This is a genomic window from Pseudomonas entomophila L48, from assembly GCF_000026105.1.
In the GTDB taxonomy this organism is placed as follows: Bacteria; Pseudomonadota; Gammaproteobacteria; order Pseudomonadales; family Pseudomonadaceae; genus Aquipseudomonas; species Aquipseudomonas entomophila.
In genome coordinates, this window is record NC_008027.1 from 2,913,428 (window position 1) to 2,971,098 (window position 57,671).

At 63.8% G+C, this 57,671-nt stretch carries 45 protein-coding genes and 5 pseudogenes (1 of these 50 cut by a window edge); 31 read left to right on the forward strand and 19 right to left on the reverse strand.

The genetic code is table 11. The annotated features are described in order from the left end of the window. Window positions 1–71 precede the first annotated feature (71 nt). Window positions 72–785, reverse strand: a pseudogene (locus PSEEN_RS12860) (HlyD family efflux transporter periplasmic adaptor subunit); the annotation flags it as partial. A 390-nt stretch (window positions 786–1,175) separates the two neighbouring features. Between PSEEN_RS12860 and PSEEN_RS12865 the strand changes: the two are divergent. Together PSEEN_RS12865 and PSEEN_RS12870 are read left to right on the forward strand one after the other, a co-directional pair. Continuing rightward, window positions 1,176–5,123: a YobI family P-loop NTPase gene (locus tag PSEEN_RS12865; RefSeq protein WP_011533953.1), complete on the forward strand. Its 3,948-nt coding sequence runs from the start codon at window positions 1,176–1,178 to the stop codon at window positions 5,121–5,123. Between the two features lie 863 nt (window positions 5,124–5,986). Further along, entirely contained in the window at window positions 5,987–6,490 is a 504-nt protein-coding gene (locus tag PSEEN_RS12870) for a DUF4019 domain-containing protein (RefSeq protein WP_044488089.1), read from the forward strand. Window positions 6,491–6,626: 136 nt separating this feature from the next. Here the strand turns inward: PSEEN_RS12870 and PSEEN_RS12875 are convergent, their stop codons facing one another. Further along, window positions 6,627–6,809: a hypothetical protein gene (locus tag PSEEN_RS12875; protein WP_044488091.1), complete on the reverse strand. Its 183-nt coding sequence runs from the start codon at window positions 6,807–6,809 to the stop codon at window positions 6,627–6,629. A gap of 946 nt (window positions 6,810–7,755) precedes the next feature. Here PSEEN_RS12875 and PSEEN_RS27305 point away from each other — a divergent pair. The 6 genes and pseudogenes from PSEEN_RS27305 to PSEEN_RS12900 form a co-directional block, all read left to right on the forward strand. Further along, window positions 7,756–7,899: pseudogene (locus tag PSEEN_RS27305) on the forward strand (HAMP domain-containing protein); the annotation flags it as partial. Window positions 7,900–7,947: 48 nt separating this feature from the next. Further along, window positions 7,948–8,757, forward strand: a pseudogene (locus PSEEN_RS27310) (methyl-accepting chemotaxis protein); the annotation flags it as partial. Between the two features lie 410 nt (window positions 8,758–9,167). Then, complete coding sequence (locus PSEEN_RS12885; RefSeq protein WP_011533957.1) at window positions 9,168–10,226, forward strand: GNAT family N-acetyltransferase; 1,059 nt, start codon at window positions 9,168–9,170, stop codon at window positions 10,224–10,226. A 63-nt stretch (window positions 10,227–10,289) separates the two neighbouring features. Beyond that, window positions 10,290–11,273 (forward strand): fatty acid desaturase family protein, encoded by a 984-nt coding sequence (locus PSEEN_RS12890; RefSeq protein ID WP_011533958.1) that lies wholly within the window; start codon window positions 10,290–10,292, stop codon window positions 11,271–11,273. A gap of 110 nt (window positions 11,274–11,383) precedes the next feature. After that, a pseudogene (locus PSEEN_RS12895) lies at window positions 11,384–11,614 on the forward strand (rhodanese-like domain-containing protein); the annotation flags it as partial. A gap of 136 nt (window positions 11,615–11,750) precedes the next feature. After that, window positions 11,751–14,726, forward strand: a complete 2,976-nt coding sequence (locus PSEEN_RS12900; protein ID WP_052299096.1) for an RHS repeat domain-containing protein — start codon at window positions 11,751–11,753, stop codon at window positions 14,724–14,726. Window positions 14,727–14,870: 144 nt separating this feature from the next. On the opposite strand, the gene paaX is transcribed toward PSEEN_RS12900, so the two are convergent. Both paaX and paaY read right to left on the reverse strand, forming a co-directional pair. After that, a complete protein-coding gene (gene paaX / locus PSEEN_RS12905; protein WP_011533960.1) occupies window positions 14,871–15,794 on the reverse strand; it encodes a phenylacetic acid degradation operon negative regulatory protein PaaX in 924 nt (307 codons plus the stop codon). A gap of 59 nt (window positions 15,795–15,853) precedes the next feature. After that, window positions 15,854–16,453, reverse strand: a complete 600-nt coding sequence (gene paaY, locus PSEEN_RS12910) for a phenylacetic acid degradation protein PaaY (protein ID WP_011533961.1) — start codon at window positions 16,451–16,453, stop codon at window positions 15,854–15,856. Window positions 16,454–16,789: 336 nt separating this feature from the next. Here paaY and paaF point away from each other — a divergent pair, with 336 nt between their 5' ends. From paaF to paaZ, 15 genes and pseudogenes are all read left to right on the forward strand, one after another. Continuing rightward, on the forward strand, window positions 16,790–17,563 hold the full coding sequence (gene paaF, locus PSEEN_RS12915) for a 2,3-dehydroadipyl-CoA hydratase PaaF (RefSeq protein WP_011533962.1): 774 nt from the start codon (window positions 16,790–16,792) through the stop codon (window positions 17,561–17,563). Between the two features lie 19 nt (window positions 17,564–17,582). Beyond that, complete coding sequence (gene paaG / locus PSEEN_RS12920) at window positions 17,583–18,377, forward strand: 2-(1,2-epoxy-1,2-dihydrophenyl)acetyl-CoA isomerase PaaG (protein WP_011533963.1); 795 nt, start codon at window positions 17,583–17,585, stop codon at window positions 18,375–18,377. Window positions 18,378–18,379: 2 nt separating this feature from the next. Beyond that, a complete protein-coding gene (paaH, locus tag PSEEN_RS12925) occupies window positions 18,380–19,897 on the forward strand; it encodes a 3-hydroxyacyl-CoA dehydrogenase PaaH (RefSeq protein WP_011533964.1) in 1,518 nt (505 codons plus the stop codon). Further along, entirely contained in the window at window positions 19,890–20,339 is a 450-nt protein-coding gene (gene paaI / locus PSEEN_RS12930) for a hydroxyphenylacetyl-CoA thioesterase PaaI (RefSeq protein ID WP_011533965.1), read from the forward strand. Before paaH ends, paaI begins: the two co-directional genes overlap by 8 nt. Next, window positions 20,332–21,552 (forward strand): 3-oxoadipyl-CoA thiolase, encoded by a 1,221-nt coding sequence (gene pcaF, locus PSEEN_RS12935; RefSeq protein WP_011533966.1) that lies wholly within the window; start codon window positions 20,332–20,334, stop codon window positions 21,550–21,552. Before paaI ends, pcaF begins: the two co-directional genes overlap by 8 nt. A gap of 94 nt (window positions 21,553–21,646) precedes the next feature. After that, window positions 21,647–22,966, forward strand: a complete 1,320-nt coding sequence (gene paaK, locus PSEEN_RS12940) for a phenylacetate--CoA ligase PaaK (RefSeq protein ID WP_011533967.1) — start codon at window positions 21,647–21,649, stop codon at window positions 22,964–22,966. 284 nt (window positions 22,967–23,250) lie between these two features. Continuing rightward, entirely contained in the window at window positions 23,251–24,240 is a 990-nt protein-coding gene (gene paaA / locus PSEEN_RS12945) for a 1,2-phenylacetyl-CoA epoxidase subunit PaaA (protein ID WP_011533968.1), read from the forward strand. A 26-nt stretch (window positions 24,241–24,266) separates the two neighbouring features. Continuing rightward, window positions 24,267–24,548: a 1,2-phenylacetyl-CoA epoxidase subunit PaaB gene (paaB, locus tag PSEEN_RS12950; RefSeq protein ID WP_011533969.1), complete on the forward strand. Its 282-nt coding sequence runs from the start codon at window positions 24,267–24,269 to the stop codon at window positions 24,546–24,548. A gap of 8 nt (window positions 24,549–24,556) precedes the next feature. After that, on the forward strand, window positions 24,557–25,315 hold the full coding sequence (paaC, locus tag PSEEN_RS12955) for a 1,2-phenylacetyl-CoA epoxidase subunit PaaC (RefSeq protein ID WP_011533970.1): 759 nt from the start codon (window positions 24,557–24,559) through the stop codon (window positions 25,313–25,315). Then, the gene (gene paaD / locus PSEEN_RS12960) at window positions 25,302–25,826 is read left to right on the forward strand and encodes a 1,2-phenylacetyl-CoA epoxidase subunit PaaD (RefSeq protein ID WP_011533971.1); all 525 of its coding nucleotides are present in this window, start codon (window positions 25,302–25,304) and stop codon (window positions 25,824–25,826) included. The genes paaC and paaD overlap by 14 nt, the downstream gene beginning before the upstream one ends. 15 nt (window positions 25,827–25,841) lie before the next feature. Next, window positions 25,842–26,918: a 1,2-phenylacetyl-CoA epoxidase subunit PaaE gene (paaE, locus tag PSEEN_RS12965; protein WP_011533972.1), complete on the forward strand. Its 1,077-nt coding sequence runs from the start codon at window positions 25,842–25,844 to the stop codon at window positions 26,916–26,918. A gap of 196 nt (window positions 26,919–27,114) precedes the next feature. Beyond that, complete coding sequence (locus PSEEN_RS12970) at window positions 27,115–27,423, forward strand: DUF485 domain-containing protein (protein WP_011533973.1); 309 nt, start codon at window positions 27,115–27,117, stop codon at window positions 27,421–27,423. Next, a pseudogene (locus PSEEN_RS12975) lies at window positions 27,414–28,982 on the forward strand (cation acetate symporter); the annotation flags it as partial. The gene PSEEN_RS12970 and the pseudogene PSEEN_RS12975, both read left to right, overlap by 10 nt. Before the next feature lie 35 nt (window positions 28,983–29,017). Beyond that, window positions 29,018–30,250, forward strand: coding sequence for an OprD family porin (locus PSEEN_RS12980; protein WP_044488098.1), 1,233 nt, complete (start codon window positions 29,018–29,020; stop codon window positions 30,248–30,250). 25 nt (window positions 30,251–30,275) lie between these two features. Continuing rightward, the gene (gene paaZ, locus PSEEN_RS12985) at window positions 30,276–32,330 is read left to right on the forward strand and encodes a phenylacetic acid degradation bifunctional protein PaaZ (protein WP_011533976.1); all 2,055 of its coding nucleotides are present in this window, start codon (window positions 30,276–30,278) and stop codon (window positions 32,328–32,330) included. A gap of 55 nt (window positions 32,331–32,385) precedes the next feature. Here the strand turns inward: paaZ and PSEEN_RS12990 are convergent, their stop codons facing one another. The 5 genes from PSEEN_RS12990 to PSEEN_RS13010 all read right to left on the reverse strand — a co-directional run bounded on the left by PSEEN_RS12990 (window position 32,386) and on the right by PSEEN_RS13010 (window position 37,619). Next, complete coding sequence (locus tag PSEEN_RS12990; protein WP_011533977.1) at window positions 32,386–33,390, reverse strand: Tle-like phospholipase domain-containing protein; 1,005 nt, start codon at window positions 33,388–33,390, stop codon at window positions 32,386–32,388. 140 nt (window positions 33,391–33,530) lie between these two features. Further along, window positions 33,531–34,337 carry a DNA-binding protein gene (locus tag PSEEN_RS12995; RefSeq protein ID WP_011533978.1) on the reverse strand — a complete coding sequence of 269 codons (807 nt, stop codon included), beginning with the start codon at window positions 34,335–34,337 and terminating at the stop codon, window positions 33,531–33,533. A gap of 73 nt (window positions 34,338–34,410) precedes the next feature. Next, entirely contained in the window at window positions 34,411–34,953 is a 543-nt protein-coding gene (locus PSEEN_RS13000) for an ankyrin repeat domain-containing protein (protein ID WP_011533979.1), read from the reverse strand. 184 nt (window positions 34,954–35,137) lie between these two features. After that, window positions 35,138–36,679 carry a catalase KatB gene (katB, locus tag PSEEN_RS13005; RefSeq protein ID WP_011533980.1) on the reverse strand — a complete coding sequence of 514 codons (1,542 nt, stop codon included), beginning with the start codon at window positions 36,677–36,679 and terminating at the stop codon, window positions 35,138–35,140. A 250-nt stretch (window positions 36,680–36,929) separates the two neighbouring features. Beyond that, window positions 36,930–37,619 carry a type 1 glutamine amidotransferase domain-containing protein gene (locus PSEEN_RS13010; RefSeq protein ID WP_011533981.1) on the reverse strand — a complete coding sequence of 230 codons (690 nt, stop codon included), beginning with the start codon at window positions 37,617–37,619 and terminating at the stop codon, window positions 36,930–36,932. A 178-nt stretch (window positions 37,620–37,797) separates the two neighbouring features. Here PSEEN_RS13010 and PSEEN_RS13015 point away from each other — a divergent pair, with 178 nt between their 5' ends. Next, a complete protein-coding gene (locus PSEEN_RS13015) occupies window positions 37,798–38,754 on the forward strand; it encodes a hypothetical protein (protein ID WP_011533982.1) in 957 nt (318 codons plus the stop codon). A gap of 9 nt (window positions 38,755–38,763) precedes the next feature. On the opposite strand, the gene PSEEN_RS13020 is transcribed toward PSEEN_RS13015, so the two are convergent. Continuing rightward, complete coding sequence (locus PSEEN_RS13020) at window positions 38,764–39,192, reverse strand: MerR family transcriptional regulator (RefSeq protein WP_011533983.1); 429 nt, start codon at window positions 39,190–39,192, stop codon at window positions 38,764–38,766. A gap of 115 nt (window positions 39,193–39,307) precedes the next feature. Between PSEEN_RS13020 and PSEEN_RS13025 the strand changes: the two genes are divergently transcribed. Next, window positions 39,308–40,138 carry an alpha/beta fold hydrolase gene (locus PSEEN_RS13025; RefSeq protein ID WP_011533984.1) on the forward strand — a complete coding sequence of 277 codons (831 nt, stop codon included), beginning with the start codon at window positions 39,308–39,310 and terminating at the stop codon, window positions 40,136–40,138. A 27-nt stretch (window positions 40,139–40,165) separates the two neighbouring features. Here the strand turns inward: PSEEN_RS13025 and PSEEN_RS13030 are convergent, their stop codons facing one another. Further along, entirely contained in the window at window positions 40,166–41,104 is a 939-nt protein-coding gene (locus PSEEN_RS13030; RefSeq protein ID WP_011533985.1) for a Dyp-type peroxidase, read from the reverse strand. A 309-nt stretch (window positions 41,105–41,413) separates the two neighbouring features. On the opposite strand from PSEEN_RS13030, the gene PSEEN_RS13035 reads away from it, so the two are divergent. Beyond that, entirely contained in the window at window positions 41,414–42,202 is a 789-nt protein-coding gene (locus tag PSEEN_RS13035; RefSeq protein WP_011533986.1) for a formate/nitrite transporter family protein, read from the forward strand. Between the two features lie 85 nt (window positions 42,203–42,287). On the opposite strand, the gene qhpG is transcribed toward PSEEN_RS13035, so the two are convergent. The 4 genes from qhpG to PSEEN_RS13055 are packed head-to-tail and all read right to left on the reverse strand — an operon-like array spanning window position 42,288 to window position 47,905. Continuing rightward, entirely contained in the window at window positions 42,288–43,607 is a 1,320-nt protein-coding gene (qhpG, locus tag PSEEN_RS13040) for a flavin-dependent monooxygenase QhpG (protein WP_044488103.1), read from the reverse strand. Then, window positions 43,600–44,271, reverse strand: a complete 672-nt coding sequence (gene qhpE / locus PSEEN_RS13045; protein WP_011533988.1) for a subtilisin-like serine protease QhpE — start codon at window positions 44,269–44,271, stop codon at window positions 43,600–43,602. Before qhpE ends, qhpG begins: the two co-directional genes overlap by 8 nt. Beyond that, on the reverse strand, window positions 44,261–45,988 hold the full coding sequence (locus PSEEN_RS13050) for an ABC transporter ATP-binding protein (RefSeq protein ID WP_011533989.1): 1,728 nt from the start codon (window positions 45,986–45,988) through the stop codon (window positions 44,261–44,263). Before PSEEN_RS13050 ends, qhpE begins: the two co-directional genes overlap by 11 nt. 3 nt (window positions 45,989–45,991) lie before the next feature. Next, complete coding sequence (locus PSEEN_RS13055; RefSeq protein ID WP_011533990.1) at window positions 45,992–47,905, reverse strand: sigma-54-dependent Fis family transcriptional regulator; 1,914 nt, start codon at window positions 47,903–47,905, stop codon at window positions 45,992–45,994. Between the two features lie 458 nt (window positions 47,906–48,363). On the opposite strand from PSEEN_RS13055, the gene PSEEN_RS13060 reads away from it, so the two are divergent. The 5 genes from PSEEN_RS13060 (at window position 48,364) to alkB (ending at window position 54,745) form a co-directional block, all read left to right on the forward strand. Beyond that, a complete protein-coding gene (locus tag PSEEN_RS13060) occupies window positions 48,364–49,710 on the forward strand; it encodes a hypothetical protein (protein ID WP_011533991.1) in 1,347 nt (448 codons plus the stop codon). Between the two features lie 20 nt (window positions 49,711–49,730). Further along, window positions 49,731–51,971, forward strand: a complete 2,241-nt coding sequence (locus PSEEN_RS13065) for an Ig-like domain-containing protein (protein WP_011533992.1) — start codon at window positions 49,731–49,733, stop codon at window positions 51,969–51,971. Between the two features lie 15 nt (window positions 51,972–51,986). Beyond that, window positions 51,987–52,457, forward strand: a complete 471-nt coding sequence (locus PSEEN_RS13070) for a curlin (protein WP_011533993.1) — start codon at window positions 51,987–51,989, stop codon at window positions 52,455–52,457. 19 nt (window positions 52,458–52,476) lie between these two features. Beyond that, window positions 52,477–53,922 (forward strand): curlin, encoded by a 1,446-nt coding sequence (locus PSEEN_RS13075; RefSeq protein WP_011533994.1) that lies wholly within the window; start codon window positions 52,477–52,479, stop codon window positions 53,920–53,922. Window positions 53,923–54,100: 178 nt separating this feature from the next. Further along, window positions 54,101–54,745: a DNA oxidative demethylase AlkB gene (gene alkB, locus PSEEN_RS13080; protein WP_011533995.1), complete on the forward strand. Its 645-nt coding sequence runs from the start codon at window positions 54,101–54,103 to the stop codon at window positions 54,743–54,745. Window positions 54,746–54,830: 85 nt separating this feature from the next. Here alkB and PSEEN_RS13085 read toward each other — a convergent pair whose 3' ends face one another. From PSEEN_RS13085 to PSEEN_RS13100, 4 genes are all read right to left on the reverse strand, one after another. Beyond that, window positions 54,831–55,754 (reverse strand): LysR family transcriptional regulator, encoded by a 924-nt coding sequence (locus tag PSEEN_RS13085; RefSeq protein WP_162042921.1) that lies wholly within the window; start codon window positions 55,752–55,754, stop codon window positions 54,831–54,833. Between the two features lie 93 nt (window positions 55,755–55,847). Further along, a complete protein-coding gene (locus PSEEN_RS13090) occupies window positions 55,848–56,804 on the reverse strand; it encodes a peptidylprolyl isomerase (protein ID WP_011533997.1) in 957 nt (318 codons plus the stop codon). Further along, the gene (locus PSEEN_RS13095; protein ID WP_011533998.1) at window positions 56,801–57,265 is read right to left on the reverse strand and encodes a YbjN domain-containing protein; all 465 of its coding nucleotides are present in this window, start codon (window positions 57,263–57,265) and stop codon (window positions 56,801–56,803) included. Before PSEEN_RS13095 ends, PSEEN_RS13090 begins: the two co-directional genes overlap by 4 nt. A gap of 29 nt (window positions 57,266–57,294) precedes the next feature. Further along, on the reverse strand, window positions 57,295–57,671 hold the 3' portion of the coding sequence (locus PSEEN_RS13100) for a hypothetical protein (protein WP_011533999.1). It continues 271 nt past the right edge of the window; the window shows 377 of its 648 coding nt (coding positions 272–648); its start codon lies beyond the right edge, outside the window — the gene reads right to left on this strand; it ends in the stop codon at window positions 57,295–57,297.

Below are 57,671 nucleotides of genomic sequence, written 5' to 3' on the forward strand. Positions count from 1 at the left end.
TCGAACTACCCCGAACTGGCCTTGGCCGACTGAGCGACGCGGTGTGCCTCGCAAGGTGCTGCGTGTCGGCGTCAGCCGCCTTTGCGGTCCTCTTCCGTGACGACCCGAGTATCGATGCTCACCACCACCGACATCCCCGGGCGCAGGCGCTGGGCCTGGGGTTGGTCGGGGTCGACGCTGACGCGCACGGGGATGCGCTGGGCAATCTTGACGAAGTTGCCGGTGGCGTTGTCGGCCTGCAACAGCGCGAATTCGGAGCCGGTGGCGGGTGAAATGCGCTGCACGTGCCCGTGCAGCTTCAGGTGGTCGAGCGCATCGACGGTGAAGGTCACCGGTTGGCCGATACGCACCTTGTCCATCTGGGTTTCCTTCATGTTGGCGATCACCCACACGGTATCGGGCACCAGTGCCATCAGCTGCGCGCCGGAATTGACGTAAGCCCCCAGGCGCACGCCGATCTGCCCCAGCTGGCCATCACGCGGGGCGGTGACCCGGGTGTTGTCCAGGTCGATGCGGGCCAGCTCCAGTGTCGCCTTGGCGTTCTCCACCGAGGCCTCTAGCGAGTCGCGGTTGACGATCACCGTCTGCAGGTCCTGGCGGGCGATTTCCAGGGCGGCCTTGGCCTGGGCGAGGGCAGCCGTGGCACGGCTGTTGGCGGCGCGGGTGATGTCCAGGTCGCTGCGCGACACCGAGCCATCGCGAATCAAGGCTTCGTTGCGCTGTAAGTCGGCGCGGCTTTTTTGTGCCTGGGATTCGTTGTCGGCGATCGCCGCCCGTTGCTGGCTGTGGTGGTCGGACGACAGAATCTTCATGTTGAGTCGATGCATGCAGACGGCATGCGTCAGGAGTTTATACCAGCACCATATCCGTTTGGATAAATCGGTTTGGGACTGGATTAACGCTCATCTCTGATGAACATCAGACGTTAAAGGGGCGCTCAGTAAAGAACGCCCCTGATTTGGGCCTCATTATGAGGCTTTGAGGTGTCTACGAAACCAGGGGCTATTCACTTGCCAGGTGAACAAAGGGTTCGCAGGCGAAGATGGCCGTGAGCTATCATCCCAACCCTCGTATCAGGCTCACCGGAAGTTCGCCTTCCCGCTCAGACCCAAGATCGATCATTCAATCTTCGGCAGATGAACGCCTGGTAGCCGCCAGCCTGCTTGGAGACACGGATGTTCATTCGCTTGCGCGCCTTCTATAACCGGGCATTAGATGCCTCTAACGCCTGGACTAATAAGAACCGCAGCAAGCTAGCTGCTTTGAAGCGGTACCCACGTGCGGCCGTCAGCGCCTATCAGGCCGCACGTGCGTTCTTGGCCGCGCCCTCTCATGAGAATCTGTTCCAGCCGCTAACCCCAGTGCTCATCGAGCCTGGGAAGATCCAGCGGTATGAGCGTGAGTTATTGAATGGGCTGAGGAACGATCAAGTCAGGAACATCGCGATCACGGGGGAATACGGGGCAGGGAAGAGCAGCGTGCTTCGAACCTTCGTCCATCGCCACCCCGAGTTCGTCTACGCGTTTGTTTCGCTAGCCACATTCGGCAAAGACACCGAGATCTCTGGGGCCTATGAGCTTGTTACCGATACCGACGTGGCCTCGGAATCTCCGCGCTCATCCGAGCCTTCTGCAAAGACAGGGCAGGAATCCAAAGCCGAGGAAAATAAGGCTGAATCCGATCTCGTTGCCAGGATCGAGGAGACGATCGTCCAGCAGCTCCTGTACGCCGTCCCTGCAAAGACACTTCCCAAGACCCGCCTTAAGAGAATCGACCAAGCCTCGGGCCTGAATATATGGTGGAAAACGCTCTGCTATGGCCTCCTCATTTTGGCGGCGCTGAGACTGTACGTTCCTGTGGCAGATAAGCTGCCCAAGATTGAACCGGCCTGGCTCCTGGAATGGCTGCTGTGGATCCCGAGCCCGCTCGCCGTCGGAATCGCCGCGTTAGGGTGCATACACCTGCTACACACGTGCCTGCGTCTGAGTTCGCTGTTCAGTATTGATGGTTTGACCCTCAAAGGAGGCAAGCTGGAGACCACCCACCATGGCTCCGTCCTGCACAAAAATATCGATGAGATCATTTACTGCTTTGAGCGAAGCAGCATTGACGTGGTGATCATTGAGGATCTCGACCGATTCGGCATTCATGACGTGTTCACCCGATTGCGGGAAATCAATTTCATCATCAAGCAATCACCTCAGGTGAAACGACCTGTCTATTTCGTCTACGCGCTGCGCGATGAAATGTTCGTCGTCGGCGAGAAAACCAAATTTTTTGACCTCATCGTCCCTGTGATCCCCGTCATCAACTCGGAAAACTCCCAGGAAAAGATGATGGAGCTTCTGAACCTTCGAACCTTCAAATCGAAACCCTTGGGCGAACACCTCGACCGTCGACTGGTGGAGACGGTCTGCTACTACATCGATGACCTCCGGCTGGTGAAAAATATCGTCAATGAATTCGATATGTTTTCAAATATCCTTGCCAGCGGCCTACGCCTGGAGCCAGATAAGCTGTTTGCGATTGTCGCCATCCGAAATCTCCATCCCGGCGCGTATGCCGACCTGGTCAAACGGAGGGGGGCGATCTATGGGGTCATCAAAGGCCTCGATATCTGGAAAATCCAGCAGAACAGCGCCAATGCCAAGCGACTTGATGACTTGCGGCTTGAGCGGGATGAGCGAGTCGCCGAGCTGGCCAACAATGTCACTGAGCTGAGGGCCTACGTTTGGTTCACGCTTCTTAGATTGACCGAATCCAGCATCGCGACTCATGTCCGAGGTGGTGGTAACCGGTACACGCCACAACAGTTCGTAACCGACGAGGTATTCGACTTCCTGAAGAGTAATGCCACGATCCTCACAACGGATGCCGTGCAGCAATATGGGCAGGCGACTAGTTACGCCTCTCGGAACGTCTCAATGACTGAGCTACTCACCGCTACATCCTATGAGCGGCGCCATGCTTTGCTTGGGCGGCGACTTAGCGCAATCGCAGATGAAATCGCTTCGGTGCAGAGGCAATCGGATCAGGTCATCAGGATGTCGTTCACGACCGCCGTCAAGAAAGGGTATGGAGAGGTAGTAAGGAGCAATCTTCCAGGCTTGGATGTCGTGAGCTATCTGATGCAGCATGGCTTTCTCGATGCCGACTACACCGACTACCTAGGTTATTTCTATCAGGGTTCTCTGACGCCTGGTGACAAAGATCTGATCCTTTCGTTGAGACGTGGCGTGCTGCCTGAAGTCTCCGCGCCTGTCGACAACCCGAGTACCGTGCTGGAGAAGCTTAAGAGCGACGAGCTCGACGAGGGTAGGGGGATCATCGTCGATTTGATCGCCTGTCTCAGCGCCCGACCAAGCTCGCTCTCGGCTGGCTCAGCAGACACACAGCTAAGCAATATACTGAGGAGCGGCCTGGACGAGCACACCGAACGAATGGCCATCGCAGTGCGCGAGCTTTTGAGTCGAACTGACGCGGCTGGATTTATTCGCGCCGTGTACCGCCTCGAACCCAAACTGTTTAATAGCCTTTTCAACGCTAGGGACAAGGGTGACGCTGGTGGCGTTTTTGAAGGAAGCGAGGCCCGTCAGTCCCTCGTCAAAGCAATCGTCGACAACCTGCCGGAATCCGACTTCAAGACCCTGGCCGGTGATTCCTCGACGGATCTGGTGCCTACAATCGATGGGCTGGAAGATGCTTCACGGCTGATGCCAGGACTAGAGAGCAATCTGGGAGCATGGGCGTGGCTCAGGGCGTACCCAGTCCAGTTTGCCTCACTGGGCCATACGATGAGTCTCGCAGACCTCGAAAGGCTGATTGACTGGGGCTGCATCAAGATCAACCTGCCTATGCTATCGCTGATATGCGCGAAGTCAGAAGCTGGACAGGATTCTAAAGACGCCAAATCCGAACCTGCAGATGTGGGCATCGTGTCCTTGCGTAGGCTACAGGCTTTGGGCATCAATGGGCTCGGTAATTATCTGCTCTCTCACGCCGATGAGCTCGGTAGCGCATTGTTAGATCAGTCTGCTGTCCTGGATGAATCAAGCGACTCCTTGACCAGCTTACTAGCAGAAGTGGACGCAGATCACGATCTGACAAATAGACTCTTCGATCACACGACCTGTGACCTACACACACTCACTGACGCCCCGAGATATCTTTGGGCAAAGGCACTTGAGAGTGATCGCTTGGTGGCCAAAGCTGACGCAGTGTGGATTTTTTTTGAGAAAGTCGTTGGGCTAGACGGCAACGTCTCGGACGAAGAAATCGGATCGGAACCCACAGCGGTATTCACCGGTTTCATCGCTCGGAATGCTTCGTCTCTCAAGGGCACGCTGTGGCAGTCAACGAGCGCAGACTGGTCGCTGCAACAGTATCTTCTGAGCTCCACCGGTATCAGTAATGACGTGCTTCAGGTATTGCTCGATGGCGTCGTGCTTCAAGACTTAGCAATGATAAAAACAGCGCTACCTGAGGGTCGCTGGGGCATGCTGGTAGCCTCATCATTTTTGCCATACAGCTCGGAAGTCAGGGAGATCGTACTGAATACTTGCCCACACCTCGAAGGCAAGTACCTGGTTGAACGCTGGGATCTAGCAAAAGCAGAGATCGATATCAGCTCGCTCCAGCTCGACACGATGCTCACGCTGAGCAAAAGCAAAGCGCTGTCACTCACACAGAAAATTCAGATGTGGTCAGGGCTTAGCCTGGAGACGATTGAAAGCAAACCGGAAGCGGTTCCAGAGCTCGGCCGTGTATCTATGCTGGCCAATCAAGCCGGCGTAAGGTTTGCTGATTCGCTGATGCCTGTGCTGAGACATCTGGTTCGCAACGCGAGCCTCACCCCAGAGCAGCGCTCTGAAATGCTGACACAATGTCTTCCCGGGATGAAGTGGCCGGACATTGCTGCAGCTCTAGGGTTGCTCGACGATGAGGACTTCAAAACCGTGAGCGCGAAGGTCAAGAAGATCAAGGTGAGAAACACCGAGTCAAACCGGAGGTTGGTCAACGCGATGAAATCTGAAGGGTACTTGGCAACGGTGACCATTGAGGACGACGTCATCATCGCAACCACCAGGCCCTCGTCAATGATATCGGAGAACGGATGGCTCTAGTCTAAGCGCTGAAGGTAGCAGCTTACCGACCACCGTAGAGCGCCAGATAGGGCTTGTCGCTGATCGCATGGGAGTAAACCTGACCCTCGCACATGACTTCTCTAGCTGCTCGTAAGAACAGCATGGGCGAGGGGAGTGCAGACGTGAAACATGGGGCTGTTCTTGTGCCAGCAGGCGGGGCATGCTGGAGCTGTAACGTGGATGCAAACCAACTCGATAGGCCCCTTAGCCCTGACGCCCTAGGACTGTTTCTCCCGGAGTATTCTGAACCCATTTGCGCTCGCTTAACATCCATGGCAGGCCCGAACCACCATCGGCATATGGTTCGGGGTGGCTGAGGCTTCACTAGCTACTTGTCGTACTTGGAAGGCAATGGGCTGTCGTAGTTAACGTCAACCATGTCCAAGTTCTTCAGCTCGAAATTGGCGTAGCTCGTCCCCTGTGACGTCCGTATTGAGCCGGCGAAACTCCAAGGTGTTGTCGGATCGATACCGGATATAACGGCTTACTACAGAGCGCACGGAGTAAATGGGGCCTACAATCCCGGATTCACCCAGCTTGGTCGTGTAAGGCCTTGTGTTTCTAGCGCGTTGTTTCGCCACATGCCAAGCTTTTGATTTTCTGAGAAATGGGGGTTTGTGGGGATTTGACCGGAGGTATGTGGGATTGGACAACTCAGGAGGTCACCTCCCATAATATTCAATTTAACATAATATACATTATGCGCACATTGCTACTGACTGGCCACACCCTGACTAGGCCAGTTCGTGAGCTGCGCACTCTGCTTTTTCGCGCCTGACTGGTCATACCGTCCGCTATTCGATTTAATCGTCTGCAGGAATCCATCAGCCCTCGAGGTTTGCATGAAGCATTGTTTCACCGTAATGATCAGCTTGTTGGTGCTCGCAGGCTGCGACGTCTCCATCAATACCAACGCTCCCATCACCAACGCGGCACCGGCAGTCACGCTCTCCGAACCTGGCTCTGCGCAACAACAGCGGCTGCTGGTCGATACGGCGACAGAGTTCTTGCTGTTGCTTGATGCTGGAAGAATCGATATGACCTGGCCGTCGGTTGGCTCGGTACTCAAGGCGGCATCAACCGAGTCGAACTGGGTAAAAGGCATCAGTGGCTTGCGCACGGGGCTTGGCGAACTGCAGCAACGCGGTCAGTTCCAGATCGCGTTCACCAAACAGTTACCGGATGCGCCACCTGGTCATTATGCTGCCATTCAGACCCAGTCAAGGTTTGCAAACATGACCGTCACTGAAGCCGTGCTGCTCAGTGAAGAAGCTGATCAATGGCGGGTTGTCGGCTACAACATCAGTAAAGCCGTCGAGGTCTCCGCTGGGGTTCGGCTCTTCTAATCGCGGCGCTCAACCACTGCGAAAATGGTGAACGACGCCCCTCGCGGCAGCAAACTTTATTGAATGATTTATATAACTCAACTAAATACTCATTTAGTTGAGTTATCGTTACACGTGCGTGCTTGTTGAAGGCCGTTTAGTTAAGCCAAATCAAGATAAATGCAACCACACTGGAAAGGCTCACCGCTGCACCGATAGCGGACACCCAGTCACTGCCCTTGGGATCCTTGAATCGACCCAGTGTCACGCCCTTCAAGAACCCGTAGCCGATAAAATAAAGCAAGACCTCCCAAAACAGGTGGACCAGGAAATCGAGCATGCCGCCTCTCCTGCTGCGCGCTCCAACGGCAGCCAAGCCGGGTTTCTCAACTAAGGGGCCTTTGCTACAAACCATTTGCCAGCCTGCTCGAATGACTCTGCTAGCCCCACTGACCTGTGCTCGGCACCAAGTAAAGCTTGAAAATAGGTTAACGCCAGCACCGCGAGCTGAAATAAAACTGTAATTTAAATCAAACACCTGCCTTGATCTGCCCGTGCCCTGCCCTCGCCTTGAACGCCCCTCGCCCGTCCACCCACCGCAACACGATACCCGCTTGTCATGCGGCGAATCGCACCCAGCAATCTATGCTCACCAGACCTACCTCATGGAGCCGTTCGATATGGATATTCGGCAGAAAACCATCGGTTTTGGTCTGGTCAGCATTCTCGCCGCCTTGCTGCTCGGCGGCAGCGGCCTGCTCGCCGAGCATGACCAGAACCAGGCGCTGACGCGCAACGAGGACAGCATGTCCGCCCTGCGCAACCACATGGAGGGCGACATGATGCACGATGCCCTGCGTGCCGACGTGCTGGCCGCGTTGCTGGTCAAACCTGGCGACGTCGATACCGCCAACCAGGTGCTGGCCGACCTCGACGAGCATGCTAAATGGTTCCAGAGCGTGATCCAGAGCAATCTCAAGCTGCCGCTGGACGCGGATCTGCACGATGCCATCAGCGAACTTGGCCCACTGCTCGACAACTACATCGCCAGCGCCACATCGATCATCCAGCTGGCACTGAAGTCTCCCGAGCAGGCACAGGCTCAGTTGCCCTCATTCATGGAGGCGTTCAAGGAACTGGAGGAGCGCAACAGTAGGCTGAGCGACCTGATTGCAAGCAACGCCGACAAAAGCCGCGCGCAAAGCAAGGCGACCCTGCATCAGGGCATTGCCGTGCTGATAGGCGGCATGGTCCTGGCGACGCTGGTCCTGGCGCTGTGCACGTTCATGCTGCTGCGATCGGTACTGCGCCCCCTGCGCCAGACCGTGGCCGTGGCCGAACGGATCGCCCAGGGCGACCTCACCACCGAAATACGGGTGCACGAGCGCGACGAAACCGGCCACCTATTGCGCTCACTGGCCGACATGCGCGACAGCCTGAGCGCCATGATCAAGGCGATCAACGAAGAAAACCAGCAACTGCACGACGTCGCCGAGGAGCTGGGCCAGGCTTCGAGCGGCCTGGTCGAACGTACCAGCCAGCAGTCGGAAAGCGCGGTGAGCATGGCTTCGGCCACCGAACAGATGATCGCCAACCTGTCGCAGATCGCCGAGCATGCTCGCGATGCGCAGTCGATCTCCGGGCAGTCGGAGCGCCTGGCCAGTGATGGTGGTGAAGTCATCCTCAATGTCGTGGGCGGCATGCAGGGCATCGATGAAGCGGTGCACCGCTCTTCCGAGACCATCACGGTACTGGGGCAAAGCTCCGAGGAAATCTATTCCATCGTCCAGGTGATCAACACCATTGCCGAGCAGACCAACCTGTTGGCGCTCAACGCGGCCATCGAGGCGGCGCGGGCAGGCGACGCCGGCCGCGGCTTTGCCGTGGTCGCCGACGAAGTGCGGGGCCTGGCCGCGCGCACGGCGCAATCGACACGCGAGATCGCCGACATGATCGAGCGCATTCGCCAGAGCACGGGCAACGCGGTACAAAGCATGCAAACCGGCGTCACCCGGGTACGCGCCGGCGTGGAACTGGCCACCCAGGCCGGCGCCTCGATCCAGCAGATTCGCGAAGGCGCGCGCCAGGCCGCCTCGGTGGTGGAGGAGATCTCCCACACCATTGGCGAACAGACCCTGGCCAGCCAGGAGGTCGCCCACCAGGTCGAACGGATCGCGCGGATGTCCAGGGAGAGCACTGAGACCACACGGCAACTGGCTTCGACCGCGCAGCGCCTGGGTGACATTGCACAGGGCATGCAAGCCAGCGTTTCGCGCTTTCGGGTATGAAGGTTCGGGTGCCTGCGGGCACCCTGCCCTTATAGACAACACATATTGGACATCGCAACAAATAACTCAGTCAGATATCCAGCGCAGGGCATCGACACGTATTCGAGTTATAGCCTGCGAATATATTTGACAGTGTGCCTCAACGCTCTATATTCCCTCCTCGGCAACTGGAAGGAGTCCGGCTTGCCACTTCTATAGTCACACTACTGTCAGGAACGACATGATGTTTTTGCTCATGGATGATGCATATCTGCGACACTCCGCCCACCTCGAACTTATTGACCGGCGCTTGGCTGCAGCCCTCGTTACCTGAGGTAGCTCGCCGCCACAACTGCCCTTGCTCGTGCCTGTGACTTGCCCTGGGTAATCACAGCGCCCGCCTGCCGCCAATAACTATATTCAGGTGTGCCATGACCTCGACCACCGTGCTGCATAAGTCCGTTTCCACGCCCGTGGATATCGAGACGCGTACCGACGCCTTTGATTACCGCCCAGGCCATATCAACGATATTCCTCGACTCGCCCAGTTGTTCCAAAGCGTCTACGGGCAAACCACCCACCCTTGCCAAAGCCCGGGCTATATCCGCAGTTCAATGGACTCCGGGCAACAACAATGGTTTGTCGCCGAACTCGACAGCTTTCTTGTCGGTTGCTGTTGTGTCGCTCGGCGCCCGTGGAACCAGTCCTGGGAAATGTCCCATGGCGTGGTCCACCCGGCCGCACGCAGAACCGGGGCGATTTCCAACCTGGTCAGACTGGGACTGGAGCGCCATCGGCCACACGCCATGGAGTTGGGTTTCTACGTCACGCGCAACATTGCAAGCCATGCCTTGATGAAGAAGATCAGGCCAGGCGTGCTGGTGGGGCACGACGGCGGGCCGGACAAGGTCGACGACATCAGGGAGTACCACCTGACCGCCCTGCTCCCCCCGGCGCAGGAAGGTTTCGTGCATGTCGCGCCGGGGTACGCGCATAACGACGTGGCCGGCCCGATCATCGCCAGGCTGTACGATGCACTGCGGCTCACCCCACAGCCCGGCGCCTACCCGGCCACTTGCCTGAGCGGCCCACCCGGTGCGCAAGTGCACGGCCCGTTGCGCTTCAACCATGAGCCGGGGGCCGACGCACTGATGGTGTCCGGCCAGGTCGGCGACAACCCGACGCAGCAAGCGACGCTGCAGGCACTCACTGCCCTCCTCCAGCGCCATCCCCAGGTGCAGTACTTCAGCGTGCATATCCTCGCCGACAAGCTGGAACTGCTCGCCGGCCTGGTCGGCCTTGGCTTTGCGATCACTGCCTACCTGCCGGCCTGGCACCTGGAGGGCGGTGTTCGCTACGACTGCATCCTGCTGGTCTTCGAAGTATTCGCCGACGCCCCTCGCAGCCATGGCTTCGATGATGAGGTGGCGTTCTTCGACCAGGCCTACGCGAAGTTGGCCGACAGCCTCTGCGCCATCGCCCTGCAATGAAAGCGCCTCTTACCTACCGTGCATTCCCATCCCGCAACGGATGAAGACTGGAGTATTCAGACAATGACAAAAGACCAATGGCTCGTTGTACGCAAACAGATCCCCGATGGCGCGAAAGAGCCCTGGACCGTGATGTTGTGGGTTGCCGACCTGCTGCTGCTGGTGCTGGCGTGGAACTTCTGGCTGAGTGAATCCACCGCATTGCAGGTTCTAGGCCTGCTGGTCGCGGGCCTGGCCACTGTGCAGCTGTACCTGATCCTGCACGAAGCCCTGCATGGCGCGACCTCGGACAATCGCCGGCTCAACGACATCATCGGCCACTTCAACGGCTGGTTGATCGCCCTGCCGTTCCTGGTTCGCCGACGCTTCCACATGGCCCACCACACCTGGACCGCACACCCGCTCAATGACCCGGAAAACCGCGGGATGATCGAGCGCTTCGCGGTCATGACCAAGAAGCAGGAACGCACCCTGGAGTTCATGTGGAAGCACTGGCTACCAATGATCGCCGTCAACCATTTCCTGCTGAACTGGCGTGCGCCGTTCATTGCCCGGGCCCAAGGTGACGACTCGCCGCGCATCCTCAAGGAGATTCGTTTCGCCCGCTTGTACCTGGTGGGTTACGGGGTGGTGGCGGCCGTTGCCTGGGCTTTCGGTCATCTGGCGGACCTGGCGCTGTTCTATCTGATCATCTGGCTGTTCCTGGCCCTGATCGTGGAACTGGTCAACCTGCCTCACCACGCCGAGGCCCCGCTGCTGGCGAAAGATGGCGAGCGTTTGCAGTTCTGGGAACAGGACCGCGTTTCGCACGATTGCAAGAGTGTGCCGGTGTGGTCGCGCTTCGTCATCCTCAACTTCAACCTGCACATCGTGCACCACGCCTTCCCCTCGGTGCCTTGGTACCGGTTGCCCGAGGCACATCGGATGCTGCACGAGCAGGATGGTAGCCCAGCGGCGTCGCAGCTCAATGAGTGGGACTTCTCCAGGAAGAATCGCCGCAGGCCGCTGCTGAAACTGATGGGTCATTTCTTCGACCATCGCGCCTGATCCATTCGAGCGCCGCTCGCGCGGCGCATCGCGGCTGAAGCCGCTCCTACACGGGTGCAACACGCCCTACAGTAGGAGCGGATTTATCCGCGATGGGGATGCAGTGCTGTGTGCTGACCTGTGGCTCCAGCCAAACGGCGCGCTATGCCGTCCCGGAAGTGGCCACCTTGAGCGGCAAGCCGGTGTTCGTGCTCGAAGGCGGCAATAGCGCATGGCACGCAGCCAGGTTGCCGAGCGCGCAGGGAGAACAGCACCTTCGGACGCCGCGCATCGATCGTTATCGACGGCCCTATGAGGGGGCGGACAATCCGCGCGAGGCTATGCAGGGGTATCTGGATTAGGGGTTCGGATTGGTGGCGCAGTTGGGGCGCATGGGTTCTTCGTGATCTGAAATGTTCGTCGGCAAGTGGGGATTTTTGGCCTCGACTAACCTGTAACTGCGTGCCGCCCTCATGCGGCATGGTCAAGGAGAACAGGATGAAAGACTCGGATCACTCACTGCATCACGGCACGCCAACCGTGGCGGTTCGCGACAACCGCGGCCTGGCCGTGCGCCAGGTCGTCTACCACCGTCATCCGGATACACCCGCTGACACCGACGCGCGCATCACCCGCCACCGCTTCGATGCGCTCGGCCATCTGCTCGAAAGCATCGACCCGCGGTTGCACGAGCGGCGCCAGACCATCCCCGACACCGCGCCCAACTTCACCTATTACCAGTCGATGGCAGGCAACGTGCAGAGCACCGACAGTGTCGATGCCGGCCACGCCCTCGCGCTGAGCGACATCGCCGGCCGCCCGCTGATGAGCCTCAGTGCCAACGACCTCGTCCGTTACCACCACTACGAACTGGCCCCACTCGCGGGCCGGCCGCACGACATCACCGAAGGCGCCGCCGGAGAAACGCCCCGCATCGCCGAGCGCTTCATCTGGGCCGGCAACGACCAGGCCGCCAAGGACCACAACCTCGCCGGCCAGTGCGTTCGCCATTACGGCACCGCCGGCCGTCTTAGGACCGACAGCGTCGCACTCACCGGCCTGCCGCTGTCCTCTACCCGCCAACTGCTCGCCGCCGACGGCGAAGCCGACTGGCAAGGGGCGGACGAGGCGGCATGGGAGCGCCTGCTGGCGCCGCAAACCTACACCACGCTCGCCCGCGTCGACGCCACCGGCACGCTGCTCGAACAGACCGACGCACACGGGCACCAGCAACACCTGGTCCACGATGTCGCCGGACAACTGGCCAGCAGCTGGCTGACCATCAAGGACGGCACAAAGCAGGTCATCCTCAGCTCCGTCGAATACTCCGCCGCCGGCCAGAAGCTGCGCGAGGAGCATGGCAACGGCGTGGTCACCACCTTTACCTACGAACCCCGCACCCAACGCCTCCTGCACATCCTGGTCGTGCGGCCAACCGATGGAAAACGCCTGCAAGACCTGCGCTACGCCTACGACCCGGTGGGCAATGTGATTCACCTGCACAACGACGCCGAAGCGACACGCTTCTACCGCAACCAGAAGGTCGTTCCCGAGCACCACTACACCTACGACACCCTGTACCAACTGACCAAAGCCACCGGCCGCGAACTGCGCGACATCGCCAAGCAACACCAGAAAAATCGCCCGATCACCCTCCCGCCCCCCTCCACCGACGGTACCCTCGTCAATTATGTGCGCCACTACTGCTATGACCGTGGCGGTAACCTGACCCACCTCAAGCACAACCCACAAGACCCGCCCAACGCTTACACGATCGAGCTGACGGTGTCCGAGCGCAGCAACCGCGCCATGGATAAAAAAGTGACGGAAGACCCCGCGCAGGTCGACACCTACTTCGACGCTGCCGGCAATCAACGCCAGTTGCAGACGAACCAGCAATTGCAGTGGACCAGCCGGGGCGAGTTGGCGCGAGCCGTGCAGATGCCCCGTGACAGTTTGGTGGACGACGAGGAGATCTACCGCTACGACGCCAGCGGCCAGCGAGTGACCAAACACCGCTCGGACCTGACCTCCGGGACCGTGCGCCGCAGCCACGTGCTCTACCTGCCGGGGCTGGAGTTGCGCACCCAGTACAACGATGCGGCCGTGGAATCGTTGCGGCACGAAATCATCGTCGGCGCAGCCGGCAGCGCCCAGGTGCGGGTGCTGCATTGGGAAACGGGCATCCCCTCCGACATGGCCAACGACTCGATCCGCTACAGCTACACCGACCTGATCGGCAGCGTCGGGCTGGAGTTGGATAAAGGCGCAAACCTCATCAGCCAAGAAGAGTACTACCCCTACGGCGACACGGCGGTGTGGCTGCCGCACAACAGCGTGGAAGCGCTGTACAAGACCGTGCGTTATTCCGGCAAGGAGCGGGATGTGACGGGGCTGTATTACTACGGGTATCGCTATTACCAGCCCTGGTTGGGGCGGTGGTTGAGTGCGGATCCGGCGGGAACGGTGGATGGGCTGAACCTGTACCAGATGGCCGGAAACAACCCAATCACATTCAAGGATAGGCTGGGGTTGGCACTTGACAGATGGGCGAACATCAATTTGGTCGAAGACCTGCCAGAGAGGAGTACGGGAGATAAAGTGATGACAGCCGTACACCGTACCGTTGACAAAGTGCTTGATCCAGACAGGGAGTCCATGATGGACCGGTTTGACGCGGTGGTGGCATCGCATGAAGTCATAGCCAGCGCCGAAGAAGAAATGAGAAGCTTTGTAGATTCCAAGTGGCTGCACATCGTGACGCGGGCGACCTTGAAAATACTGACAGAACTGTTGGCCTCCGCTTATTCAAACCTGGTAGGGCTAGCAGTAGCGCCGGCTGGCGGCGTAGTTTCTCTTGTTGCAAAAACCATGGCAAAAGAATCCGTCAAAAAAATCACCAACAATCCTGACATTATTCCTAATACCGACATCGCAAAAAAATTAAACGCCGATTCGCGCTCTTGGAGTCAAAAGCTAAAAGACGAGGTGGCGAAACAATTTGCCTTGGAGAAAGCAAAGGATAAGGCCATGGATATAGGTACTAACAGCACCGTAAAATTTGCCGCAGAACAGTCGGGCTACGATGGCATTCTTCCGTCCCTGCCCTTTAGCGGTATGGAAAACATCGCGAAGGAGGTAGACAAGGCAATGGGCACCGGAAAAGACACGCTTCTGGCGGTGGCGCTAGGCAATGTCATGATTGCAAGGAAAGTGTTATTCGATAGCCTGGAAGACTTCCTGATGGCCGTGGCCAACAACTCCCGTCCGGTCAACAGCCTAGACGGCGGTTGGGAATTCGTGAGCGAGGAAGATCACATGCATGGGGAAAGAGCAATCCCAACAAGTAGGCACTTAATGCCTTATTGTCTTACCGTGACGACGATAAACGGGCAGTTTACGATGGCATTCGCTTTTTTGAACCGAATGCAAAAAATGCTCGTCCAAACAATCGCCCAACGGGCCAATCAATGAGTTCACAAGAACGTTGAAAATCGACTTGCCAACTGAGGTAATGGGCCTTTGAGTCGGTGACGCGAAAACAGGCAAGGCTGCGCAGTGCACCACCCCCTGGGGAGCGGCCAAGCCTGTTTTCACCTCGTGTGATCGGAGCTTGGCTCAGTTCAATCCACCAAATCGCTTGAAGAAACTTTCGCTCGCATCGGGTAACGGCCCGTCCGCCGTTTCCAGCGCACTGGCCAGGTACTCTTCCGCCCTACCCTGCACCAGTCTATAAAGGTTACGGCACAGCTGCCGCGCCGCGCGCCCTTCCCAGTCCCCTGGCAACAGTTCGTCCGGCAACTGCGGGTCGCGTAGCAACAGCCGTCGGTACTCGTGAATCAGCAGCGTGCGGGCCAGGAAGCAATCCTGCGGGCTGGGCGCTTCCAGGTCCTTCATGGCCTGCCACAACGGCCGGAACAGTCGAATGAACTCGCTGTAGTGCTGGCCGAGTTCCTCGATGTTCCAGCTTTCCCGCACCTGGGCGCGCAAGGCCTTGGAGGCCAACACTTCCTGGGCCTGGGTCTCGAACACGATACAGTCGTCCTCGACCTCCAGCTCACGCAGCGTGGCGCTGAGGTCGGCACGATCGGTACGCGGGCAACCCAACAAGTTCGCGCCCATGGCGCCGAAACCCTGCCACTCCAGCTCTTCACGCACGGCCTTGCGCTTGCCGGCGTCGAGCTGCGACAGCAGCACAAGCGTCCAGGCGCCGTTCCAGGCCGGCAGACTGGCGCTGTAGACGCGCTTGAAGGCTTTCTCGAAACGCCGTCGGCCGGTACCGGTGAGGCTGTAGTAGCTGCGCCGGCCGACTTTTTCAGCGGTCAGCCAGCCTTCCTTGGTGAGACGGAAGATCGAGGTGCGGATCAGCCGCTCATTGATGCCCATCGGCTCCAGCAAGTTGATCAGGCTGCCCAGCCAGACCGTGCCGCCGTGGGGCTCGATGGCATCGCCATAGAGGGTGATGATCAGCGAGCTGGCGCGGATCGGCGTCTGCTCCTGGAAGCGGGTGATCAGGTGATTCAGGGGGGCAAGGCTGCTCATGGGGGGACGAGGCGCGATTAAAGCCTCGACTATACCTGCCTGCCGTGGCCGCGCAAGGCTCATGCACCGCCCTCGGCCTTGGGTCTGAAGCCCGAGTCGCCCATGCGCGGGCGTTGATGTTCCACCTGGGTCAAGGGCGGGCACTCCACCAGCGCGGTCATGCAGCGCCGGGCCAGAGTGTGATATTCGGCGGTGCCGCGTTGCTTCCAGGCCAGCTCCTGGGCGCTGAGCGCGCGCTTTACCTCGGCTGGCGCACCGACCACCAGGCTTTGTTCCGGGCACTGGAAGCCGGCCTTGACGAAGGCGGTGGCGGCGACGATGCAGCGCGGGGCGATGTGGGCGCCATCCATGACCACCGCGTTCATGCCGACCAGTGCGTCCTCGCCTACCCGGCAGCCGTGCAGCACGGCGCCGTGGCCGATGTGGCCGTTGCGCTCGACCACGGTGTCGCCGCCAGGGAAGCCGTGCATCACGCAAGTGTCCTGCAGGTTGGCGCCCTGCTCGAGGACGATGCGCCCGAAGTCGCCGCGCAGCGAAGCCAGGGGGCCGACATAGCAGTCTGGGCCAATGATCACGTCGCCGATCAGCACCGCGCTTGGGTGCACGTAAGCGCTGGGGTGGACCACGGGGGTCAGGCCATCCAGGCGGTAGCAGGGCATCTCTCACCTCATAAATGATTCAAATTAAGACAGATATTCATTCCATTGAAATCACATTGTCAATAAAGGCGATACATAACCCTGTAGGAGCCAGCTTTGCTGGCGAACCGCTTAACACAAAGGAATGGTGAGAATGCCGGTTCGCCAGCAAGGCTGGCTCCTACAGAGCGAATCACATGCAGCGATACCATTTTTATTTTTGTATGTTGATTTTGTGTATCGCATTAAGCCTATACTCTCCCACCAAGGCATGGCCCGTCTCCTCTCGGCGCCATCGCATACAACACCAAGAAAAGCCGGCCACCCCGTGCCGAGCGTGCAGCCTGAGGTATCACCATGCCGCGCAACCTCGTTGTGCAGGCACCAGCGGACGGCGTCCGCCTGGTCACCCTGCAACGCCTACAAGCCCTCAACGCCTTGAACACCGAACTGTTGGTCGAGCTCGCCAGCGAACTGGAGGCGGCCGAGCGCGATCCGCAGGTCCGCGCCCTGGTCATCACCGGCAGCCGCAAGGCCTTCGCCGCAGGTGCCGATATCAATGAGATGGCCGAGCGCGACCTGGTCGGCATCCTCAACGACCCACGGGTGGCCTGCTGGCAACGCATCGGCGCCTTCTCCAAACCCCTGATCGCCGCCGTCAACGGCTTCGCCCTGGGCGGTGGCTGCGAGCTGGTGATGTGCGCCGATATCGTCATCGCCGGCAGCGACGCCCGCTTCGGCCAGCCGGAAATCAACCTCGGCATCCTTCCCGGCGCCGGTGGCACCCAACGCCTGCTGCGCGCCGTGGGCAAGCCCCTGGCCATGCAGATGGTGCTCACCGGCGAAGCCATCGATGCCCGCCACGCCTTGCGGGCCGGCTTGATCAGCGAGGTCACCCAGCCAGAGCTGACCGTCGAGCGCGCCCTGCAGGTGGCCAGCGCCATCGCCGCCAAGGCGCCGCTGGCGGTGCGGCTGGCCAAGGAAGCACTGCTCAAGGCACAGGACATGGACCTCGCCAGCGGCCTGCGCTTCGAGCGCCACGCTTTCACCCTGCTGGCCGGCACCGCCGACCGCGACGAAGGCATTCGCGCCTTCCAGGAAAAACGCCCGGCCCGATTCCACGGGCTGTAACTGACGGAGCACACCTGTCATGCCTTACCAGCACATCCTGTTTTCCATCGACGACGACGGTGTCGCCGTCCTTTCATTGAACCGGCCCGAGCAACTCAACAGCTTCAACACCGCCATGCACCTGGAGGTGCGCGACGCGCTGAAGCAGGTGCGCCAGAGCGAACGCGCCCGCGTACTGCTGCTGACCGCCGAAGGCCGTGGCTTCTGCGCAGGGCAAGACCTGTCCGACCGCAATGTAGCGCCGGGCGCGGCCATGCCGGACCTGGGGCAGTCCATCGAGCAGTTCTACAACCCGCTGGTGCGCAGCCTGCGCGACCTGCCAATGCCGGTGGTCTGCGCGGTCAACGGCGTGGCCGCCGGGGCCGGCGCCAACCTGCCGCTGGCCTGCGATCTGGTGCTGGCCGCTCGCTCGGCGACCTTCATCCAGGCGTTCTGCAAGATTGGCCTGGTGCCCGATTCCGGTGGTACCTGGCTGCTGCCCCGCCTGATCGGCATGGCCCGGGCCAAGGCGCTGGCCATGCTGGGTGAGCGGCTGAGCGCGGAGCAAGCCGAGCAATGGGGGCTCATCCACCGCGTGGTGGACGATGCCGCGCTGCGCGACGAAGCGCTCAAGCTGGCCCGCCAATTGGCCACCCAGCCCACCTATGGCCTGGCCCTGGTCAAGCGCGCCCTGAACCAGAGCTTTGACAACCGCTTCGACGAACAGCTGGAACTGGAGCGCGACCTGCAACGCCTGGCTGGGCGCAGCGAGGATTATCGCGAAGGAGTCAGCGCCTTCATGAACAAGCGCACACCCGTGTTCAAGGGGTGCTGACCATGAGCGCACTCGATAGCACTGCGCAGGTCGCGGTGATCGGCGCCGGCGCCATGGGCGCCGGCATCGCCCAGGTGGCGGCCCAAGCGGGACATCCCGTCCACCTCTATGACACCCGTCCCGGCGCCGCCGCCGAAGCGGTCCAGGGTATTGATCGCCAGCTCGGTCGCTTGGTGGAAAATGGCAAGCTGAACGCTCAAGCTCGCGAGGCGATCGTTGCGCGCCTGAGGCCGGTGGAAACGCTCGATTCGCTGGCCGACGCCAGCCTGGTGATCGAGGCCATCGTCGAGAACCTGACCGTCAAGCAAGGCCTGCTACGACAACTGGAGGCCCTGTGCCGCGACGACTGCATCCTGGCGAGCAACACATCCTCCCTGTCGATCACCAGCCTGGCTGCCGGTTTGCGCATGCCGCAGCGAGTGGTCGGCATGCACTTCTTCAACCCGGCGCCACTGATGGCATTGGTAGAAGTCGTGTCCGGGCTGGCCACATCCCCTGATGTGGCTGCCAGGGTCCATGCCACCGCGCAGACCTGGGGCAAGCAGCCGGTCCATGCCCGCTCGACGCCGGGCTTTATCGTCAATCGCGTGGCCAGGCCGTTCTACGCCGAAAGCCTGCGCCTGTTGCAGGAAGGCGCGGCCGATTGCGCCACCCTCGACGCGCTGCTGCGTGACGCGGGCGGCTTCCGCATGGGGGCCTTCGAGCTCACCGACTTGATCGGCCATGACGTCAACTATGCAGTGACCTGCTCGGTGTTCGAGGCTTTCTACGGGGACTTCCGTTTCCAGCCTTCGCTGGTGCAGAAAGCACTGGTGGATGCCGGGCGGCTGGGCCGCAAGAGCGGCCAGGGCTTCTATGACTACAGCGATGGGGCCGAACGCCCACAAGCGAACGAACTGCGCAGCGACAGCGCAATCGAGCACTGCGCCGTGGAAGGTGACCTGGGCACCTTGCGACCGCTGGCCGAGCGCCTGCGCAATGTCGGTATCCGCGTGACCGAACGTGCCGGCAGCGGCCTGCTGAGGGTCGGCGACGCGACCCTGGCCTTGTCCGACGGTCGCCTGGCCAGCCAGCGCGCCCGTGAGGATGGCTTGCGCAACCTGGTGCTGCTGGACCTGGCGCTCGACTACCGGCAGGCCACGCGCATCGCCATCAGCCACAGCGCCGATTGCACCCCTGAAGCCCTCGATCAGGCCGTGGCCCTGCTGCGTCATGCCGGGCTCAAGGCCAGCGTCATCGCCGACCTGCCGGGCCTGGTGGTGCTGCGCACCGTGGCGATGCTCGCCAACGAAGCCGCCGACGCCGTGCTGCAAGGCGTCGCGTCGCCCGCCGACATCGACCTGGCCATGCGCGGCGGGGTCAACTACCCGCGCGGCCCCCTGGCCTGGGCCGATGCCCTGGGTGTCGGCTCCACCCTGCGCGTACTGGAAAACCTGCAGCGCAGCTACGGGGAGGAACGCTACCGCCCTTCCCTGCTGCTGCGCCGTACTCATGCCGAAGGAGGACGCCTGCATGCTTGACCATTCCCCCGCAAACTTGGCCCGCGCCTGCGCTGAGTCGATGTTCAGCCGCGATGCGGCCAGCCAGGGGCTGGGCATCGAATTGCTCGATGCCGGCCCCGGCAGCGCCCGCCTGGCCATGAGCGTGCGCGCCGACATGCTCCAGGGCCACGGCACCTGTCACGGCGGTTTCCTGTTCGCCTTGGCCGACTCGGCCTTCGCTTTCGCCTGCAACAGCTACGATGAAGCGGCCGTGGCCTTGGGTTGCAGCATCGATTATGTGGCGCCGGCGCGGCTGGGCGACCAGTTGACCGCTACCGCCAGCGAGCAGAGCCGCAAGGGGCGTACCGGCAACTACGACGTGCGCATCGAAAACCAGCAGGGCGAACTGATCGCCCTGTTCCACGGCAAATCCTACAAGGTGCGCGGCAGCGTGCTGACACCGGAGCCATCCCATGACTGAAGCCACCCTGCCCCACGCCCTGATCATCGACGCCGTGCGCACGCCCATCGGCCGCTATGGCGGCGCCCTGTCGAGCGTGCGCGCCGACGACCTGGCCGCCGTGCCGATCAAGGCACTGATGGCGCGCCACCCCGAACTGGACTGGAGCGCCATCGACGACGTGATCCTCGGCTGCGCCAACCAGGCCGGCGAGGACAACCGCAACGTCGCGCGCATGGCCAGCCTGCTGGCCGGGCTGCCGCTGTGCGTACCAGGCTCGACGATCAACCGCCTCTGTGGCTCGGGCCTGGACGCCATCGGCAACGCCGCCCGCGCCCTGCGCTGCGGCGAGGCCGGGCTGATGCTGGCCGGCGGCGTCGAGTCGATGTCCCGGGCGCCGTTCGTGATGGGCAAGGCGGAGCAGGCCTTCGGCCGCAACACCGAGCTGTTCGACACCACCATCGGCTGGCGCTTCGTCAACCCACTGATGAAAGCGCAGTACGGCATCGACTCGATGCCCGAAACCGCCGAGAACGTCGCCGAGCAGTTCGCCATCTCCCGCGAGGACCAGGACGCCTTCGCCCTGCGCAGCCAGCTCAAGGCCGCCGCCGCCCAGGCCAGTGGGCGCCTGGCGCGGGAGATCGTGCCGGTCGAGATTGCCCAGCGCAAAGGCCCGCCCAAATGCGTCGAACACGATGAGCACCCTCGTGGCGACACCACGCTGGAGCAACTGGCCCGCCTGGGCACGCCGTTCCGCGCCGACGGCAGTGTAACCGCCGGCAACGCCTCCGGGGTCAATGACGGCGCTTGCGCCCTGCTGCTGGCCAGCCCCGAGGCCGCGCGTCGCCATGGGTTGAAAGCCCGTGGCCGGGTGCTAGGCCTGGCCACGGCGGGCGTCGAACCTCGCATCATGGGCATCGGCCCGGTACCTGCCACCCGCAAGGTGCTGGCACTGACCGGGCTGTCGCTCGCCGACATGGACGTGATCGAGCTCAACGAAGCCTTCGCCGCCCAGGGCCTGGCCGTATTGCGCGAGCTGGGCCTGGCCGACGACGACCCGCGGGTCAACCCCAACGGCGGCGCCATCGCCCTGGGCCACCCGCTGGGCATGAGCGGCGCCAGGCTGGTCACCACCGCCCTTCACCAGCTGGAGGCGACGGCAGGCCGCTACGCCCTGTGCACCATGTGCATCGGCGTCGGCCAGGGCATCGCCCTGGTGATCGAGCGCCTCTGATCCGCCCGGCAAGACTCAAGACCACGCGGGCAGTATGCTGCCTGCCATGACACTCAGGGCCCCGGCCCACGACAAGAACAACTCGAGTGAAACCATGAACCTCTACCACGATGCCGAACGCGCCTTGCTCGACCCGATCGAAACCGCCAGTGTCGACGCGCTGCGCCAGCACCAGTTGGAGCGCCTGCGCTGGAGCCTGAACCACGCCTACGCCAATGTGCCGTTGTACCGCCAGCGCTTCGACGCCAGTGGCGCCCACCCCGACGACCTGAAGTCGCTGGAGGACCTGGCGAAGTTCCCCTTCACCGGCAAGAACGACCTGCGCGACAACTACCCCTACGGCATGTTCGCCGTGCCCCAGGACCAGGTGGTGCGCCTGCATGCCTCCAGCGGCACCACCGGCAAGCCGACGGTGGTCGGCTACACCCAGAACGACATCGACACCTGGGCCAACGTGGTTGCCCGCTCGATCCGCGCCGCGGGTGGGCGCAAGGGCGACAAGGTGCACGTTTCCTATGGCTACGGCCTGTTCACCGGTGGCCTCGGCGCCCACTATGGCGCTGAACGCCTGGGCTGCACGGTGATCCCCATGTCCGGCGGCCAGACCGAGAAGCAGGTGCAGCTGATTCGCGATTTCCAGCCGGACATCATCATGGTCACGCCGTCGTACATGCTCAACCTGGCCGACGAAATCGAGCGTCAGGGCATCGCTCCGGACGACCTCAAGCTGCGCCTGGGCATCTTCGGCGCCGAACCCTGGACCGAGGAACTGCGCCGCTCGATCGAGCAGCGCCTGGGCATCGACGCGCTCGATATCTACGGGCTCTCGGAAATCATGGGGCCGGGCGTGGCCATGGAGTGCATCGAGACCAAGGATGGCCCGACCATCTGGGAGGATCACTTCTACCCCGAGATCATCGACCCGGTGACAGGCCAGGTGCTGCCGGACGGGCAACTGGGCGAGCTGGTGTTCACCTCGCTGAGCAAGGAGGCGCTGCCCATGGTGCGCTACCGCACCCGTGACCTCACCCGCTTGCTGCCTGGCACGGCGCGGCCGATGCGACGCATCGGCAAAATCACCGGGCGCAGCGACGACATGCTGATCATTCGCGGGGTCAACGTGTTCCCGACGCAGATCGAAGAACAGGTGCTGAAGATAAAACAGCTTTCAGAGCTTTATGAGATCCATCTGTATCGCAATGGAAATCTCGATAGTGTGGAGGTGCATGTGGAGCTGCGCAGTGACAGCCAGTACCTCGACGAGGGCCAGCGCAAGCAGGTGGTGGGCGAACTGGCGCGGCAGATCAAGACCTATATCGGTATCAGCACGCAGATTCATCTGCGGCCGTGCGGCAGCCTGAAGCGCTCGGAGGGCAAGGCCTGTCACGTATATGACAAGCGGCTGGTCGGCTGACGGCAAGCCATGAAAAGGGAGCCCCGGTATGATCCGGGGCTTTTTTTGGCCTTTAGAAAGTCGGGGGCGCTTTGCACCCCTATCGCGACGCAAGGCCGCTCCCACAGGCATCGCGCGCACTCTGTGGGAGCGGCCTTGCGTCGCGATAGGGCTGCGCAGCAGCCCCAACAATCCCAATGTGATACACAAATCTTATTTGATACATCAAATACAGTTTGATGTTGTGTTTTGTATCGCTTATAAATAACTCACGCCCCAAGCCGCCCACAACCGGAAGCCCGACCATGTACGCACAGCTCGTAGAAACCGGCGTCAAGCGCCTGAAGTCGCTGGAAGAGATGTCGCCCGAAGAGCGCGCCTTCCAGGAAAAGATCGACGCCGAGATCAAGATCGAAGCCAAGAACTGGATGCCCGACGCCTACCGCCAGACCCTCATCCGCCAGATCTCCCAGCACGCCCACTCGGAAATCGTCGGCATGCTGCCCGAGGGCAACTGGGTCACCCGCGCCCCCTCGCTCAAGCGCAAGCTGCAACTGATGGCCAAGATCCAGGACGAAGCCGGCCATGGCCTGTACCTCTACAGCGCCATGGAAACCCTCGGCGCCGACCGCGATGAAGAGATCGCCAAGCTGCACAGCGGCAAGGCCAAGTACTCGAGCATCTTCAACTACCCCACCCTCAGCTGGGCCGACATGGGCGCAGTGGGTTGGCTGGTGGACGGTGCGGCGATCGTCAACCAGGTGGTGCTGCAGCGCACCTCCTACGGCCCCTACGCCCGCGCCATGGTCCGCATCTGCAAGGAAGAGAGCTTCCACCAGCGCCAGGGCTACGAACTGCTGTTGACCCTGATGCGCCACGGCACCCAGGCCCAGAAGGACATGGTCCAGGACGCCATCAACCGCCTGTGGTGGCCGGCATTGATGATGTTCGGCCCCAGCGACGAACACTCGCCCAACAGCGCCCAGTCCATGGCCTGGAAGATCAAGCGCCAGACCAACGACGAGCTGCGCCAACGTTTCATCGACCAGACCGTGCCGCAACTGGAACTGCTTGGCTGCACCGCGCCAGATCCTGCGCTGAAGTGGAACGAAGCCCGCGGCCACTACGACTTCGGCGAGATCCAGTGGGACGAGTTCTATGAAGTCATCAAGGGCAACGGCCCCTGCAACCAGGAACGCGTCGCCACGCGGCGCAAGGCCATCGAGGATGGCGCCTGGGTGCGCGAAGCCGCCGTGGCCTATGCACGCAAGCAACAGAACAAGAATGCCGCCTGAAGCGGCCAATGATGCGGAGAACCCCCATGTCTGTCTGGACCCTCTTTGAAGTCTTCGTGCGCAGCAAGCACGGCCTGAACCACAAGCATGTGGGCAGCGTGCACGCCGCCGACGCCGCCATGGCCATCGAGAACGCCCGCGAGCTGTACACCCGCCGCAGTGAAGGCGTGAGCCTGTGGGTGGTGCCCTCGGCGCTGATCACCGCCTCCTCCCCGGACGAGAAGGACCCGCTGTTCGCCCCGGCGGACGACAAGGTCTATCGCCACGCCAGCTTCTACGAGCTGCCAGCCGAAGTCGGACACATGTGAGGCGCGCCATGCACAAGCAAGCACTGATTCAATACCTGCTGTTGCTCGGCGACAGCGCCCTGGTCCAGGGCCAGCGCCTGTGTGAGTGGTGCGGCAAGGCGCCGGCGCTGGAGGAAGAGCTGGCGCTGATGAACGTAGGCCTCGACCTGGTCGGCCAGGCACGCAACTGGCTGGACTATGCCGCCGAACTGCAGGACGACGGCCACGATGCCGACGCTCTGGCCTTCCGTCGTGACGAACGGGCCTATCGCAACCTGCTGCTGGTCGAACAACCCAACGGCGATTACGCCGTGACGATGCTCAAGCAATTTCTCTACGATGCCTGGCACCACGCCATGCTCGACGGCTTGAGCGCATCGAGCGATGAGCGTGTCGCCGGTATCGCCGCCAAGGCCCTGAAGGAAGTGACCTACCACCTGCGCCGCTCCGGCGAGTGGGTGCAGCGCCTGGGTGGCGGCACCGAGGAAAGCCGCCGTCGCATGCTCGACGCCATTCCAACGCTGTGGCGCTTCACCGTCGAGCTGACGGCCGCCAGCGACAGCGAAGTACAACTGGCCCAGGCCGGCATCGCCGCCGACCCGGCGCGGGTCGCCCGCCGCTGGCTGGCCACGGTCGAGGCGATCTTCGCCTCGGTCGAACTGCCGCTACCAAAGGCCGCAAGCCACTTCTACCTGGACGGGCGCAAAGGCCTGCACACCGAGCACCTGGGCCTGCTGCTGGCCGAGATGCAGTTCCTGCCGCGAGCCTACCCCGATGCGACCTGGTGAGCTGATCGCGGGTGACCGCGGCGCCCGAGCCCTGCGCGATGGCGACCTGGCCGAGGCCTGGGCGGTGCTGGCCGAGGTGATGGACCCGGAGGTGCCGGTGGTCAGCGTGGTCGACTTAGGTGTCGTTCGCGACCTCGGCTGGCGCGCCGGCCATCTTCACCTGGTCGTCACCCCAACCTACTCCGGCTGCCCGGCCACCGAGGTGATCGAGGGCGATATCCGCCAGGCCTTGGAACAGGCCGGTTTCGCCGCGCCCGCGCTGGAGCGCAGGCTTTCCCCGGCCTGGAGCACCGACTGGATCAGCGACCAGGGCCGCGAGCGCCTGCGCGCCTATGGCATCGCACCGCCTGCCGGCAGCGCCAGCTTGCGCGGCACATCGCCCACCGTGTGCTGCCCGCAATGCGGTAGCAGCCACACCGAGCTGCTCAGCCAGTTCGGCTCCACCGCCTGCAAAGCCTTGTACCGCTGCCGCGCATGCCTGGAGCCGTTCGATTATTTCAAATGCCTTTGAGCCGTGGAGAACACCATGAGCCAGTTTCACAGCCTGACCGTCCGGCAAGTGCGCCAGGAGACCCGCGATGCGGTATCCATCGCCTTCGACGTGCCCGCGCACTTGCGCGATGCGTTCCGCTTCACCCAGGGCCAGTACCTGGTCATGCGCACCCGCCTGGATGATGAAGAAGTGCGCCGCTCCTACTCGATCTGCAGCGCGGTGCAGGACGGCGAACTGCGTGTGGCGGTCAAGCGCGTGCCAGGCGGGCGCTTCTCGGCCTTCGCCAACGAAGCGCTCAAGGCCGGCCAGCAACTCGAAGTGATGCCGCCGTCGGGCAGCTTCTTCGTGCCGCTGGACCCGGCGCGCCAGGGCAACTACCTCGGCGTGGCCGCCGGCAGCGGCATCACCCCGATCCTGTCGCTGGTCGCCACCACCCTGGCCAGCGAGCCCCACAGCCGCTTCACCCTGCTGTACGGCAACCGCGCGAGCAACAGCGCGCTGTTCCGTGACCGCCTCGAAGACCTGAAGAACCGATACCTGGACCGCCTCAACCTGATCTTCGTGTTCAGCCGCGAACAGCAGGATGTCGACCTGTACAACGGCCGTATCGATGCCGACAAGTGCGGCCAGCTGTTCTCTCGCTGGCTCGACGTGAAGTCGCTCGACGCGGCGTTCATCTGCGGCCCGCAGGCGATGACCGAAACCGTGCGCGACAGCCTGCAAGCCAATGGCCTGGACAAGGCGCGCATCCATTTCGAACTGTTCGCCGCCGCCAGTGGCGAGGCACGTCGCGAAGCCCGCGAGACGGCGCGCCAGGTCGACTCGGCGGTCAGCCACGTCACCGTGATCAGCGACGGCCGCGCCCTGGCCTTCGACCTGCCGCGCAACACCCGCAGCGTGCTCGACGCGGGAAACGCCATCGGCGCCGAGCTGCCTTGGTCATGCAAGGCCGGGGTGTGCTCGACCTGCAAGTGCAAGGTGATCGAGGGCGAGGTGGAAATGGACAGCAACCATGCCCTTGAGGACTACGAAGTGGCGGCCGGGTATGTGCTGGCGTGCCAGACCTACCCGCTGAGCGACAAGGTGGTGCTCGATTTCGATCAGCTTTGAGATCGAGGCACCTGTCTCGCTGTGGGAGCGGCCTTGCGTCGCGAAAGGACCGCAAAGCGGTCCCAAAACCCCGATTGCTGGGGCTGCTGCGCAGCCCTTTCGCGACGCAAGGCCGCTCCCACAAGGAAATTGCAAACCTTCGGCAACACCCGCGTGACCTGAAAAAACAATTACAACAGCCAGAGAGAACGCCCCCATGACACCCGAACACCTCGAAACCATCAGCAACCACCCCGCCTTCCAGCAACTGATCAGGCGCAAGCGCCGCCTCAACGGCTCGCTGACCCTGACCATGCTCGCCGCCTACTACGGCTTCGTCCTGCTGGTGGCCTTCGCCCCCGGCGTGCTCGGCCAGTCCCTCAACGGCGGAGTCACCAGTGTCGGCATGCTGGTGGGTGTGTTGATGGTGCTGCTGTCCTTCGCCCTCACCGGCGTCTACATGCACCGCGCCAACCGCGTCATCGACCCGCTCAACGACCAGGTCAAGCAGGAGTGCGCGCGATGAACTGGACCGCCATCTCGATGTTCCTGGTGTTCGTTGGTTTCACCCTGCTGGTGACCCGCTGGGCCGCCTTGCGCACCCGCTCGGCCAGCGACTTCTACACCGCCGGCGGTGGCCTCACCGGCATGCAGAACGGTCTGGCGATCGCCGGCGACATGATCAGCGCCGCCTCCTTCCTGGGCATCTCGGCGATGATGTTCATGAACGGCTACGACGGCCTGCTCTACGCCCTGGGCGTGCTGGCCGGCTGGCCGATCATCCTGTTCCTGATCGCCGAGCGCCTGCGCAACCTGGGCAAGTACACCTTCGCCGACGTGGTGTCCTACCGCCTGGCCCAGGCCCCAGTGCGCCTCACCTCAGCGTTCGGCACCCTGGCCGTGGCGCTGATGTACCTGGTGGCGCAGATGGTCGGTGCCGGCAAGCTGATCGAGCTGCTGTTCGGTATCAGCTACCTCTACGCAGTGATGCTGGTGGGCGTGCTGATGGTGCTCTATGTCACCTTCGGCGGCATGCTCGCCACTACTTGGGTGCAGATCATCAAGGCGGTGATGCTGCTGTCGGGCACCACCTTCATGGCCTTCATGGTGCTCCGCCATTTCGGCTTCAGCACCGAGGCGATGTTCGCCAGCGCCGTGGCCGTGCACGCCAAGGGCCAGGCGATCATGGCTCCGGGGGCGCTGCTTTCGAACCCGGTGGATGCCATCTCCCTGGGGCTGGGGATGATGTTCGGCACCGCGGGCTTGCCGCATATCCTCATGCGATTCTTCACCGTCAGCGATGCCAAGGAAGCGCGCAAGAGCGTGTTCTACGCCACCGGTTTCATCGGCTACTTCTACCTGCTGCTGATCGTCATCGGTTTCGGCGCCATCGTCATGGTCGGCACCGAGCCGTCCTACCGTGATGCCTCAGGCGCAATCATCGGCGGCGGCAACATGGTCGCGGTGCACCTGGCCCAGGCAGTGGGCGGCAACCTGTTCCTCGGCTTCATCTCGGCGGTGGCCTTCGCCACCATTCTTGCCGTGGTGGCGGGCTTGGCGCTGTCCGGTGCCTCGGCGGTGTCCCACGACCTGTACGCCTGCGTGGTGCGCAAGGGCCAGGCCAGCGAACAAGAAGAGATGCGCGTGTCGCGCCTGGCCACCCTCGGGATCGGCTTGTTCGCAGTGCTGCTGGGGCTGCTGTTCGAGTCGCAGAACATCGCCTTCCTGTCCGGCCTGGTGCTGGCGGTGGCCGCCTCGGTCAACTTCCCGGTGCTGCTGCTCTCGATGTTCTGGAAAGGCCTGACCACTCGCGGCGCGGTGTGCGGCAGCCTGGCCGGGCTGGTCTCGGCGATCGTGCTGGTGGTGTTGGGGCCGGCGGTGTGGGTCAACGTGCTGCACAACGAGCGTGCGCTCTTCCCCTACAGCAACCCGGCGCTGTTCTCCATGTCGTTGGCCTTCCTCGGTGCCTGGGCCTTCTCGGTCACCGACACCTCGGAGCGGGCGCGCGAGGAGCGCGGGCGCTACCTGGCCCAGTTCATCCGCTCCATGACCGGTATCGGCGCCGCCGGCGCCAGCAAGCACTGACCACAAGAACAATGACACTGTCGGGTATAACAACAATGAACCGCACGTCCTTCACTTCAGCTGCCTGGCTGGCCACTCTCGCCCTGCCCTTGCCGGCCATGGCGGACTTCATCGCTGACAGCCACGCGCGCATCGAGCTGCGCAACCACTACATCAACCGCGACTTCCGCCAGGACAACGCGCCGCAGAGCAAGGCCGAGGAATGGGGCCAGGGCTTCACTGCACGCTTCGAGTCCGGCTTCACCGACGGCCCGGTCGGCGTCGGGGTGGACGCCATGGGACAGCTTGGGGTCAAGCTCGACTCCAGCCGCGACCGGCGCAACACCGGCTTGCTGCCCTATGGGCCCAACAGTCTGGAACCCGTAGACGACTACAGCGAACTGGGCCTGACCGGCAAGCTGCGGGTATCAAAGAGCACCCTGCGCCTGGGCACCCTGCAACCGATCCTGCCGGTGGTGGTGTACAACGACACCCGCCTGCTCTCGTCGACCTTCCAGGGCGGCCTGCTGACCAGCCAGGAGCTGGATGGCCTGACCTTCAACGGCGGCCGCCTGACCAAGGCCAACCTGCGCGACTCCTCCGGCCGCGACGACATCGGCTACGGTGCCGCCAGCAGCGACCACTTTGACTTCGGCGGCGGCAGCTACGCCATCACCCCGCAGACCAGTGTCAGCTACTACTACGCCAAGCTGGAAGATATCTACCGCCAGCAATACGTTGGCTTGCTGCACACCCAGCCATTGGCCGAAGGCGTCAGCCTGCGCAGCGACCTGCGCTACTTCGACAGCCGCGGCGACGGCGCCGAGCGCGCCGGGCGTATCGACAACCGCAACTTCAACGCCATGTTCACCCTGGGCGTGAAGGCCCACAAGTTCACCGCCACCTGGCAACAGATGTCCGGCGACAGCGCTTTCCCGTTCCTCAACGGCGGCGACCCGTACACCGTCAACCTGGTCACCTACAACACCTTCACCCGCGCCGGGCTCGACTCCTGGCAGTTGCGCTACGACTACGACTTCGTCGCGCTGGGTATCCCCGGCCTGAGCTTCATGACCCGCTACACCGATGGCCGCCACGCCGAAACCGCCACGGTCAGCAATGGCCGCGAACGTGAGCGCGACACTGACATCACCTACGTCATCCAGAGCGGCCCGTTCAAGGACGTCAGCCTGCGCTGGCGCAACGTCACCTTCCGTTCCGGCAACGGCCTGACCAATGCCGTGGACGAGAACCGCCTGATCATCGGCTACACCCTGGCGCTCTGGTAACCGCGCCATATCAAAGGAGAACAGCATGTCCGCCGCCCCTACCCTGCAAAGCTTCATCGCCGGCCGCTGGCTCGGCCAGCACGGCGCCCAGGCCCTGCGCAGCGCCCTCGACGGCCAGGTCCTGGCCTACAGCCACGAAGAACGACCGGACTTCGCCGAGGTCGTGGACTTCGCCCGGGCCCAAGGCCTGCAACAACTGCTGGCGATGGACTTCCAGCAGCGCGCCGCCCGGCTCAAGGCCCTGGCGCTGTACCTGGCCGAGCGCAAGGAACAGCTCTACGCCCTGTCCCACCACAGCGGCGCCACCCGCGCCGACAGCTGGATCGATATCGAGGGCGGCAATGCCACGTTGTTCGCCTATTCGAGCATCGGCCGGCGTGAATTGCCGTCCGGCAACCTGGTGCATGAAGGCCCGGCGATCCCGCTGAGCAAGAACGGGCACTTCGCCGGCAGCCATATCCTGGTGCCGCGTGCAGGTGTGGCCGTGCATATCAACGCCTTCAATTTCCCGATCTGGGGCATGCTGGAGAAGTTTGCTCCGACCTTCCTCGCCGGCATGCCGTGCATCGTCAAGCCCGCCACCTCGACCAGCTACCTCACCGAAGCCGTGGTGCGCCTGATGAATGAATCGGGCCTGTTGCCGGCAGGCAGCCTGCAACTGGTGATCGGCAGCACGGGTGATTTGCTCGACCGTCTGCAAGGCCAGGACGTGGTGACCTTCACCGGCTCCGCCGACACCGCCGCCAAGCTGCGCGTCACCCCGAACCTGGTGCGCCACTCGGTGCCGTTCACCGCCGAGGCCGACTCGCTCAACTGCGCGATCCTTGGGCCGGACGTCAGCCCCGACAGCGAGGAGTTCGAGCTGTACATCAAGGAGGTGGCGCGGGAGATGACCACCAAGGCCGGGCAGAAATGCACGGCGATCCGCCGCGCCATCGTGCCCGCCAGGCACATTGATGCGGTGGCCACACGCCTGCGCGAACGCCTGCGCAAGGTGGTGGTCGGCGACCCGTCGGTGGAAGGCGTGCGCATGGGCGCGCTGGCGTCCCACGACCAGCAGCGCGATGTCGCCGAGCGGGTGCGCATGTTGCTGGACAGTTGCGATCAACTGCTGGGCGCCAGTGACGGTTTCAACCCGGTCGGCGAAGGCGTGGCCGAAGGCGCCTTCTTCGCCCCGACCCTGCTGCTGGCCCGTGACCCGCACGCCGAGGGCGGCGCTCACGACATCGAAGCGTTTGGCCCGGTAAGCACGCTGATGGCCTATGACGACCTCGACGAGGCGCTGGCCCTGGCCGCCCGGGGCAAGGGCAGCCTGGTGGCGTCGTTGGTCACCGCCGACCGCGCCGTGGCGGCCAAGGCGATCCCGGTGGCGGCGGCCTGGCATGGGCGGCTGCTGGTGCTCGACAGCGAGGCGGCCAAGGAATCCACCGGGCATGGCTCGCCCTTGCCGCAACTCAAGCACGGCGGGCCCGGCCGTGCAGGCGGCGGCGAGGAGCTGGGCGGCCTGCGTGCGGTCAAGCACTACCTGCAGCGCGCCGCAGTCCAGGGCTCGCCAAGCATGTTGATGGCAGTGACCGGCGAATACGTGCGTGGCGCCGAGGTGATCGAGACCGACGTGCACCCGTTCCGCCGCTACTTCGACGACCTGCACATCGGCGAGTCGCTGCTCACCCACCGGCGCACCGTGACCGAAGCCGACCTGGTCAACTTCGGCTGCCTGTCGGGCGACCACTTCTACATGCACTTCGACGAGATCGCGGCGAAGCAGTCGCAGTTCGGCAAGCGTATTGCCCACGGCTACTTCGTGTTGTCGGCGGCGGCCGGGTTGTTCGTTTCTCCGGGCGAAGGGCCGGTGCTGGCCAACTACGGGCTGGATACCCTGCGCTTCATTACGCCGGTCGGCATCGGCGACACGATTCAGGCGCGGCTGACCTGCAAGCGCAAGATCGACCAGGGCAAGACCAGCCCGCAGGGGCAGCCGCAAGGGGTGGTGGCGTGGGATGTGGAGGTGACCAACCAGCTGGGCGAGTTGGTGGCCAGTTATGACATTCTGACGTTGGTGCTCAAGCGGCCTGAGTAACCCTCGCCCCCTATCGTTTCGGAACCACCCACGCCTGGGCGTGGGTGGGCCTGTGTCATTTTCCGGCGAAAGGGTGTTCGCCGGCGACCTGGGCAAGTCGACAGGCGAACATGCGGCTGTTGTGATTACGTATGCCACCTATGCGGTTCTGCAGGTCGAAACGCACATCCCTGACTGCTGGGTCGCCCTTGCCCGGCGGTTTAATGATGTCAATCGGCAGGCGCAAGTAGGCCAGCGCTTCGCCGTGCTCGAAGATCTGGTCAATTGCCAGCTCTTCGGTGTTCTGCGTACGGGGTGGGTTGGGCGTACTGAACCATCCCGTGACCGGCGAAGAATTGAACGCGATGACCTGCGAAACTTTCAGAGGGCTTGCCACGCTTCGTGGGAACGCATAAGCCAACTGGTGTGCCAGACCACCCCCCAGGGAATGACCGATGGCAACCACCTTTACGTCGGAGGGCAAGCGGCCATCAGCAATACGTTTGCCCAGCTCGGCCGCAAAGGCCGGTGCCACCTGGTCACGCGTGACGCTGTATTGATCTTCGTTTCTCAACCAATCAGGGATGAACCAGCGGAAGTTGGATGTCCAGTCCTGATGCTGGTCGAAATTCGTCCCTCTGAAAACGATGGCAACCTGTGAGACACCTTTCGGACCGCGGTACTCCCAGACACTGAAGAACAGGCCTGACAGGTCTGCATGCTTGGCAAACTGCCGATCGGGAAAGCCCGTCCAGGCGTACCAGCCCGGCACCGTTATCAGTTGGTCGGCGGCTCTTTCACACGTTGGATCAAATGACTGCATCAACAGGCTCTTCTGCCGGACCGACTTGTTCTGGGCTCGCAACTTGTCCTTGTAATCTGGCCACGAAAGCTCATAGGCGTTGGCAGCAAGCGCCACATAACCCCAGTAATCCTTGGCGTACTTGGCAATATCCTGGTGAACCGTGTAATGCGATGCCCCAGGCTCCTTGACCAGGACCGTGTTCGGATCCTGAAACCAGGTGCTGCACCCCATCTGCATGGCAAGCGCAACCCACAACACAGCATTCCTAGTGTCCATGACGTGGCTCCCTAAGAAGTGGCGTATCGCCACTAATCTCTGGTATAGCACCCACCCCATGAAACCGTGATAGACCGCTTATCGGTCATTCAAACCCTTCCACAACGAAACCGTCGCTGCGCAATTCACCGACACGGCTGCTACGAGCGCCTCTCGGGTCCGCTCTCATGTCGCGCCAGTTGCCTGCCCTGTTCAGCCGTCAGTTCGCGCTCCGCTTCCAGGCGTTGGGTCTGCGCCTCCAATTGCCGGCGCATTTCTTCACTGGCGCCCTGGGCCTGGGCAAGGATGACGCGCAAGCCCTGCACCTGGGCATCGCGTTGCTCCAGCTGCTCACCCATCACCTTGCGCTCCGACTGTGCCTGGCGCTGCTCGGCCTGCAGTCGCTCATTGTCGCGGTGCAGCCGGGTCAACTCTTCCTGGCGATCGCTCATGCCCAACTGAACGGTCTGCAACTGCCCCTGCAACTGGCGAACCTGGGTCTCATGGCGGCGCTGGTCCTGCTCTCGTTGCTCTCGGCTGCTGGCACGCAGATGCTCGATGTCTTCATGGGCCTGGCGGTGCTTTTCTTCCAATGAGCGGACCTGGTCTTCCTTGTCCGTCAGGCGCACCTGCAGTTCAACCAAGGCTTGCCGGGCCAGCTGCAGTTGCGACTCCAACGCCCGGCGCTGGTTGTCCACCTCTGCCTGGGCGGCATCGATGCGTGCCTGCCCCTCCTCCTGCAGTTGTGTCGCCAGTTGCTCCACCAACTTGCCCAACGGTTCGCTGAGGCTAGCCATGCCGTTCAGGCTCACGGGCTCCAGCTCTTTGAGATAACGATGGATCGTGGTTTTCGAGCCGGTATTACCCAACTCGATACGTACGGCATCGATACTCGGGTGCTCGCCACGGGCAATCAACAGCTGCCGCGCACGCTGCACTGCTGCCTTGTTTATCCCGGTCCTGGCCATGTCTGCTCCTGAATTCCGTACCATGGTACGTACCATGTAATTACGCGAATTCTGCACCTGCGAGCAAGCGATTTCAAGGTGTCGCAGGCATGCCCTTCACCTCGCCGCGTTGCAGGCTCTCCACGGTGTTGCCCATCGCATCCCGCGCATCGAGGTCGGCGCCCCGCGCCTCCAGGGCCTGCAGCACCTCGGTGCGCTGGAACAGCGCGGCATACATCGCCGCCGTCTGCCCGGAGGCATTGTGCTGGTTCGGACTGCAGGGGGCATCGATCAGGCGCCGGGCGATACGCACCTCGCCCTTGAAAATGGCCCCCATCAGTGCGGTGTTGCCGCGCAGATCCTGCACGCAAGGGTCGGCACCGGCCGCCAGCAGTCGCTCGACGGTTTCGCCCTGGCCGTGATAGGCCGCCAGGATCAGGCCGGTATAGCCCTTCGCGTCACGCACGTTCAGGTCGAACCCGGCCTCGATGAATGTCTGCAGCATGGCCTGGTCGCCGCGTCGCGACGCGTCGAAAAAGTAGTCGCGCAAGCGCTGCTCGACGGCCATGCCCTGCGCATCTGCCTGAGCAGTCATCGTCGTCAGCCCGACCAGAGCCGCAAGAAACCATGCCCGCATGGTGGCCTCCTCCAATGGAACAGAACATCACTGATTGATTTGGCGCGACCTCTGTAGGAGCGGCTTCAGCCGCGATCACCCGCGAAGCGGGTATCAGACACCGCGTCGCCTGCATCGCGGCTGAAGCCGCTCCTACAGAGGCCCCTGTGCGAGCGGGCCCGAAGGCCCGCTCCTGGGTCACCCATCAGTCCTGCAGCTTCGCCGCCAACTGCTGGACCCGTTTCAGATCAGCCTTGGCCACCTTGGCCAGGCCCGTGCCGTAGTCACTGTCGGCCTTGTAGAAGAACGACAGCATGATGTAGCGGCTCTCCTCGTCCGCAGTCGCCAGTGCGGCACCCAAGCTGTTGATCAGGTCGGTCTGGTCCTTCTTGCCGTAGGAGCGGAACAGCTCGCCAGTCTGCTTGAAGTTCTGCTCGCGCTGGATCTTCGCCTGCTGGGTGCTACCGCTGAGCGGGGTCGACACGTAGCGGGCGCTGGCCTGCTCATCCCGCGGCTGGCGGCGGCTCGGTTGATAGTTCACGCCACTGTCGGTGTGGCCGGCGTTCATCGCGCCGTCCTGGTTGATGCTGTTCACCTCGGCGCGCGGGCGGTTGACCGGCAGGCTCAGGCCATTGGCGCCGATCCGGTACATCTGGGTGTCGGCGTAGGCGAACAGGCGGCCTTGCAGCAGGCGGTCCTCGGACGGCTCGATGCCCGGCACCAGGTTCGACGGCGCCATGGCGACCTGCTCGGTCTCCTGGAAGAAGTTGTCGACGTTGCGGTCGAGCACCATCTGGCCGATCTTGCGCTCAGGGATGCCGGGCCAGATCTTGGTGGCGTCCAGCGGGTCGAAGTCGAACTTCGCCAGCTCTTCAGGCTTGAGCACCTGGATATACAAGTCCCACTTCGGGAAGTTGCCCTTGCCGATCGCGCTGACCAGGTCGTGGGTCATGTGGCTGTAGTCGCGGCCCTGGACCTGCTCGACCTGTTTCGGGTCGAGGTTCTTCTGCCCTTGCAGGCTCTTCCAGTGGAACTTCACATAGTGCGTTTCACCCTTGGCGTTGACCAGCTTGTAGGCGTGCACGCTGTTGCCGTCCATCTCGCGGTAGCTGGCCGGGGTGCCTTCGTTGGAATACAGCAGGGTCAGGGTGCGAGTGGCCTCGGGCACATGGGAGAAGAAGTCGAAGCGGCGCGAATCGTCGTCGAGGTTGCTGCGCGGGTCGGGCTTGAACGCGTGGACCATGTCCGGGAACTTGATTGCGTCACGGATGAAGAAGGTCGGGAAGTTGTTGCCGACCAGGTCCCAGTTGCCGTCGGCGGTGTAGAACTTGGTGGCGAAGCCGCGCGGGTCGCGCAGGGTCTCAGGGGAGTGGTTGCCGTGCACCACCGAAGAGAAGCGCACGAACACCGGGGTCTTCTCGCCAGGACGGAACACCTTGGCCATGCTCAGGTCGCTGATGTCGGCGCTGGCGGTGAACTGGCCGTGGGCACCGGTGCCGCGGGCATGCACCACGCGCTCGGGGATACGCTCGCGGTCGAAGCGCTGCAGCTTCTGCAGTAGCTGCACGTCTTGCAGCAGGACCGCACCGTTGGGGCCGGCGGTTTGCGAGTTCTGGTTATCACCGACCGGGGCGCCATTGTCGCGGGTCAGGGTGGCGGCCTGTACGGACATCGACAGCAGGCTAGCGGCGAGGCTGGCCGCTACCAGCAGGCGGCCGGGCTGGAACAGTTTGAGGGAAGGGATCATGAATCTACTCCTAATGGCTCTATCAGGCGTCTTTGGTGCGCCTGACAAAGGTTAAGGAAGTGGGTCGTGATCGCTAAATTGATACTCCGTATCAGTTCGATTGGTAACTTTTATAGCTATGAATATTCGTTTCGGATATATGAGGGTATGACGCATCGCGGATGAATCCGCTCCTACAACATCGGTGGCGATGCGGGTGCACCGGCCTGTAGGAGCGGATTCATCCGCGATGCGCCGCGCCAGCGGCGCCCTACCCTCGAAGCAGCGCCGCCACCTGCTGCGCTGTGGCCTTGGCCGACTGCGGGTTCTGCCCGGTGACCAGGCGCCCGTCCACCACCACCTTGGACGTGAACGGCAACAACGCCTTCTCGTAGCGCGCGCCGCGCTCGCGCATCAACGCCTCGGCGTTATAGGGCACCTTGCCCGCGACACCTGCCAGCACTTCCTCGACCCAGGCATAGCCAGTCAGGCGCCGCCCCTTCACCAGCAGGCTGCCGTCGGACAGTCGCGTATTGAGCAAGCCGCAGTAGCCATGGCACACCGAGGCAACCACGCCACCCTGTTCGTAGATCTCGCGCGTCAGGCGCTGCAGGCCCGGATCGTCCGGAAAATCCCACATCACGGCATGACCACCGGTGAAGTAGATGGCATCGAAGTCGGCCGCCATCAGGTCTTCAGGGCTGGCAGTGTTGTCCAACAGCGCCATACTGGCCGGGTCGTTCAACCAGGCCTTGCCCGTGCCATCGAGCAATGGCCATTTCAGCGAGCGCGGCTCCAGGGGCGACTTGCCACCCTTCGGGCTGACCAAGCATTGCGCGTAGCCCTCGGCCGCGAACACCTGCCAGGCATGGGTGAGTTCCCCCAGCCACAGCCCGGTCGGTTCGTTCGGATCGGTGTAATGGGCGACGTTGGTGACGACATGCACGATGCGCTTGGCCATGTTGCAGTTCCTGCGGGTGATCGGTACCCCTCACGTTAGCCTTCAAGCCAACTTCAAGGTCAAGGCCATGGCGACATGCCAAACCTGACGCTTGACATTAAAGTTGAGTTGAACGTTAGGGTAATCCTGCATTCAACCCTGGAGAGCTCGAACTGTGAAACTAGGAACTGTCGCGGCAATGACCGGCGTACTCCTGACACCCTGCGTGGGTAGCGCACTGGCGGACACCACGCTGATCGACATCGCCGGCCACCCGGTACCCGTGCTCAAGGGCGGGCTGTACGACCGCTACCGCTCCAACCCGCCCCTGTCGGTGATCCAGGCGCAGGCACCGGAGCTGGACCTGAGCTGGTTCAAGACCTTGCCCAAGACCCAGGTCGATATCGGCTTCGCGTCCTACTCACCGAACTTCTACTACCGCAACAGCCGGGTTACCGCGGTGTACACCGCCGACCTCGAGCGCCTGCGCGCCCTGATACCGGCCAAGGTGCTGGAGCAGGTGCAGCCGCTGCAGGTCTGGCCAGGGCGCGGCCTGGTGGCCTTCACCGCCTACACCTACGACTACTGCGACAACGACAGTTACAACGAGGTGGCCCTGTCGATCATCACCAACCAACCGGGCAAAGCGAACCTCGGCCCCTTCACCTTGATCGGGCAATCGATGTCGAAGGACTTCTGGGGCTATGTGCTGAAGTTGCCGGTGAACACCGAGCTGGCTCGTGTGCGTGGCGTGGTGGGCTACAACCTGCCGAAGTGGCTGACGGGCATCGACCGCCATGAAGACACTGGCACGGTGACCTACGACATCGTCGACAGCCAGACCGGCAAGGTGGATGTAGTGTTCAAGGCGAACAAGCTCGACGATGTGTCCAACGACGTCGGCATGGTGACCAACAGTTTCACCAACCTTGATCACGACGGTCAGCTGACCTACGGCTACGCCACGTCCCGACAGACCCGCCACGCCACCAGCACGAGCGCGGATTCAGTGCAGTTGGTGCTGGGCGATGGCAGCTTGTCGACCTATATCCGTTCGCTGGACCTGGGCAAGATGGTCAAGTACGAGTACGTGCCGGCATTCCAGAGCGCGCTATATGCGCCCAAGCCACTGGCGCTGCTGGGCAGGAACGATTGAAGCGACGGGTCAGTTGCCGACCTTGCCCGCCGCGATTTCTTCGCGCAGGCGGTCCAGCACCCGCTGGCTGTTTTCCACGCACGGCATGCCTTCGGGCTTGCTCTCGATACCGTCGATCACCAGCAGCAGCTGCTCCTTGTTGCGCGCCAGGCGCTGCTGCAGCAGGTCGATTTCCTCGACCTTGCGCTTGAGTCCGTCGAGCAGTTCACCATGCTGCCAACCGCTGGCGTTCACCGGCAGCAGTTGGCGGATCTCGTCCAGGGAAAAGCCGGCCGCCTGGGCGCTGGTGATCATTTCCAGCACCCAGACGGCATCGTCGGTGTAGTCACGGTAGCCGTTGGCCTTGCGCCCGACTGTGCGGATCAGCCCGCTGGCCTCGTAGAACCGAATCCGCGAAGGCGCAAGACCGGTAATTTTTGAAAGCTCTCCTATTCTCATCTGGCACCTTGAAAACGCGTTGACCTTAAAGCGCACTTTAATCCTACAGTGGCGGCGTGGCCAAGTGGCCCCGCACCACATGTGTAGTCCGCAGACCTTGAACAGGAGAAGCGAAATGGGATACGTCACGACAAAAGAAGGTGTCGAGATCTTCTACAAAGACTGGGGCCCCCGCGATGCCCAGGCCATCTTCTTCCACCACGGCTGGCCATTGAGCGCCGACGACTGGGATGCGCAGATGCTGTTCTTCCTCGCCCAGGGCTACCGCGTCATCGCCCATGACCGACGCGGGCACGGGCGCTCCAGCCAGGTGTGGAACGGCCACGACATGGACCACTACGCTGATGACGTGGCGGCGGTGGTGCAGCATTTGGGCGTGCAAGGCGCCATCCACGTGGGGCACTCGACCGGTGGCGGCGAGGTCATCCACTACATTGCCCGGCACACCGAGGACCCGGTCAAGAAAGCCGCCATCATCAGCGCCGTCCCCCCGATCATGGTGAAAACCGCCAGCAACCCGGGCGGGCTCGACAAGTCGGTGTTCGATGGCCTGCAGGCCCAGCTCAAGGCCAACCGGGCGCAGTTCTACCACGATATCCCGGCCGGCCCGTTCTACGGCTACAACCGCCCGGGCGCCAAGGCAGACCAGGGCGTGGTGCTCAACTGGTGGCGCCAGGGCATGATGGGCTGCGCCATTGCCCACTACGACGGCATCGTCGCCTTCTCCCAGACCGACTTCACCGAAAGCCTGAAGAAAGTGACGATCCCGGTGCTGGTGATGCACGGTGATGACGACCAGATCGTGCCTTACGAAAACTCCGGGCCGCTGTCCGCCAAGCTGCTGCCCAACGGCACGCTGAAAACCTACGCCGGCTTCCCCCATGGCATGCCCACCACCAATGCCGACGTCATAAACGCCGACCTGCTGGCGTTCATCCGCAGTTGAACGACTTGGGGCGGGCGCTGCTCGCCCCTATTCGCCGAACCGTTCGAAAAAATCCACCGACGGCACGAAGAACAAGCCACCGGTGACCGCCCGGCTGTAGTCGAGCAGGCGGTCGTAGTTGCCCGGTGGCTTGCCGACGAACATGTTCTCCAGCATCTGCTCGATGGGTGCGGGCGAGCGGGCATAACCGATGAAATAAGTACCGAACTCACCGGCACCCGGGCGGCCGAATGGCATGTTGTCGCGCAGTATCTTGATCTCCTTGCCGCCCTCTTCGAGGGTGGTCAGCGAACTGTGCGACCAACTTGGCTTCACATCATCGTCCAATTCGATATCAGACAACTTGGTACGGCCGATAATGAGTTCCTGCTCGGTGGTGGACAACTTCTCCCAGCCCGCCATGTCATGCAGGTACTTCTGCACCAGTACATAACTGCCGCCCGTAAATTCAGGGTCTTCATTGCCGACCAGAGTGAACTTCTCCACTTCCCGCGAGCCCGGGTTCTCGGTGCCATCGACGAAGCCGATGATGCTGCGCATGTCGAAATAACGGAAACCCTGGACCTCATCGACCACGGTCACCGCCGCCCCCAAGCGCTTGATCAGTTGTGACGCCAGTTCGAAACACAGGTCCATATGCTCGGCCCGAATGTGCAGCAGCAGATCGCCCGGCGTGGCGACGGCAAGGCGCTCGCCCTCGCCGAACTCCCGGAAACCGTGCAACCCAGCGGGTTTCGGTAGCCCGAATAGCCCTTCCCATACCCTGTCGGCGAAGCCGATGACACAGGAAAGATTGCCCGAGGGCACACGCTTGCCCACGGAACGCACCAGGGCGGCGATATCGCCACACAGCCCTCGCACGCGGTCGCGGCTGGCATCGTCGGGGTTGAGCGTGGCCACCAGGAAGATCGCGCTACGGGTAATCGGGCTGTCGACCGCCTGGGGCTCTGTTGCGTTGTCGTCCATATAATGCGCACCTTCTAATGCAGGCTCATGTGAAGTCATGTTATTGCTAGCAAGACAACTAGCGGAATAACATCACGGCCTGTGTGGTATAGCACAGTTTATCCTCGAACAATGCCCTCATAGATGACATCTATCGGTCGATCCAGCCTATCGATTTGACTGCGTCAATTTGCCCCAGATAATGAGCGACGCTTGCTGAAGTTACCGCCAAGTCCGCCTGCCCGTACCTGAGCTGTTCCTGCCCCTTATAAATACGACCCACGGCCTACCCATCGACCGTGCCTGTGTCCCTGCGTCCGAGTTGTTGAAATGTCTGTCAATGCCCCCTCCCAGATCACTGAACTGGTCATCGAAGCCGGTGCCAAGAAGGCCCACCTCCCCACCCGAGCGACCCTGATCCTGGGTTTCCTGGCGGGTGCGTTCATCTCCCTCGGGTTCCTGCTGGCGATCCATGTCAGCACGATGATTCCGGCACCCTGGGCGTCGTTCGGCAACCTGCTGGGCGCCGCCGTGTTCCCCATCGGCCTGATCCTGGTGATCCTGGCGGGCGGTGAGCTGTTGACCGGCAACATGATGAGCCTGCCGCTAGCGATGTTCGCCGGGCGCATCCGCCTCGGCGCAGTCGCCCGCAACTGGCTGCTGGTGACCTTGGCCAACCTGCTGGGCGCGCTGTTCGTGGCCTATTGCTTCGGGCACCTGCTGGGGCTGGCCGAAGGGCCCTACCTGAGCAAGACCCTCGCGGCGGCGACCAGCAAGGTCAGCGCCGACTTCCTGCATGCCTTCATTTCCGGCATCGGTTGCAACTGGCTGGTGTGCCTGGCGGTGTGGTTGTCGTACGCCAGCCGCGAAGTCAGCGGCAAGATCCTCGGGATCTGGTTCCCGATCATGGCCTTCGTCGCCATCGGCTTCCAGCACGTGGTGGCGAACATGTTCCTGATTCCGGCGGCGATCTTCGCCGGGTACCTGAGCTGGGGCCAGCTGGTGCAGAACCTGGTGGCGGTGTTCCTGGGCAATGCGGTGGGTGGGGCGATCTTCGTGGGCCTGGCCTATTACATTTCCTACGCCATCCCGACCCAGGAACAACAAGCGCTGAATTGACCCTCTGTAGGAGCCGGCTTGCCGGCGAACCAGACAACGCGGTGCCTGGCACCGGCTTGGCCGGTGTTCGCCGGCAAGCCGGCTCCTACGGGGCGTGATCAACCGCAATACCGAGGCCCTGCTCGGCCAACCAGCGCTTGAGCATCGAGCGCTGCTGTTCAGAATAGGCAACCAGGCAGTTGTCCATGCCTTGCCCAGCCTTGACGGCCCGTACCACCGGCGCCAACTCGATGCCCTGCAGGTGCCAGATTCCCAGCGGCTGGTCCGCCGTCACCACCACCTGCGCCTCCTCCACCAGCGCGTCACGCAACACCGGCCGATGCTCGACCCGCACACTGTCCCAGTTCGCCGGCACATGGATCGGCTGCGTGTCCGGCCAGGCACTGCGCCGTGCCCAGAACGGCGCATCAGCCCGTGATCGCTCCTGGGCATGGAAGTCCCGGCCAATCCTGGCAAAACGCATGAACAGTTGTTCGATGCGCGATTGATGGAAACGCCGCGCCAATTCGGCACGCTCAGGACACTGAAGCAACGTGTTGATCACCACAGGCGCCTGCAAGGCCGACGACAGCGACTGGAAGATCCCGTTGCCCGACAACGGATCAACCGCCATCGCCGCATCGCCTACCCGCAACCAATCCTTGCCACAGCAGTCGCCCGCCAGGATCGCCGTGCTGCTGCGCGCATGAACGCTGGCCGGCAGCAAGGCCTGCTCATCGAACAGCTGGGCAACCAGCGCCGAACGCCGCCGACGCTCGGCGCAGTGGTCAGCCAGCGCCGCCTTGCCCGGCAACTCGGCCGTCGCCGCGTCCAGGGTGACCTGCCAGTAGCAGCGACCATCAGCCAGGCGCGCCATCCACGCCCAGCCGTCGTCCAGGCTTTCCACCGCCGACGCTGGCAAGCCGGGCGCGGCTTGCCAGCCATTGAGCAGGCTCACCGTCTCCGGGCCGCGCACCCGCCCGTTGGCCAGCGGCGCCTGGCGGCCGCGGGCCTCGACCAGGAAATCGGCGTACAGCACCTGGCCGTCGTCCAGGCGCACCTGGGGGCCTGCCTCAAGGAGCACTTCGCGAACCCGGCCCTCGATCAGCGTGACACCCACACGGTGCAAATCATCACGCAGGGCCTGGTCGAACCGCTGGCGGTCGAGCAGGAACTCCTGGTTCAGCCGCAGTTGCTCGCCATTCCAGTGCACCTGCCGTTCGGCCGGAGTGGTGGTCTGCGCCAAAGCGGCGCCGAGGCCGGCATGGCGCAAGCCCTCCAGGACCCGTGGCGAAACGCCTTCGACCGCGGCGAAGCGACGCCAGTCGGACACCACCGTCACCGGGTAGCCCAAGCGTCGCAGGCCCAATGCTGTCGCCGCGCCAGCAGGTCCTGCGCCAAGCACAAGGATAGATTGCTCACTCATCCGCCAGCCCCTTTCGCTCAGGGCCACTGAACGCCGCATGGGCTTTCAGCCATTGAAACAGCGCGACACGGTCGAGCCCTGGCCTGTCGTGCAACAACGCCGCGATGCGCCCGGACAATGCGGCACAGGCCTGGCTCGCGCCCGCGCCATCCTGCGTACCGACAAAGGCGCCGAAGTCGGCCTGGGCGGTGCCCAGCCACGACCATTGGCCGGGCGCGCAACGCGCATCGCCCGTCACCCGTACCACACCGGGATAGCTGGCCGGATAAACCGCCGCACCCCGGGCCGGGCTCGATGCACAGAGCAGCACGCCGGCTGCCTGGGCGGCGGCACAGGCCTGGCGCAGCACCGGGCGGTCCTGGTGCAGCCCCAGGCTCAGGTTGATCACGCTCGCGCCCTCCTCCACCAGCCACAGCAGCGCTGCGGCCACCTGCAGGGCGCTGGTGCTCCATTGTTGGGTAAAGACCTGCGCCATCATCAAAGGGACTGCGCCGGCTTCGGCGCGAATGCGTTCGAGCACGGCGCTGCCATGGCCGAGCGCATCCGGCTGGGCCTCACCTTCCTGAAGCAGGCCGTCTTCCAGCCAGAACCGTCGTGCGGCGAACAACGACTGCCCCACCAGGCAACCGCTGTCGACCACGCCAATGCGCAGCTCACGGGGCATTGTCGATGGGCTCCTTGGCAAGCAGCAGGCCGTCACGCAGTTCCAGGTGCAGGTCGGCATCGGCCAGGGTCGAGGCGCGGTGGCTGATGAGGATTCGCGTGCGGCCGGCGAACAGCTGGTCGATGGCGGCGATCACTTCGCGTTCGGTGGCCTCGTCCACCGCCGAAGTGGCCTCGTCGAGCACCAGGATCGCCGGCTGTTGCAGCAGCGCGCGGGCGATGGCGATGCGCTGTTTCTGCCCACCTGACAGTTGCTGGCCGCGTTCGCCCAGCAGCCCATCCAAACCCAGCGGCAGGCTTTCCAGCAAGCTGTCCAGGCGGGTCAGGCGCACCACGTCCAGCAGTTGTGCGCGGGTGGCCTGCGGGGTGCTGTAGGCCAGGTTGTGGGCCAGGGTGCCACGGAACAGCACGATGTCCTGGCTGACCACGGCGATGCGCCGCCGCAGGGCTTGCAGGTCAAGCTCGCGCAGGTCTATGCCATCGAGCAGGATGCGCCCCTCCTGGGGGTCGTAGAACCGTTGCAGCAGGTCGATCAGGGTTGACTTGCCGACGCCCGAGGCGCCGCTGATGGCGATTTTGAGGCCACCCGGCAGGCGCACGTCGACGCCCTGGAGCACGCCGCCCTGGCGCTGGTCGTGGACGAACCGCACACGTTCCAGGCGCAGCTCGCCGGGGCCATCGGCGATAGGTCGCGGCGCGGCGGTTTCCCGCACCGCCAGCGGCTCTCGCTTGAACTCCATGACCCGCCCCAGGCTGACGGCCATGCGCTGCACCGCGACATACAACCCCAGCAGGCTCTGCACCGGCCCCACAGCCATGCCCAGGTAGGTGGAGAACGCGATCAGGGCACCCAGCTGCCAGGTGCCCTGGATCACCCACCAACCACCGATCAGAAAGGCGCAGGCACGGCACCAGGACGTCAGCGTGCCGGGTATCGCCTGGGTCAGGAACTCGGTGAGCTGCACCTTGAGCAGCTGGCTCATGTAGCCCTGCCCCAGGCCCTCCAGGCGCTCGGCCTCACGCGGTTGCTGGCCGGACGCCTGGATGAACTTCATCGCCGGCAGGGTCTCGACCAGGAACGACGAGACATCCGCCGAGCGCTCGCGCAGGCTGCGCACTTCCCGTTCGACCTTGCGCCGCATCCAGCGCAGCCACAACACCTCCAGCGGGATCAACAAGGCCAGCAGCAACGAGAGCTGCCAGGACAGCATCAGCATCAGGGCGACCGCGCCCACCAGCCCGATCAGCGCCGACACCGCCGAGAACAGCGAGTCCACGGCGAAACGCTGGATCTCGGCGACATCGCCATCCAGCCGCGACAGGATGTCGCCGGTGCGACGTTGGCCGTAGAAGGTCGGCGACAGTTGCTGCAGGTGCCGGTACAGGTCGTCACGCAGGGCGAACAGGATGCGCCCGGACAGCCGGGTGTGCAGGTAGCGGTTGAGACCTGACAGCAGCGTGCCGAACAGGCCGGCGGCGATCATGATCGCCGCCATGTGCCAGAGCATCTGGTAGTCGCGGGCCAGCAGCCCTTCATCGATCAGGGTCTTGACCAGCCAGGGCTGCACCAGCGCCAGCAACGTTGCCGTGAAAGACAACGCCAGCAGCACGCCGATGGCCCGCCGTTGCGGCCGTACGAAGCCGTACAGCCAGGCCAGCGCCTGGCGCATCAGCGCAGGGTCGCTCGACTCGATCAGCCGCGAGAACAATCCTCCCATCGCTCAACCCCGCAATTGCTTGAGCTTGCGATACAGGGTCGCACGGCTGATCCCCAGCGCCTGGGCGGCGGCCGAGACATTGCCCTGGTGCCGGGCCAGGGCGCCGCGGATCTGCTCCAGCTCGCTGTCACGCAGGCTGCCGGACGGCGGCGTGCCGCTGGCCAGTTCGTCGAGCAGGCAGTCGGTGAGGTGGTCGAGGGTCAGCACCTGCTCGTTGTCTTCGCGCATCGCCAACGCCGTGCGCATGACCATCTCCAGCTGGCGGATATTGCCCGGCCAGTCGAAGCCTTCGAGCAATGTGGCCAGGGGAGTGTCCAGGCTGACGCCGCGAGCGCCGGACTTGTCCAGCAGGCCCTGGATGATCGCCCTCAGGTCGTCGCGCTCGCGCAGGGCCGGCAGGCGCAGGGAGACGCCGTTGACACGGTAGTAGAGGTCTTCGCGGAACTGTTGTTCGCTGACCAGGCGCTTGAGGTCGCGGTGAGTGGCGCAGATCAGCGCCACGTCGATCTCCTGTTCGTCGCCTGCCCCCAGGGGTGCCACCCGGCGCTCCTGCAACACTCGCAGCAGACGGGCTTGCAAGGCCAGTGGCATGTCGCCGATCTCGTCGAGGAACAAGGTGCCGCCATGGGCCTGCGCCAACCGACCGACCATGCCGCCGCGACGTGAGCCGGTGAAAGCGCCCTCGCGGTAGCCGAACAGCTCAGACTCGATCAGGCCTTCAGGAATCGCCGCGCAGTTGACCGCGACAAAGGGTTTGTCGGCCCTCGGGCCGGCCTGGTGGAGGGCACGGGCCGCCACCTCCTTGCCGGTGCCAGTCTCGCCCAACAGCAACACCGGCAGGCCGTTGGCCAGCCCCTGACGGGCCATGCGCAGGGCCCGGGCCAGGCGTGCGTCGCCACCGGCCAGGGCCTCCAGCGCTTGGGTTTTCGGTGGCGTGGGCGGTTTGCCGGGCATTGCCGTGCCGTTGACCTGGCCATGGCGAGGCAACTGCAGGGCACGGAAGAAGAACTCGCCCTTGGCGGTCTGCACGCTGCTCGTCCCGCCCTGCCAGAGGCGGGCGATGAAGGCTGGCGAGCGCTCGCCCATCAGGTCGCTGCAGCGGCGCCCGAGCAGTGCCGGGCGCGCCACCTGCAACAGCTGGCAGGCATTGTCGTTGGCGGCCAGCACTTCGCCCTCCAGGCTCAAGGCCAGCAGCCCCTGCCAGGCGCTGGCCAGGTACTGGGGTCGGCAATGGAAGGCCAGCACCAGGTGCTCGGGGTGATACAGCGCGAACAACCGGCTCTCGATATTGCCGGCGGCCAGCAGCAAGGTGGACAGGTTGTCCTGGGGTTGCGCCATCACCCCTTCACGGGTCACGTCGAGCACGCCGATCACCTCGCCATGCGGGTCGCGAAGCGGCACCGACGTGCAGGAAAACGGGCTGAGCCTGTCGAGGTAGTGCTCGCCGCAGTTGATCAGGGTCGGCTGGCCTGCGACCACCGCCGTGCCGATGGCGTTGGTGCCGCGCAGCGCCTCGCTCCAACAGCTGCCGGGGTGCAGGTCACGCAGGCCCTCGCGTTGCAGCACGTGTTTCTGGCCCTCGATGGCCAGCACGTTGGCCTGGGCATCGCCGAGGATGACGATGCCACTCTTGCCCTGGCGCTTGACCAGGTAGTCCAGTTCGGGGGTGACCGCGTCGATCAGCAGGCGGTTGTGTTCGAGCAGCGCGCCCAGGTCCAGGCCATGGCGAATGCCCAGGCCCACCTGCTCGCCTTGCAGGCAGTCCAGGCCATGGCCGAGGCTGCGACGCCAGGAGGCGTCGATTTCGTCGCGCAGCACGCCCGAGGGCAACTCGCCCTCGCTGGCCAGCCGCAGGCGGGCCTGGCGAGATTCGTGCAACGGGTCATGGGCGGTTGTTATGGGTGTTTGTCGCGCCATTGCGTGCTCCAGTTGTGCCCGGGTCAGGCCGGGCAACGGGCATCGGTTTTTTCGGCAGTGTGCGTCAGAAATGTTCGGGCGTCATCAGGTGCATGTCGCAAGAGTCGCGTTGGCCATGCGATCGGGCGCCGCCCGCGCGGCGCATCGCGGATAAATCCGCTCCTACATCGGTGCATGGCAGGCCCGAAACAAACCTGTAGGAGCGGATTCATCCGCGATGCGCCGCGTAGACGGCGCTCGGTCTCACAGGCGCAAGAAAACTATCCACGGACACTAGCCCCATTCCCCAATGCTGGGTCTACCCGCCCACCTGCACTACCAGCCACGAACATTCAACAGACCACTGAAACCCTTGTCCCAGAGCCTCTGATAAAGCCTGCCAAAAACCTGGCACAACTGTTGCCGATCCCTCCCCAGACGCCCCATCCCCTGGGCCCGTTCGCAGGAGGAAGCGAGTCATGCACCGACCCAAACCCCATCCGCTGGCCGTGGCGATCTTCGCCGGCCTGCTCCAGCTCCCGGCCCAGGCTGCGCTGTACGCGGTCGACAGCGGGCCCTACACCCTACCCAACGGCAAGTTCCCGGCCTGGTTCCAGGACAGCCATGGCCGCACCCTCGACCTGTGCCTGACCAAGGCCGTGAGCTCGCGGGTGGCCGGTGCCCCCGGCGCGCCGTCGTACATGTGCACGCTGCTGCCCACCCCCGGGGTGTTCGACGACACCCAGCCCATCGTCTTCCCCAGCAACTTCCCCGACGAAGCGTTCTGGTTCACCGCCGACGCCGCGCTCGTCGAAGCCGCCCGCGGCATCGACCTGGGCTACGTCTCGGCCATCGAGGCGGCGTTCAGCGCCGAAGAGCCGGTGGATGGCGACCAGGTCAGCTTCGCCCGGGTGCGCATCCGCGTCGATGTGCCGGTGGCCGGCACCTACGTGATCACCCACCCCTATGGCGTGGAGGTGTTCGACGTACAGACCCCGGGGCGCCGGGCGATCAACATGACCCGAGATATCGGCATCGGCTCGCCGGGCGACCATACCGGCGCACTCAAAGGCGATATCGGGCCGTTCCTGCGCAGCGTCAACGGCCCCTATACCGAAACCAACCCCACTAACGGCGCGAGCGAGCGCTTCGTCGGCGACCCGAACCTGTCGGAGCCGGTCACCGGCAGCCCGTTCAACACCAACTTCGTGCGCATCGAGGGCCCCAATGGCCTGGACCTGCGCACCGAACTGTTCGCGGTGTCCGGCAAGCTGTCCACGGTCACCCGCCCCACCCCGCTGATCCCGCAGCGCAGCACCTATTCGCGGCACACCGAGAACGGCGACCTGCGCGCCCAGCAGGACGTGTTCGTGATGGCGCCCCCGGCGCCGGCCACGGTGACGCTGTCCAGCCAGAACCCGGCGCTGCCCCTGGCTGAAGCCAACGGCACCGGCGCCTGGTACGCACAGTCGGTGCTCAACCCGACCCTGCCGCTGACCCTGCAGGTGACCGCCGACAACAGCCTGGCCATCGCCAGCAGCACGCCGACCACGGCGCCAATGCCGCTGACCGACCTGGTGGTGATCAGCCGCGCCGAGTACAGCCTGGCCAGCGGCCAGCTGACCCTGGTGGCCAGCAGCAGCGACGAGACCAGCCCGCCCGCGCTCACCGCCCGCACCGGCAACGGCACCCTGATCGGCAGCCTGAGCGGCAACGGCGCGGTGAAAACACTGACCACCGGGCTGTCGCCCATTCCGCCGGCCAAGGTGCAGGTCACCAGCGCCAACGGCGGCAGCGACAGCGAAGACGTGGTGCTGGTGCCATGAACAGATTCCTGGGAGGCAGCATGAACATCTGGTCACGCCGGGCGCTGTGCGCCGCCGGTTTCACCCTCTCCGTGAGCAGCGCCGCCTGGGCCGCGCTGACCGAGGTCGACCCGGGCCCCTACACCTTCGCCACCGGGGGCTACCCCATGTGGTACAAGGACGCCACCAACCTGTCGCTGGAGCTGTGCCAGTCGCGCGCCACCAGCACCCGTGCCCCGGGTGCGCCCGGGGCGCCGGCCTATCTGTGCACCCTGCTGCCCGAGCCCGGCGTCTATGACGATGCCCTGCCGCTGGTGTTCCCCGACAACTGGCCGCCGGAGATGTTCTGGTTCCTCGCCGAGACCGAGATCCCGGCGGTGGGCAACAGCGGCTATGAGCTGGAGGTCTATGTCGCCGGACTGGAAGCGGCCTTCGCCGCCGAAAACCCGGTCGACGGCGACCAGCAGAGCTTCGCCCGCATTCGCATCCGCGCCTCGATACCGCAAGCCGGCACCTACACCATCACCCACCCCTACGGCGTGGAGACCGTCACCGTCGCCGCCAACCAGGTGGGCCGCCGCGCCATCAACATCACCCGCGACATCGGCATCGGCGCCCCCGGCAACTTCAGCGGCGCGCTGAACGGCAACCTCGGCCCATTCCTGCGCGGGGTCGGCGGCCCTTATACCGCGGTCAACCCCGACACCGGCGCCACCGAGACCTTCATCGGCGACCCGAACATCACCGAAGCGGTGACCGGCAGCCCGAACAACACCAACTTCGTGCGCATCCAGGGGCCGGCCGGGACGATCCAGACCAATGTCTTCACGGTCTCCGGCAAAGTCCTCGACGCCCGCCTGCAGACCCCGGTGCAACTCGAACGCGCCACCTACCAACGCAATGGCGCCGGTACCCGCGTCGAGGTGTTCGCCAAGGCCCCGAACAACGCCAGCCTGTGCCTGCGCAATGGCCTGGCACTGGTCGGCTCGCCGCCCTCTCCGTGCCAGTTCAGCCTGCTCGCCGACAACAACGGGTTGTTCTTCAGCCAACAGCTGAGCCAGGCGGTACCGCCGTCGGTGGTGGTGGTCACCGCCAGCGACCCCACCGGCACCACACGCCCGACGGCACTGTCGAGCAAACTCAGCGATGCAGTGCGGGTCACCAACGCACGCTACGACTGGGCCACCAAACGGTTACTGATCGAAGCCCGTTCCAGCGACGAAGTGCTGGTGCCCGACCTGCTGGTACAGGGCTTCGGCCGCATGTCCAAGTCTGGTGTGCAGCAGAGCCTGACGGTCAACGACCTGGCCCAGCCGCCGGCCAGCATCACCGTCAAGTCCGCCCACGGCGGCATGGACGTGGAACCTGTGGTGGTGGTTGGCAACGCCCCGGTGCAAGCCGCCAACCAGCCACCCGTGGCCCAGGCCGACAGCGGCGCCACCAGTGTCGGGGTGCCCATCACCCTCAACCTGCTGGCCAACGACAGTGATCCCGATGGCAATGTGCCGCTGAGCATCAGCGACCTCACCCAGCCCGGTACCGGCCTGGGTGGCGTGGTGCTGAACGGCACCACCGCGGTGACCTACACCCCACCAGCCGGAGCCACCACGCCGCTGGTAGCCACCTTCAGCTACCGTGCCATGGACGCCAAGGGCCTGAAGTCGACCCCGGCGACGGTGACCGTCAACGTGGCGCCCAACCAGCCGCCGACCGCGGTGGCCGACAGCGCCGCCACCCTCGGCGTGCCACTGACCATCAACGCCCTGGCCAACGACACCGACCCGGAAGGCAACCTGCCGCTGGCCATCGCCAGCGTCACCCAGCCGACCCCGGCCGGTCGCGGCACCGTCAGTACCGACGGCAGCGTGATCACCTACACGCCACCGGCCACGGTCACCGCGGCATTCACCACCAGCTTCAGCTACGTCGCCCGGGATGCCCTCGGTGCGTTGTCCAGCCCCGGCACGGTCACCGTGCAGGTGTCGCCACGGCCCGCCCAGGAGACCTTCGCGGTCACCGCGGCCACGGTCACGGCGCGCTCGAACAACCGCTACAACTGGGACATCAGCGGCACTTCGTCGGTGACCACAGGCAACACCATCACGGTGCGGGTGACCACCACCACCGGCGTGCAAACCCTGGGCACCACCACCGTGCCGGTGACCGGCCGCTGGCGCCTGGCGGTGAGCAACAGCACCACGGCGATTCCGACCGCCAACCCGACGGCGACGGTGACCAGCAGCCAGGGCACCACGCGCACCGTCAACGTGACCGTGCAATAGGCCAGGGAGAACGCCATGCCACGCCTGCCCACCCTGTTGCTGTGCCTGGCCCTCATCGGCCAGGCACACGCCGACGACCTGATGGACAACGCCGACCTCGCAGCCGGCAACGACCTCGGCGAGCCGCTGCTGGTGCGCCTGCTGCCGGTGGGCAGTGGCCAGGCGGCAGTGATCGAACAACAGGGCAACGGCAACCGCGCGGCCCTCGACCAGAACGGCCAGGCCCTGCTGGGCCGCATCGTCCAGGCCGGGGGCGCGCAGGAAGCCTACATCCTGCAGGAAGGCAGCGACCTGATGGCCACGATCAGCCAGCAGGGCTACGGCAACAGCGCGACGATCCGCCAGAGCGGCAGCGGCAACAGCGCCGCCATCGAGCAGATCGGCAACCAGAACAGCGCCACCATCGACCAGCGCGGCACGGGGCTGAACAGCAGCGTGACCCAGGCCGGCAATGGCCAGCACATCCACATCACCCAATACCGTTAGCAGACCTGGAGGCACCACCATGAACAAGCTCGCCCCCCTGAGCGCCGCCATTGTCCTGGCCCTGGCCGGCCAGGCCATGGCCGCCGACAGCAGCTCGACCCAGAACCAGCAGGGCAACAAGAACATCGCCGAAGTGAAACAGACCCTGGCGCCGTTCGCCTCGGCCACCCAGGACCAGACCGGCCACGACCACAACCACATGGCCGTGCAGGACAGCAGCACCAGCCACATCCAGCAAGGCGCCAGCGGCGCGTTCAACGCCGGCTACGCCGAGCAGTTGTTCGAAAACGGCAGCCAGATCACCCAGCAGGCCGGCGGCACCCTCAACGACGCCTTCGCCAGCCAGTCGGTGGGCGAGAACAACCAGGCCCTGCAGGTGCAGGACGGCACGGGCAATCATTCGATCATCTGGCAGGACACCCAGCTGGGCAGCCAGGCCACCACCTTGCAGTCGGGCCAGCGCAACGACGCCACCGTCGAGCAGTTGTTCGGCGGCAGCAACAACAAGAGCCTGGTCATGCAGGCCGGCAGCGACAACCAGGCGGCCGCCGAGCACCTGACCCACAACAACGGCGATATCGCCATCTACCAGGACGGCAAGCAGAACTGGGCCTACGGCGACCAGCGCGACGGCCTGGGCGGCACCATCGGCATCAGCCAGTACGGCACCGGGCACTCGGTGGAGGTATGGCAGGACAACCAGGCCGCCAGCCAGGCCAACGTCTACCAGACCGGGCAGCTCAACGAGGGTTACATCGACCAGAGTTTCGGCCAGGGCAACAGTGCCAGCCTGAGCCAGAATGGGCGGGCCAACGCCAGCTGGTCGGACCAGTTCGAGAGCAACCAGTCGGTGACCAGCATCAGCCAGACTGGCAACAACAACCTGCACTTCACCTACCAGACCGGCGACAACCACAGCCTGAGCATCGATACCACAGGCAACGGCAACAAGATCATGGCCAGCAACTGGAAGGGCGATAAGTCTGGCGGGCAGTTCGGCGACAGCCAACGGGCGGTGGTCAACCAGGCGGGCAATGGCAACAGTGTCAACTTCGAGCAGAAAGGCAGCAGCCAACTGGCCCGCTTGAACCAGAACGGCAACCGCAACCAGATGGAGACCAAACAGGCCGACAGCAACAACGAGCTGTACTTCGAGCAGAACGGCAGCGACAACCTGCTGATCGCCGACCAGCGGGGCAGCGGGAACTATGCCGAGGGCGTGGCAGCCGGCAATGGCGGCACCGTGACCCTGGATCAATCGGGCAGTGGCAACCAGAGCTTCACCTACCAGCTCTATGGCAGTGGCAACCAGGCGACCGTGAAGCAGGCCGACGGGGTCAATGTCGCCTATGTGACCCAGGGCGGTAATGGCAACCAGGCGTTTGTCGACCAGAGCGGGGCCAGTCAGACAGCGACCATTACCCAGTTCGGCAATACCAACATGGCGACTGTTACGCAGCAGTGATCTTCTCCCCCTTGGACCGCAGTGCCCGGGTTTCCTGGTGCTGCGGTTCTTTCTTCACAGGGTTCGTCGGGCGCGTTGCAGCGGTCTTGGGATCGAGCGCCGCTCGCGGATGAATCCGCTCCTACAGGTTTTCAACCACCCGCTATACAATCGCCCAACCCAGCCAATCCTCCAGACCATGATCCAGTCCGACCTCGACCTGTTCGGTCCTCAGCCGCAACGCCTGGCCAGCCACACCGTGCTGCTGCCCGGCTTCGCCCTGAAGGACATCGAGCCGCTGCTGGACGCCCTGCGCCCGATCCTGCGCGCCGCGCCGTTTCGCCACATGCACACGCCCGGCGGCCAGCGCATGGCGGTCGCCCTGACCAACTGCGGCGCGCTGGGCTGGGTCAGCGACGAACGCGGCTACCGCTATATCCCCACCGACCCGAAAACCGGCCAGCCGTGGCCCGCCCTGCCAGCGGTTCTGCTGAACCTGGCCAGCCAGGCAGCGGCGGTCGCCGGATTCGAGGGCTTCGTGCCCGACGCCTGCCTGGTCAACCACTACGTGCCTGAAACACGCCTGAGCCTGCATCAGGACCGCGACGAACAGGACTATGGCCACCCGATCGTGTCGATTTCACTGGGGCTGCCGGCCGTGTTTCTGTTTGGCGGCCTGCAGCGAAGTGACCGCACCCAGCGCATCCCCCTGAACCACGGGGACGTGCTGGTGTGGGGCGGCGAAGATCGCCTGCGCTTTCACGGGGTATTGCCGATCAAGCCCGGTGTGCACCCTCGCCTGGGTGAGCGGCGCATCAACCTGACCCTGCGCAAGGCCGGATAGCGGCACAGCTCCCTGTAGGAGCCAGCCTTGCTGGCGAAACAAGGCGCAGCCTTGTCGGGGCCCCCTTCGCCAGCAAGGCTGGCTCCTACAGGGGGATGGCGGCGTCCTTGAACCACTCCCGGCGCTCATCGAACGCCGCCCGGATCGCCCCAGCCATTACCTGCACCAGCGGATCACCCTCGGTGTCGGCATTGACCGCCAACCACACCCGCCGCCGCATCGGCGCCTGGAACAACCCCGGCAAGGCCAGCAAGCCACGGTCCAGATGCCCCGCGTAATGCGGCAACAGGCCAACGCTGGCACTGCACTTGATCAACTGGCAGTACATCTCATAACCCTGGATGCACGTCACCCCCGCAGCCCGGCCTGCAAGCAGGGCCTGCCACTGGGCAAGCGCGGCAACGCCCTCCTCTCCCTGCCATTGCACCAACATGTAGTCCTGCAGGTCCGCCAAGCTGCCCGGACGATTCGCTTCACGCACATAGCGCTTGGCAATGTGCGGCAGGTACTCGAGGGTGGCCAGGGCCTCGGCAGGCATTTCAAACAAATCGGGGGCGCGCAGATCACCCAACCAAAGCGCCACGTCGACCTCCTGGCCCGGGCTCTGGCGGCCATCGAGGGTGACCACTTCAAGGCGCATCCCCGCGTGTTGGCGCACCAGGTTGATCAGGCTGCGCCCCAGCAAGTCCTGAAGCAGCGGCTCAGTCACCGCAAGGCGAACTGGCGAGATCTGCGCGCGCGCGGGCGCCGGCTCATTGGGCTCACGCGCCTGCAAGGCCAGCAGCAACCGCTCGCCTTGCTGGCTGAGTACCGGCGTGTTGTTGCGGTTGATGAACAGGCCATAGCCCAACCGCGCCTCCAGCACGGCCAGGCGCTTGCGCAGCGCCACTGGTTTGAGATTCAGCCGCCGCGCCGCCTGCATGAAGCAGCCGCAACGGGCGGTGATCACAAAGCAGTCCAGGGTCTGTTCGTCCAGGGCCAACGGCACCTGCGGGCGAACGACGGGCACGGCGGATTCCGGGGCTCGCCCCCGGGACAGGTCGATCGGCATCCCTTGCCTCCCACGGGCCCGACGCCCGGGCCCGGTTTTTCCATGATGGGTCTAGCGGCTGCTCTCCAACACCTGGTTCAACGCTGCGCCATCGATGCTCAGGGTGGCGCTGTCGAACATGCCCTCGACGTAGGCCTTGGCCACCTGCTCCTGGCGCTGGGCGCGCAACAACTGGCGCAGGCGCGGCGCAACTTCGTCGAACGTCGCCGCGCGGGCCGGTTGCTGCTCGACCAGCTTGACGATGTGATAGCCCGCTGCGCTCTGCACCGGTTCGCTGACCGTACCTGCCTTGAGCCTGGAGACCACGCCGCGCACCTCCGGCAACAGCTGGGCCAAGGCCTGCAAACCCGTGTCACCGCCGTTGGCGGCCGTGCCGGCATCTTGCGAGTGCTCGCGGGCCAGGGCGGCGAAGTCGGCGTCGCTGGCCTGCGCCTGCTTGGCCAGCGCCTGGGCCTGCTTGCGCACGGCCTCGTCATCCTTGGGGTTCTCCACCCGCAGGAAAATCTGGCTCAGGCGGTAGCGCGCCGGCAACTGCAAGCCGGCCTTGCCGGCCTCGTAGGCTTGCTTGAGCTCGGCATCGCTGGGGTAGTCGTCGGGCACCTTGCTCACCGATTCGAGGTAGTCGCGCAGCACGATCTGCTCGGTGGCGGCACGGGTCTGGGCCTGGATGTCCGGGCGTTGCAGCCACCCCTGGGCTTCGGCCTGCTGGTACAGCGCCTTTTCCGCCAGGCGTGCGCGGATCCAGGCTTCCAGTGCCGGCCGGTCACCGCGCAGGCTGACGCGGGCCTCCTCGGGCAGCTGGGCGAACAACGCCTTGAGCTCGCCGCTGCCGACCTGCTGCTCACCCAGCCGGGCCAGGGTCGGGCCACTGTCGATCGCAGTCTGGAGGGCCGATGCCGCCGGGCGCGCCGCCGCCACCGGCTGGTCACCCGGGCGCAAGGCCAGGGCGACCGCCACCGCGACCAGGGCCAGCGCGCCAGCGCCGGCCCAGAGCGCACGCGCCGTCACGAGGCGCTCACCGCTTCGCTGCCGGTCTGCTCAGCGACGTTGCGGCTGTAGTCGCGCAGGTAGACGATGAACTCCTGCAGCAGGCGATCCCACAGCAGCAGGCTGCCCAGCAGGTGCTTCTCGCTGACGCCATCGGCGACCACCACATCCTTTTCCATCACCAGGAACTCGCCTTGCACCGACAGGCGCGCAAAGCGCCGCGAAGCGTTCCAGCGCTCGGCCAGCCCCGCCGGCAGCTCGCCCTGGATACGCAGGGCGCAACTGAAGGTGAAATCGAGGAACTCGCCCTCCTGCCCCTGTGCACGATTGCCGAAACGTACGGCATAGCCCACGCCCTGGCTGGCACTGAGCAACTGCACCACGGCATTCTGCTCGCTGCGGTTGACCCGGCAGCCGGCGTCCTGCAACAGCTTGGTGAGAGAATCGGCGCTCACGGTTTCGATCAGGGTGACTTCGGTCATGTCTTGCCTTCCTTGTGGTGGTTGAATCGTCACGGGTTGACGCCCTTGGGGGCATCGAACTGGCTTTCGTAGAGTCGATCGCCGTAAGCCTGGGCCAGCTCCTCGAAGCGTACCCGGGCGCCGCCAGCGAAGGGCTGGTGCATCTTCATGACATCGGCGATATCGACCTTCTCGTAGGCGGCCAGCATCTCCTTGGCCACCCCGTACATCTGCTGGTTGCGCGCCTGGCACTGGCTCACCTGGCCGTCACGTTCGGTCAGTTGGGCCTGCAGCGCGGCGCGCTCGCCTTCCTTGCCACGGGCCATGCCCAGCAGGTCTTCGTAGGCTTGCTTGTACTTGTGCAGTTGCTCGTTGCTGCTGGCCACCAGCGCCTGGGCCTGGCTGTGCATGGCTTGCTGCTGGCCGG

What these genes read in the sequence shown, in the direction of transcription:
- PSEEN_RS12865 (WP_011533953.1), top strand. Translation starts at nt 1,176, where the DNA reads ATGTTCATTCGCTTGCGCGCCTTCTATAACCGGGCATTAGATGCCTCT.
- PSEEN_RS12870 (WP_044488089.1), top strand. Translation starts at nt 5,987, where the DNA reads ATGAAGCATTGTTTCACCGTAATGATCAGCTTGTTGGTGCTCGCAGGC.
- PSEEN_RS12875 (WP_044488091.1), bottom strand. Translation starts at nt 6,809, where the DNA reads ATGCTCGATTTCCTGGTCCACCTGTTTTGGGAGGTCTTGCTTTATTTT.
- PSEEN_RS12885 (WP_011533957.1), top strand. Translation starts at nt 9,168, where the DNA reads ATGACCTCGACCACCGTGCTGCATAAGTCCGTTTCCACGCCCGTGGAT.
- PSEEN_RS12890 (WP_011533958.1), top strand. Translation starts at nt 10,290, where the DNA reads ATGACAAAAGACCAATGGCTCGTTGTACGCAAACAGATCCCCGATGGC.
- PSEEN_RS12900 (WP_052299096.1), top strand. Translation starts at nt 11,751, where the DNA reads ATGAAAGACTCGGATCACTCACTGCATCACGGCACGCCAACCGTGGCG.
- paaX (WP_011533960.1), bottom strand. Translation starts at nt 15,794, where the DNA reads ATGAGCAGCCTTGCCCCCCTGAATCACCTGATCACCCGCTTCCAGGAG.
- paaY (WP_011533961.1), bottom strand. Translation starts at nt 16,453, where the DNA reads ATGCCCTGCTACCGCCTGGATGGCCTGACCCCCGTGGTCCACCCCAGC.
- paaF (WP_011533962.1), top strand. Translation starts at nt 16,790, where the DNA reads ATGCCGCGCAACCTCGTTGTGCAGGCACCAGCGGACGGCGTCCGCCTG.
- paaG (WP_011533963.1), top strand. Translation starts at nt 17,583, where the DNA reads ATGCCTTACCAGCACATCCTGTTTTCCATCGACGACGACGGTGTCGCC.
- paaH (WP_011533964.1), top strand. Translation starts at nt 18,380, where the DNA reads ATGAGCGCACTCGATAGCACTGCGCAGGTCGCGGTGATCGGCGCCGGC.
- paaI (WP_011533965.1), top strand. Translation starts at nt 19,890, where the DNA reads ATGCTTGACCATTCCCCCGCAAACTTGGCCCGCGCCTGCGCTGAGTCG.
- pcaF (WP_011533966.1), top strand. Translation starts at nt 20,332, where the DNA reads ATGACTGAAGCCACCCTGCCCCACGCCCTGATCATCGACGCCGTGCGC.
- paaK (WP_011533967.1), top strand. Translation starts at nt 21,647, where the DNA reads ATGAACCTCTACCACGATGCCGAACGCGCCTTGCTCGACCCGATCGAA.
- paaA (WP_011533968.1), top strand. Translation starts at nt 23,251, where the DNA reads ATGTACGCACAGCTCGTAGAAACCGGCGTCAAGCGCCTGAAGTCGCTG.
- paaB (WP_011533969.1), top strand. Translation starts at nt 24,267, where the DNA reads ATGTCTGTCTGGACCCTCTTTGAAGTCTTCGTGCGCAGCAAGCACGGC.
- paaC (WP_011533970.1), top strand. Translation starts at nt 24,557, where the DNA reads ATGCACAAGCAAGCACTGATTCAATACCTGCTGTTGCTCGGCGACAGC.
- paaD (WP_011533971.1), top strand. Translation starts at nt 25,302, where the DNA reads ATGCGACCTGGTGAGCTGATCGCGGGTGACCGCGGCGCCCGAGCCCTG.
- paaE (WP_011533972.1), top strand. Translation starts at nt 25,842, where the DNA reads ATGAGCCAGTTTCACAGCCTGACCGTCCGGCAAGTGCGCCAGGAGACC.
- PSEEN_RS12970 (WP_011533973.1), top strand. Translation starts at nt 27,115, where the DNA reads ATGACACCCGAACACCTCGAAACCATCAGCAACCACCCCGCCTTCCAG.
- PSEEN_RS12980 (WP_044488098.1), top strand. Translation starts at nt 29,018, where the DNA reads ATGAACCGCACGTCCTTCACTTCAGCTGCCTGGCTGGCCACTCTCGCC.
- paaZ (WP_011533976.1), top strand. Translation starts at nt 30,276, where the DNA reads ATGTCCGCCGCCCCTACCCTGCAAAGCTTCATCGCCGGCCGCTGGCTC.
- PSEEN_RS12990 (WP_011533977.1), bottom strand. Translation starts at nt 33,390, where the DNA reads ATGGACACTAGGAATGCTGTGTTGTGGGTTGCGCTTGCCATGCAGATG.
- PSEEN_RS12995 (WP_011533978.1), bottom strand. Translation starts at nt 34,337, where the DNA reads ATGGCCAGGACCGGGATAAACAAGGCAGCAGTGCAGCGTGCGCGGCAG.
- PSEEN_RS13000 (WP_011533979.1), bottom strand. Translation starts at nt 34,953, where the DNA reads ATGCGGGCATGGTTTCTTGCGGCTCTGGTCGGGCTGACGACGATGACT.
- katB (WP_011533980.1), bottom strand. Translation starts at nt 36,679, where the DNA reads ATGATCCCTTCCCTCAAACTGTTCCAGCCCGGCCGCCTGCTGGTAGCG.
- PSEEN_RS13010 (WP_011533981.1), bottom strand. Translation starts at nt 37,619, where the DNA reads ATGGCCAAGCGCATCGTGCATGTCGTCACCAACGTCGCCCATTACACC.
- PSEEN_RS13015 (WP_011533982.1), top strand. Translation starts at nt 37,798, where the DNA reads ATGACCGGCGTACTCCTGACACCCTGCGTGGGTAGCGCACTGGCGGAC.
- PSEEN_RS13020 (WP_011533983.1), bottom strand. Translation starts at nt 39,192, where the DNA reads ATGAGAATAGGAGAGCTTTCAAAAATTACCGGTCTTGCGCCTTCGCGG.
- PSEEN_RS13025 (WP_011533984.1), top strand. Translation starts at nt 39,308, where the DNA reads ATGGGATACGTCACGACAAAAGAAGGTGTCGAGATCTTCTACAAAGAC.
- PSEEN_RS13030 (WP_011533985.1), bottom strand. Translation starts at nt 41,104, where the DNA reads ATGGACGACAACGCAACAGAGCCCCAGGCGGTCGACAGCCCGATTACC.
- PSEEN_RS13035 (WP_011533986.1), top strand. Translation starts at nt 41,414, where the DNA reads ATGTCTGTCAATGCCCCCTCCCAGATCACTGAACTGGTCATCGAAGCC.
- qhpG (WP_044488103.1), bottom strand. Translation starts at nt 43,607, where the DNA reads ATGAGTGAGCAATCTATCCTTGTGCTTGGCGCAGGACCTGCTGGCGCG.
- qhpE (WP_011533988.1), bottom strand. Translation starts at nt 44,271, where the DNA reads ATGCCCCGTGAGCTGCGCATTGGCGTGGTCGACAGCGGTTGCCTGGTG.
- PSEEN_RS13050 (WP_011533989.1), bottom strand. Translation starts at nt 45,988, where the DNA reads ATGGGAGGATTGTTCTCGCGGCTGATCGAGTCGAGCGACCCTGCGCTG.
- PSEEN_RS13055 (WP_011533990.1), bottom strand. Translation starts at nt 47,905, where the DNA reads ATGGCGCGACAAACACCCATAACAACCGCCCATGACCCGTTGCACGAA.
- PSEEN_RS13060 (WP_011533991.1), top strand. Translation starts at nt 48,364, where the DNA reads ATGCACCGACCCAAACCCCATCCGCTGGCCGTGGCGATCTTCGCCGGC.
- PSEEN_RS13065 (WP_011533992.1), top strand. Translation starts at nt 49,731, where the DNA reads ATGAACATCTGGTCACGCCGGGCGCTGTGCGCCGCCGGTTTCACCCTC.
- PSEEN_RS13070 (WP_011533993.1), top strand. Translation starts at nt 51,987, where the DNA reads ATGCCACGCCTGCCCACCCTGTTGCTGTGCCTGGCCCTCATCGGCCAG.
- PSEEN_RS13075 (WP_011533994.1), top strand. Translation starts at nt 52,477, where the DNA reads ATGAACAAGCTCGCCCCCCTGAGCGCCGCCATTGTCCTGGCCCTGGCC.
- alkB (WP_011533995.1), top strand. Translation starts at nt 54,101, where the DNA reads ATGATCCAGTCCGACCTCGACCTGTTCGGTCCTCAGCCGCAACGCCTG.
- PSEEN_RS13095 (WP_011533998.1), bottom strand. Translation starts at nt 57,265, where the DNA reads ATGACCGAAGTCACCCTGATCGAAACCGTGAGCGCCGATTCTCTCACC.